This is a genomic window from Bacteroides sedimenti (genome assembly GCF_040365225.1).
In the GTDB taxonomy this organism is placed as follows: domain Bacteria; phylum Bacteroidota; class Bacteroidia; order Bacteroidales; family Bacteroidaceae; genus Bacteroides; species Bacteroides sedimenti.
The window spans coordinates 2,191,516-2,249,186 of the sequence record NZ_AP028055.1; the positions used below are offsets into that span (position 1 = coordinate 2,191,516).

Annotated in this window: 31 protein-coding genes and 2 pseudogenes (1 of these 33 running past the window's edge); 23 read left to right on the plus strand and 10 right to left on the minus strand. The window is 39.9% G+C overall.

What is annotated here, in order from left to right:
* Positions 1–1,113: 1,113 nt before the first annotated feature.
* On the minus strand, positions 1,114–2,466 hold the full coding sequence (locus ABWU87_RS08765; RefSeq protein ID WP_353329948.1) for an alpha-L-fucosidase: 1,353 nt from the start codon (positions 2,464–2,466) through the stop codon (positions 1,114–1,116).
* 303 nt (positions 2,467–2,769) lie between these two features.
* Between ABWU87_RS08765 and ABWU87_RS08770 the strand changes: the two genes are divergently transcribed.
* The 7 genes from ABWU87_RS08770 to ABWU87_RS08800 all read left to right on the plus strand — a co-directional run bounded on the left by ABWU87_RS08770 (position 2,770) and on the right by ABWU87_RS08800 (position 13,127).
* The gene (locus ABWU87_RS08770) at positions 2,770–4,299 is read left to right on the plus strand and encodes a sulfatase (RefSeq protein ID WP_353329950.1); all 1,530 of its coding nucleotides are present in this window, start codon (positions 2,770–2,772) and stop codon (positions 4,297–4,299) included.
* Positions 4,300–4,620: 321 nt separating this feature from the next.
* Positions 4,621–6,474, plus strand: a complete 1,854-nt coding sequence (locus tag ABWU87_RS08775; protein ID WP_353329952.1) for a transglutaminase-like domain-containing protein — start codon at positions 4,621–4,623, stop codon at positions 6,472–6,474.
* An 11-nt stretch (positions 6,475–6,485) separates the two neighbouring features.
* A complete protein-coding gene (locus tag ABWU87_RS08780; protein ID WP_353329954.1) occupies positions 6,486–8,708 on the plus strand; it encodes a DUF3857 domain-containing protein in 2,223 nt (740 codons plus the stop codon).
* A gap of 181 nt (positions 8,709–8,889) precedes the next feature.
* Positions 8,890–10,938, plus strand: coding sequence for a M13 family metallopeptidase (locus tag ABWU87_RS08785; protein ID WP_353329956.1), 2,049 nt, complete (start codon positions 8,890–8,892; stop codon positions 10,936–10,938).
* Positions 10,939–11,145: 207 nt separating this feature from the next.
* Positions 11,146–12,270: an outer membrane beta-barrel protein gene (locus ABWU87_RS08790; protein WP_353329957.1), complete on the plus strand. Its 1,125-nt coding sequence runs from the start codon at positions 11,146–11,148 to the stop codon at positions 12,268–12,270.
* A 5-nt stretch (positions 12,271–12,275) separates the two neighbouring features.
* The gene (locus tag ABWU87_RS08795; RefSeq protein WP_353329959.1) at positions 12,276–12,686 is read left to right on the plus strand and encodes a hypothetical protein; all 411 of its coding nucleotides are present in this window, start codon (positions 12,276–12,278) and stop codon (positions 12,684–12,686) included.
* A 225-nt stretch (positions 12,687–12,911) separates the two neighbouring features.
* Positions 12,912–13,127: a hypothetical protein gene (locus ABWU87_RS08800; RefSeq protein WP_353329961.1), complete on the plus strand. Its 216-nt coding sequence runs from the start codon at positions 12,912–12,914 to the stop codon at positions 13,125–13,127.
* A 212-nt stretch (positions 13,128–13,339) separates the two neighbouring features.
* Here the strand turns inward: ABWU87_RS08800 and ABWU87_RS08805 are convergent, their stop codons facing one another.
* The 4 genes from ABWU87_RS08805 to ABWU87_RS08820 are packed head-to-tail and all read right to left on the minus strand — an operon-like array spanning position 13,340 to position 19,054.
* Complete coding sequence (locus tag ABWU87_RS08805; protein ID WP_353329963.1) at positions 13,340–15,760, minus strand: ABC transporter permease; 2,421 nt, start codon at positions 15,758–15,760, stop codon at positions 13,340–13,342.
* Positions 15,757–16,467: an ABC transporter ATP-binding protein gene (locus tag ABWU87_RS08810; RefSeq protein ID WP_353329965.1), complete on the minus strand. Its 711-nt coding sequence runs from the start codon at positions 16,465–16,467 to the stop codon at positions 15,757–15,759. Before ABWU87_RS08810 ends, ABWU87_RS08805 begins: the two co-directional genes overlap by 4 nt.
* 17 nt (positions 16,468–16,484) lie before the next feature.
* Positions 16,485–17,732: an efflux RND transporter periplasmic adaptor subunit gene (locus ABWU87_RS08815; protein WP_353329967.1), complete on the minus strand. Its 1,248-nt coding sequence runs from the start codon at positions 17,730–17,732 to the stop codon at positions 16,485–16,487.
* 14 nt (positions 17,733–17,746) lie between these two features.
* The gene (locus tag ABWU87_RS08820; RefSeq protein WP_353329969.1) at positions 17,747–19,054 is read right to left on the minus strand and encodes a TolC family protein; all 1,308 of its coding nucleotides are present in this window, start codon (positions 19,052–19,054) and stop codon (positions 17,747–17,749) included.
* Between the two features lie 273 nt (positions 19,055–19,327).
* On the opposite strand from ABWU87_RS08820, the gene ABWU87_RS08825 reads away from it, so the two are divergent.
* On the plus strand, positions 19,328–20,662 hold the full coding sequence (locus ABWU87_RS08825; RefSeq protein WP_353334442.1) for a sigma-54-dependent transcriptional regulator: 1,335 nt from the start codon (positions 19,328–19,330) through the stop codon (positions 20,660–20,662).
* A 7-nt stretch (positions 20,663–20,669) separates the two neighbouring features.
* On the plus strand, positions 20,670–21,935 hold the full coding sequence (locus ABWU87_RS08830; RefSeq protein WP_353329971.1) for a sensor histidine kinase: 1,266 nt from the start codon (positions 20,670–20,672) through the stop codon (positions 21,933–21,935).
* 65 nt (positions 21,936–22,000) lie between these two features.
* Here ABWU87_RS08830 and ABWU87_RS08835 read toward each other — a convergent pair whose 3' ends face one another.
* Positions 22,001–23,095, minus strand: a complete 1,095-nt coding sequence (locus tag ABWU87_RS08835; RefSeq protein ID WP_353329973.1) for a family 10 glycosylhydrolase — start codon at positions 23,093–23,095, stop codon at positions 22,001–22,003.
* Positions 23,096–23,418: 323 nt separating this feature from the next.
* Here ABWU87_RS08835 and ABWU87_RS08840 point away from each other — a divergent pair, with 323 nt between their 5' ends.
* Genes ABWU87_RS08840 through ABWU87_RS08850 form a run of 3 tightly spaced genes read left to right on the plus strand, consistent with a single transcriptional unit; the run spans position 23,419 to position 25,231 of the window.
* Positions 23,419–24,147: an SDR family NAD(P)-dependent oxidoreductase gene (locus ABWU87_RS08840; protein WP_353329975.1), complete on the plus strand. Its 729-nt coding sequence runs from the start codon at positions 23,419–23,421 to the stop codon at positions 24,145–24,147.
* A gap of 10 nt (positions 24,148–24,157) precedes the next feature.
* Positions 24,158–24,820: a hypothetical protein gene (locus ABWU87_RS08845; RefSeq protein WP_353329977.1), complete on the plus strand. Its 663-nt coding sequence runs from the start codon at positions 24,158–24,160 to the stop codon at positions 24,818–24,820.
* A gap of 9 nt (positions 24,821–24,829) precedes the next feature.
* Positions 24,830–25,231: an FKBP-type peptidyl-prolyl cis-trans isomerase gene (locus tag ABWU87_RS08850; RefSeq protein ID WP_353329978.1), complete on the plus strand. Its 402-nt coding sequence runs from the start codon at positions 24,830–24,832 to the stop codon at positions 25,229–25,231.
* 354 nt (positions 25,232–25,585) lie between these two features.
* On the opposite strand, the pseudogene ABWU87_RS08855 reads toward ABWU87_RS08850, so the two are convergent.
* From ABWU87_RS08855 to ABWU87_RS08865, 3 genes and pseudogenes are all read right to left on the minus strand, one after another.
* Positions 25,586–25,927 (minus strand): annotated as a pseudogene (locus tag ABWU87_RS08855) (methionine-R-sulfoxide reductase); the annotation flags it as partial.
* Positions 25,928–25,951: 24 nt separating this feature from the next.
* Positions 25,952–26,392 (minus strand): annotated as a pseudogene (locus ABWU87_RS08860) (lipocalin family protein); the annotation flags it as partial.
* A 137-nt stretch (positions 26,393–26,529) separates the two neighbouring features.
* Positions 26,530–30,483, minus strand: a complete 3,954-nt coding sequence (locus tag ABWU87_RS08865) for a hybrid sensor histidine kinase/response regulator transcription factor (protein WP_353329979.1) — start codon at positions 30,481–30,483, stop codon at positions 26,530–26,532.
* A 337-nt stretch (positions 30,484–30,820) separates the two neighbouring features.
* Here ABWU87_RS08865 and ABWU87_RS08870 point away from each other — a divergent pair, with 337 nt between their 5' ends.
* The 11 genes from ABWU87_RS08870 to ABWU87_RS08920 all read left to right on the plus strand — a co-directional run bounded on the left by ABWU87_RS08870 (position 30,821) and on the right by ABWU87_RS08920 (position 55,356).
* Entirely contained in the window at positions 30,821–31,855 is a 1,035-nt protein-coding gene (locus tag ABWU87_RS08870; RefSeq protein ID WP_353329980.1) for a hypothetical protein, read from the plus strand.
* A gap of 116 nt (positions 31,856–31,971) precedes the next feature.
* On the plus strand, positions 31,972–34,494 hold the full coding sequence (locus ABWU87_RS08875; RefSeq protein WP_353329982.1) for a LamG-like jellyroll fold domain-containing protein: 2,523 nt from the start codon (positions 31,972–31,974) through the stop codon (positions 34,492–34,494).
* Between the two features lie 20 nt (positions 34,495–34,514).
* A complete protein-coding gene (locus ABWU87_RS08880; RefSeq protein WP_353329983.1) occupies positions 34,515–35,102 on the plus strand; it encodes a hypothetical protein in 588 nt (195 codons plus the stop codon).
* Between the two features lie 36 nt (positions 35,103–35,138).
* Positions 35,139–38,336: a SusC/RagA family TonB-linked outer membrane protein gene (locus ABWU87_RS08885; protein WP_353329985.1), complete on the plus strand. Its 3,198-nt coding sequence runs from the start codon at positions 35,139–35,141 to the stop codon at positions 38,334–38,336.
* A gap of 35 nt (positions 38,337–38,371) precedes the next feature.
* The gene (locus ABWU87_RS08890; RefSeq protein ID WP_353329987.1) at positions 38,372–40,294 is read left to right on the plus strand and encodes a RagB/SusD family nutrient uptake outer membrane protein; all 1,923 of its coding nucleotides are present in this window, start codon (positions 38,372–38,374) and stop codon (positions 40,292–40,294) included.
* 57 nt (positions 40,295–40,351) lie between these two features.
* Positions 40,352–41,935 carry a sulfatase family protein gene (locus ABWU87_RS08895; RefSeq protein ID WP_353329989.1) on the plus strand — a complete coding sequence of 528 codons (1,584 nt, stop codon included), beginning with the start codon at positions 40,352–40,354 and terminating at the stop codon, positions 41,933–41,935.
* Between the two features lie 167 nt (positions 41,936–42,102).
* Positions 42,103–44,415 (plus strand): beta-N-acetylhexosaminidase, encoded by a 2,313-nt coding sequence (locus ABWU87_RS08900; RefSeq protein ID WP_353329992.1) that lies wholly within the window; start codon positions 42,103–42,105, stop codon positions 44,413–44,415.
* A gap of 11 nt (positions 44,416–44,426) precedes the next feature.
* A complete protein-coding gene (locus ABWU87_RS08905) occupies positions 44,427–47,510 on the plus strand; it encodes a glycoside hydrolase family 2 TIM barrel-domain containing protein (protein ID WP_353329994.1) in 3,084 nt (1,027 codons plus the stop codon).
* Entirely contained in the window at positions 47,507–49,378 is a 1,872-nt protein-coding gene (locus tag ABWU87_RS08910; RefSeq protein ID WP_353329996.1) for an alpha-L-fucosidase, read from the plus strand. The genes ABWU87_RS08905 and ABWU87_RS08910 overlap by 4 nt, the downstream gene beginning before the upstream one ends.
* Positions 49,379–49,479: 101 nt before the next feature.
* Positions 49,480–53,529 carry a hybrid sensor histidine kinase/response regulator transcription factor gene (locus ABWU87_RS08915; RefSeq protein WP_434533877.1) on the plus strand — a complete coding sequence of 1,350 codons (4,050 nt, stop codon included), beginning with the start codon at positions 49,480–49,482 and terminating at the stop codon, positions 53,527–53,529.
* Positions 53,530–53,769: 240 nt separating this feature from the next.
* Complete coding sequence (locus ABWU87_RS08920) at positions 53,770–55,356, plus strand: choice-of-anchor Q domain-containing protein (protein ID WP_353329998.1); 1,587 nt, start codon at positions 53,770–53,772, stop codon at positions 55,354–55,356.
* Between the two features lie 168 nt (positions 55,357–55,524).
* On the opposite strand, the gene ABWU87_RS08925 is transcribed toward ABWU87_RS08920, so the two are convergent.
* Positions 55,525–57,671, minus strand: partial view of a polysaccharide lyase family 8 super-sandwich domain-containing protein gene (locus tag ABWU87_RS08925; RefSeq protein WP_353329999.1) — the 3' portion only. Its footprint extends 1,180 nt past the window's final position; the window shows 2,147 of its 3,327 coding nt (coding positions 1,181–3,327); its start codon lies beyond the right edge, outside the window — the gene reads right to left on this strand; it ends in the stop codon at positions 55,525–55,527.

Below are 57,671 nucleotides of genomic sequence, written 5' to 3' on the forward strand. Positions count from 1 at the left end.
GTTCAATCATGTACATGATTGGGGTGAAAGATGTACAAGATTGGGGTAACTATTGCCGTTGTTTTGGTTAGTTTCCACTTACATTTTGATTAGTTCTTCATGAACAAAGAGCAGTCTCTTGCTAAGATTTACCATGTGTAGTTACCGAAACAGGGAAAAGACATATCGTTTTAGTACTGGTATCCGGCTACACAAAAACAGACCGCAACAAACAAAAGCATGCTGTGCTTAGACAGCTTATTGAACAACATCGAACAGGTTGCTGCAATATGCCAAGGGGGTTGATTCTGCATTTAGACGGCTAATTGAACAACCCCTTGGGGGCTTTCAACTCAACAAACAGATGCATACTGCTTTTATACAAGTCGACAGGGCCGCCGACTTCTATCTTAAGCACCACAACAGGCAGAAGCATACTGTTTATAGCCGCTTACATGGCCAAAATCCACTCATTAGCGTCTATTTTTAGGGAGGATTTCACGTAAACAAGTCCTTTGCACCATTTCTTATTAGATACAAACATCTAATTATCAATTATATACAAAATACAGTGGTGTAGATGGTGCACTAAAAACAAGCTTTTTACGCTTCCAGAAAATCATATTTGAAAAAAAATCTTTTTGAAGAATTTTCAATTCTCATTTTTTAGAATCGAAAAACAGTCGTTTTATCTACACCATCTACACCACCGTGAAGCATTGTTAGCCGGTAATGAGCTCAATACATGGTTCAAAATGGTAGTGAAAGCAATTGTCTGCCACCACTACTGTGTTACCCGGAATTATATTACATTGATAATAAACACCATACAGAGTAATGGGTGGCAGAGGTGGCAGAGAAAACATCCTATTTACCTTTCTGTAAATCGTAAATCGAAAAAAAGTATTTTAGAAGAATTTTCAATTTTCATTTTCTGAAACCGTAAAACATCCTTTTTTAGTGCCACCTCTGTCACCCCCTCCGAAAATAAGTATATACATCTTCCTGAATATGCCTGCAATCATGGCATACAATCGTGAAAGCACGGACAGACGAATTGGCGGAATGAAGCAAAAAAAGGGCTAAACTCATACAAGTCTAGCCCTTTTCGATATTACTTAACTTAGGAAGTTTCTAATTGCTGGTGATCACCTGTCCGGCTTCGCGGTAAAGGTCTATCTTTCCATCAAGCAGAAGCGCCACAACAGTGATTTGTGGATCTTGTACCTGCTCGGGAACATCGAAATATAGAATGCCGGGAACACTGCTCCAATATGCCTTACCCACAACCTTGGTCTCCAGCAAAGCACCGTTGCCCACAATCCAGGCACGGTTCACTTTATTCTTAAGCCCCTTCACGGAAATAGGGCCGATAGGTTTGTAAGGTAGATAGATATAGAGGATGTCCTGGTTCTTGTTCAGCGCAGTATAACCCATAACATGACCTTCGGGAATACCCGCTCTTGTTCCGTAGATGGCATCGGCATGTTTCTTGGTCCAACGACCAAACTCCTTCAGGATATCAACCTGCTCCTGAGGAATGGTTCCATCTTCTTTCGGACCAATGTCTAGCAGCAAATTTCCTCCGTTGGAGAGACAGTCTACAAAAGTGCGGAGCAACATGTTGGCCGATTTGTAATTGGTATCTGTGGGAGCATATCCCCAGCTGTCGTTCATCGTCATACACAATTCCCACCAAGGAGATGCCGGACGACGGATAGGCACACCCTGTTCCGGGGTTTCATAGTCGCCATATCCCTGAATGCGTGAGTTGAGAATAACATTGGGATTGTAGGAACGAAGCATCGAAGCCATATCTTTTGCTTTCCAGGTAGCGGAGTTGAAATCCCAGTCACCGTCAAACCAATATAAATCGGGTTTGTATTGTTTGTTCAGTTCTGTCAGCTGTTTTTTGTCGAATTCAAGGAAGCGTTCCCAACGAGCCGGATCGTCCTTTACCTGATAGCGCATAGAAGTGCGGGTTTCATGCGGATAATCCTTGCACGACCAGTCGAGGAGCGAATAGTAGATTCCTAGCTTCATACCTTCGTTACGGACAGCCTTTGTAAAAGGAGTCAGTAAATCGCGGGCTGCAGGGCTCTTCTTCACCAGACTCAGGTCGCTGGCTTGTGTATCCCACAGTGCCACCCCATCGTGATGCTTGGAGGTAATAACTGTATATTGGGCACCGGACTCTTTAATCAGCTTTGCCCATGCCACCGGATCATAGTTCTTAGCAGTAAATCCGTTCAGCTGAGACATGTACTCATCATAAGAAAGATAGCCGTTATAGAAAGACCAGCTCTCAGGAATTCCTCTTACAGCATAAATGCCCCAATGGATAAAAACACCAAGCTTGGCATCCTGGAACCATTGCATTCTCTTCTCCTTCTGTTCTTTCGACTCCTGAAAGGACTGAGCATTACTGGTACCAATTGTGAAAATGGCCAGTAAGGATAATGTGATAATTCTTAGGTTTTTGTTCATAATTTGTTTTGGTTTAGAGGAAGCAAATATACGATTATTTTTTGGCCTCATAAAAAATCGTGAGGGTAATCATCTTTTCGATGTCATCAATGCAATGGAACAGAACAATAATCCACACTATTCTCTTACGGAAAGGGGTGCTGTTTTTTTTCAGGATAAATAGCAAATCAAATAGCGTTTTTACTTTCTTAAGATAACTTTTTGGAGATTGCATACCGATAAAAAAACAGAAAGTGGTATCTTCGGCACGAAAAATAAAGTTATTATCGTTCTCATTGCAGGAGACACCTTTTAACACCAACTATGAACCTAAAGAATTTACAGCTACTTACAACAGGAGCCCTTATCGGAGGAGCTTGCCTCTCTTCTGTCAGTGCACAAGAAAAACCCAATATCATTGTTTTCCTTGTGGATGATATGGGATTGATGGACACCTCTGTTCCTTTTATTACAGACGGACAAGGAAATCCTGTCCGACAGCCTTTAAACAACTGGTATCGCACACCGAATATGGAGCGACTTGCCTCACAGGGTACTCGCTTCTCTACATTCTACGCGCAAAGCGTAAGTTCGCCATCGCGTACATCTATCATGACGGGACAAAATGCCACCCGTCATCGCACCACAAACTGGATTAATTCAGAAAGCAATAATCGTACACCTTTCGGACCCCCTGAATGGAACTGGAAGGGACTAAACCATGCCGACATTACCTACCCTAAAATGCTGCAAAAGGCAGGTTACCGGACTATCCATGTAGGTAAAGCACATTTTGGATGTATGAACAGCGAAGGAGAAAATCCGAAAAATATAGGATTCGATGTAAATATCGCAGGGTCCTCCATCGGGCAACCGGGAAGTTATCACGGCGAGAATGGTTACGGATGGATTAAAGGGAATAAAGAGAGAGCTGTGCCCGGATTGGAAAAATATCACCGCACAAACACATTCCTTTCAGATGCATTAACCCTGGAAGCCGGAGAGGAAATTGCCAAAGCGGTAGCAGAAAAACGACCGTTTTATCTTAATATGGCACATTATGCCGTACATGCTCCTTTCGAAACAGACGAACGCTTTATTGGACACTACACCGCTGCCGATAAGAACGATCAGGCAAAAGCGTTTGCTACGCTTATCGAGGGAATGGACAAATCACTGGGCGACCTGATGGAGAAACTCGAAAAACTGGGAGTGGCACAGAATACATTGATCATCTTCCTGGGAGATAACGGTGGAGATGCACCGCTGGGAGGAGCTGCAGACTATGGTTCATCAGCACCACTCAAAGGCAAAAAAGGATCTGAGTTTGAAGGTGGTGTTCGTGTGCCTTTTATTGTTAGCTGGGCACACCCGGATGCAAAAAACAAATTCCAGAAACAATTCCCTATTGCAAAAAACAAGGTTATGAAACAGATTGGAACAGTAATGGATATATACCCCACTGTGCTTTCCGTTTCAGGAATAAAAGCTCCGAAAAACCACGTATTGGATGGCTTTAGTTTAAAGACATTATTGCAAGGAAAACCGGATAAAAACCATCCGCAAGAGTTCCTGATGCATTTTCCTCACGAGCATCGTGGCAGCTATTTTACTACTTTCCGCAAAGGAGACTGGAAGCTTATCTACCACTACAATCCGGAAAATCCAGGATCTCCCGGCTATCAGCTTTATAATCTTGCAAAAGATGAGACGGAAACAACCAACCTTGTCAAATCAGAACCTGAAAAGCTGAAAGCAATGGTTAGTGAAATGACTCAACGGTTAAAGGCGGAAGGGGCACTCTACCCAGTCGACAAGGATGGTAAAGCGCTGGAACCAATCATTCCGCAATAACAGCCGGAATCATCAGTTGAAAGTAGCGATAACTGATGGCGAATCCATCACGAAGATATGTTTTATCTTAAATAAGGAGAAGAGGGAAGCTAAGAAATTGGCTTCCCTTTTTCTTTTTGAAAAAAAGGGAGTTGTAACTTCTCATTTCTTCAAAAAAGGAATCTGGACATAATAAGCTATATCATTCCAAACATTACTTATCATTCAAACTATTATTTCACATATTTCATTATGTAAGCCTAAAAATATTTCATACATTTGTTCCCATTATATTAAATACGCAAGCATAAAACTTGGGTATTGATAACACAAAATCAGACTATGAAAAGGCGCAAAAGACTACTTTCTTATTTGTTTCTTTGTTTTTGTTATGTTAGCACTTTCGCACAAACAGATGATGACAATGTAATTATCACCAATATGGAGGATGTCTTTACATTTAAACTCAATGATGACAAAAAACTGTTTATTGAAGAAAAGTCTTCAGCCACATATGTATCTGTAATATCCAAGGAAGTTTTTTTAGCCAAATTCTACAATGAATACTCGGAAATAACAAATATCAAGGTAGACGGATTAAAAAACGTTAGACCTCAATACAGAATGTATCAGAAAGAAGGTTTATTTTATCACGACTCTAGAGTCTGCATAATAAATTTACCATTTACTCAGAAAAATAAGATTGCAGAAGTCTCTTATAAAAGAATCTTTCAAGATCCTCACTATTTTACTACAGTCAATCTATCCGAGCAACAATTTATACAGAATAAGATTGTAAAATTAATTGTCCCCTTTTGGATGGACATTGACATCCAAGAGAAGAATCTTGGAACAAATATAAAAAAAGAAGTCATAGCAGATGAGAAGGCTAAAACTCATACATACATTTATTACATTGAAAATCAAAAAACAGAAAAAGAAGAGCCTAACAGTCCGGGATATTCATATATCTGTCCTCATTTAAGAATCATATCCAAAACAGCTACTATCAACGGATCAAAACAATCCATTTTTGATGGGCTTGAAAGTCTTTACAAATGGAATCACGGTGCCACTCTTCAGGACAGCAGTGATTCAACGGTTATCTATAATAAAGCTCAAGAAATAATTAAAGAATGTACTACTCCGGAAAGAAAAATCAAAGCTATTTATTCATGGGTACAGGAAAATATTCGTTATATTGCTTTTGAGTATGGAATTTGGAGATTCAGACCTGCTGACGCACAAGATGTATTGCAAAAGAAATATGGCGATTGCAAAGGAATGTCCAATTTATTAAAGTCGCTGCTTGTTGCAGCTGGTTTTGATGCACGGCTTGCATGGATAGCCACCAATGAAATTGATTTCGATTTTTCAACTCCATTACCCATTTTAGATCACATGATCTGTGCCCTGAACTGGAACAATAAGTTCTATTTCCTTGATCCTACAGTGAAATATATGCCGCTTGGCGAATATACTCAGTCGATACAAGACAGAGAGACAATGATAGAAGATGGGGATAACTATCTAATAAAACGTGTTCCCTCCATCTCCCCTATCCAAAACAAAGATAGCATATCGTGTGAATATACAGTTATAGACAAAACGTTGAGTGGCAAAGCTGTCAACTCCTTTCACGGGGAATCAAAGCAACTTATCTTGTCGCTACTTCACTCTAAAGAAAAAGACAAACAGGATTATGCAATAAAGAGATTTCTGGAAAAAGGAGAAGCGCAGGACGAGGTGTCCAATATCATTATCACTGGTACAGAACCCCAATCGGACAACCTCTCCATCAGTTATGATATAGAGCATAAATCTGCCATACAGGCCATTAATGATGAGCTGTACATCAGTCTGAATTCCGCAAAAGACTATGAAAATTTGGCCATTGACACTACCAAACGTGAAAATGATTACCTGTTCTCATTTAAAGAGCACATTGTTCGGCAAATCACGCTTCACATTCCTTCGGGATATAAAGTAACCGAACTTCCTTCCGGGTTAACAATCAAAAACAACAATCTTTTTTTTACAGTTTCATATATCCAAACAGATAACAAAGTCATCTATCGAAAAGAAATAACCATGGTTGATCCATGGGTAAAAAAGAGTTGTTTTAAAGAGTGGAATAACCACATCTCAGCTATCCGAAAAGCTTATATGGAACAAATAACCTTAAAGAAACTATAAATACATATATTATGAAGAACAAAAAAAGCAGAGTTCTTTGGATGATCATGGCTATGCTTGTATTCTCGGATATGCTTTTCGCTATCGATTATACTGAACAGGAAATGCGGGTAAGAGAAGAAGTGTGGGGATGGAACTTGCCTCAATTCAAGAACTATACCGTTCCCGACAAATATAAAAAAGAATCGGCTATCATCATTGCCCGACATAAACTAGTTGAAGTCAAAAGACAAAAACAATTCTCAAGTTTTTTACAGAGTGGAGGTTTAAGTCCGAGTCTATATTACACAGACACCGAACGATCTTTAGTTAAAATAAACGATAATGCATCTCTAAAAGAATTCTCCGAAATTTCTTTTAAGAAAGAAACCTCGACAAGGGGATACTATAGTCTCAATAAATTCAGAACAATAATTGGAGCAAGAGTGATAAAACCGGATGGTACAATAAAGGAGGTTGATGTAGCCAATGAATCAGTAACAGTTACTGAAGGTAAAAACAATAAAGAGTCATATAGAAAACTGGCTATTCCGGATCTACAAGTCGGGGATATTCTTGATTACTTTATTCACAAGGAAAAGGATTTGGAAAGCGAAAACATACCTCCCATATTCTTTGCTTTTTTTTCACCATACCCTACTCTCTCTTATTCCGTTCACTGCGAATTCGGAAAGAAGCTTACTGTTGAATATCGTTCCATAAACGGAGCTCCGGAAATGAAAATGATTAATGCAGATGAAAATTATACAATTCTTGAAGCGGAAAAAAAGGATCTTCTCAAGATAGATTTAGATAATATAAATGAAACACGATGGCTTTCAGTTATGCGTGAATTGCCCATGATCCGTATGAAGATATTAAATAATACTTCTAAAATATTATACAAACCGGCAAGTGCACGTAGTAGTGGGGTATACAACAATATTCCATCTATTAACATTTTAAACGATGCCAAATGTATGTTGGCAACCCAAGAATCTCAGATGAGCTCGTTAAAAAAGATCAATAAGAAAATATCGGAAGCAATACTAAACTACAAACAGAATTCCCTCAATGCAACTCAGGAAGATCTAGCCGTATATTGCTATGATGCACTTCGTTTATACTGGCCAAACAATTTGGAGTACTTTCCGCCAATCATGTTTATGATCCAGCTGGAAAAACTCTTAAAAGAGAATATGGTGGAGGCTAAAATAGGATTTGTTACAAGTAAGTACGATGCACGAATGGAGGAGATTACCGAACCGGGAGATTTGTATTGTGTTGTTACTGCAAATGAGAACAAACAACTCTTTTCTTTCACCGGAAGTTATTCCCCTGCCGCTGAAATCCCAGCAAGTTTTCAGGGAGAAAAAGCTTCAATCGTATCAGTAAACGCTTATAAGAGAAATAGCCCGACAGGAATTGAAGGCGATTGCAGTGAATATGAAATACATGAAACAACCGCCGACCAGAATAAGAACTTAGTAAAAATGCAAGTAACTTTTTCGGAGAGTAGTCCGCTTGAGTTAGTGATAAACCGTGAAAGTACATATACAGGCGACCAGAAAAAAGATTTTCAACAGTTACTGATCTTGGATGAAGATTGGAATAATGAAATGCGTAAGAATTTATCGATTGAAAAAACGCACTTACAGGAAATGGATGAGGATAAGAATGCACGTAAATACGTTGAAGAATGGCAAGCTTTTTACGATAAAGAACGAAAAGAACAAAAAGATAACATTAAGAAAGAGATTAATGCCATTCATGATTTTGCTCCTAAAGAGGTACTCGACTATTCTATGAAAAGCATGGGAATAACATCTCAAAATCCAGATTTACAATATACAGTAAAATACAGCATAGAGGGGTTGGTGAAAAAAGCAGGGAGCAACCTTTTGTTGGATGCAGGAAAATTAATAGGTACGCAATGGGCCCCGACAGCAGAAGATCGCAACCGCTTGGTAAATGCCATACTACCTTCCCCACGCTCTTTTATCAACGAAATACAGGTGGAAATACCAAAAGGATATGAGGTACAAGGTATTGAAAATTTGAATTATAAAATAGAAAATGAGTATGGTTCTTTTGTATCAACCGCATCCATAGCCGAAAACAAGCTCAATATCGAAACTCAGAAAGTATACAAGAAATCATTTATTCCTGTTGCAGATTGGAATGAATTACTGAAAGTAATGGATGAAACAAATAAATTTTATTCTCAATCTGTGATCTTAAAAAAGATTCAGTAAAAAAAGTATAAAAACAGGATCATTTTATCGATTAATAAAGATATTATATCTCAAAAAATAACAATCAATAGTCCGTTTAATAAGACAAAAAAGAAGATACAGAAGTTTCAAATAAAGATAATGTAAAATCTGGAATATTATTGTACCTTTAATTTTTTTTCAACTAATAACAAATCATCCTATGAAAAGAAAGATATTCAACATCCTTATCTGCGGGTTCGCTCTGGCAGCCACCGCAACATCTTGCAAACCGGGTAAACATTCAACAGACAAAGGTGATGCACTCGCAGCACATATCGATTCGACCGTGAAAGCAGGAGATGATTTCTTTGAATTTGCCAATGGAAAATGGTTTAAACAAAATCCTATCCCGGCCAGTGAACAAAGTAACGGAATTTTTCAGTTAATCCAGGATACCATCAATGCGCAGGTAAGAAAAATATGTGAATCGTCGGCAGCCGTTCAGCATGCGGAAAAGGGAAGTAACAAGCAAAAAATAGGCGATTTCTTCTTTTCGGGAATGGACAGCCTTACTCTGAACAAAAAAGGAATCAGCGATCTGAAAAACGATTTTGCCAATATAGACAGAATTAGAGATCTGAACGGCATCGTTAAAGAAGCTGCATACATCCACACCGTATCATCGTCACCTTTGTTTAACTTTTATATAGGACAAGACGATAAGAACAGCAGCAAATACCAGGTATATATTATACAGGGAGGATTAAGCTTGCCCGACCGGAGCTATTATACAGATAATGATGCGAGATCGAAAAAGATACGTGAAAAGTTTGTGGAACACGTCGGAAACATGTTCCGGATAATGGGATACGATAACACCAAAGCCAAGCTGGCTGGAGTCAAACTGATGGAAATGGAGAGCGCCCTGGCAAGAACTTCGCGCAAAAGAGAAGATACACGCGACCCATTTGCCAACTACAACAAAATGACTTCGGGTGAACTGGCACTGCTGACACCCAATCTAGACTGGAAGACTTTCATGGGTAGTGTTGGGCTGGCAAAGGTAGATAGCGTAATTGTAGGTCAGCCAGAGTTCCTGACTGCTCTAAACGGTTATCTGAAAAAGTATACAATAGACGATTGGAAGAATTATCTGAAATTCCACTTGTTGAATGGGGTATCTGAATACCTGGACGACAAGACTTTTATAGAATCTTTTAGTTTTTATGGTACCGTGCTTCGGGGAATTGAAGAACCAAAACCAAGATGGAAACGTGTGGTGGAAAAGACTGACGGTTCGCTTGGAGAATTGGTAGGACAAGTGTATGTAGACGAATATCTACCTAAAGGAACCAAAGAAAAACTCGAAGAGATTGGCGATGCCATTAAATCGGTCTTTGCTGAACGTATAAAAGGGCTCGACTGGATGAGTGCTGCCACAAAGGAAAAAGCATTGAAAAAGCTCAATGGTGTAATAATGAAAGTGGGATATCCGGATAAATGGAAAGACCTCAGCGCATTGCAGGTAGATCGTTCTTCTTATGTAAATAATATAATGAAGGCCAATAAATGGGAATTCAATTACATGATACATAAGTACGGGAAACCTGTTGACCGTAAGGAATGGCAAATGCAGCCACAAACCTATAACGCTTATTACAATCCGTCAAACAACGAGATTGTTATTCCTGGATGCAACATCATCGTTCCGGGATATGAAGGTAAAATGGCCGATGACGCCATTCTATATGCCATTATCGGAGGAACTTTCGGTCATGAAATTACTCATGGATTCGACGACCAGGGATGTAAGTACAACGAACTGGGCAATCTAAGCAACTGGTGGACTGATGAAGATCAGAAAAAATTTACCGCGAAAACAAAAATGATTGTGGAACAATTCAATAATTATGAAGCTGTTGACAATCTACACATAAACGGGGAACTGACCCAGGGTGAAAATATTGCGGATTTAGGCGGAGTGATTATGGGATACGAGGCCTTTAAAAGGACCAAGCAATACAAGGATAATGTGCTGATTGCCGGACTGAATCCAAGTCAGCGATTCTTCCTGGGGTATGCATTGGCATGGATGCTGAACATGCGCCCTGAAGCGGTGGCTAACCAAGTAAAGAGCAACGAACATGCTCCGGCAAAATGGAGGGTAATTGGTCCTTTATCAAACATGCCCGAATTTTTCTCGGCTTTCGGTGTAAAACAGGGAGATAAGATGTGGCGTCCGGAAAATCAGATCGTGAAAATCTGGTAATCACTTATAATTAATAAACAGTATTGGCTAAGATATAATATCTACCTGCATGTAAAAGGAATGCAGGTAGATAAGATTTTACGCCCTAGATATTTTCACCAATAAAAATAAATACATTATCATTTGTATATAGATATTTAATAGCCTATATTTGAATAATTTACAAGTTACATAAATATATACAGTATTAACATAGCTAAATCTTATATGAAACTGAAAAAACTACTATTTTTATTCATTCTGACTATCATTCCTTTTAATCTTTTCTGCCAAAACGATTATTACATTACAGAAAAATCAGCCAGTTACGGCGTAAAAATTGAAAATAAAGGTGAAAAGAAAAATGCACGGTATTGTTGGATTAAAAAGAATGATAGGTATTATCAATATTCGCCCGACTCGATAAAAGCTTACGGTTTTGAAAAAGGGGCTTATTATGAAGCAAAAGACATCTTAGTCAATGATTCCGTCAGAAGAGTTTTTCTGGAACGGATATTAGATGGAGAGCTAACACTTTATTATTACAGAGGGGAAGATACAAAAACTTTCTTCATCGAGAAAGATAAAACTTCTTTCGTAGAACTTCCCAAAGTCAACAAAAAAGAACATAAAACGTATAAGGAATACTTAAAGGAATTGACAGCCGACTGTCCAGACATATCAGATGCGATATATCATGCTGTCTACAGTAAATCAGGATTAAAAAGACTGATAGAAAGATACGAAAAATGTAGTAGCAGCCCATACCCATTTTTAAAAATGGGATTAGTGGCTGGTTATGAAATAATCAACATTGATATTATAGATGAAGCATCCGACAATATAAAGTTAATAGACTTCAACAAAGAGGCAAATCCAACTATTGGATTTTTTATTGACTACCCTCTCTTTTATAGTGATTTTAGTCTTTATACAGAACCTTATTATGTGAAACATAGCTATTCTTGCTATAAGATAAAAGACAATTATGATGTTAATTTCTATGCTAATATTTCTTCCGTAAAGGCTCCGACTTTGATAAAATACACTTTCCCTTTTAAAAGATTTCGGCCATATTTAAATGTAGGAGGTATATTTGCTTATAACTTCAATCAGAAGAACGGTTACATTAATTCAACTGCATTTGGAGATAAGATTGATATTATCTATAAGGATGTGCCTCTTTTCTCAAAATGGGAAATGGGATATTCATTGGGTGCAGGGGCAGAATATAAACTTAATCATAGAAATTCTCTGTTTCTGAATCTCCGCTATTCTTCCCTGAAGGGTTTATCCGAAAACAACTCGTTTAATAATTCAATCATTCAAGTATCAACAGGTTTTAACTTTTAATCGTCATGAAATATTTAATTCAATTGCTTTCCTTGCTTCTTTTAATATTTATAAGTGCCGGATGTGCAGATGAAACTGGCTTCACAGATAAGAATTATCCCATTGTTACAACTGAAGATGCAACAGATATAACAGAGATGGGGGCAACGTTGAACGCTCTGGTTCATAATTTCGAAGAAAATGAAATCATTGATTATGGTTTTATACTAAATGGTAGAAGCAAGGAAATTAAATATAGTCTTGCCACAGAAAAACCATCGAAAGAATTTAGTATGAAAATCACATCCAGCTTAGAAAAAGGAGCATCTTATTCTTACTGTGCATATACAATAACGAAAGAAAAAACAGTAATAGGTAACAGAGTGGTGTTTAATACTCTGCACAATGGAGTAGCTATTAAAAGCAAGAAACAATAACAGAACACTACATAATACATAATTTCAATATTGAAATGGAATCTGTTTTATCATGAAGTAAATATCCAGAAAGTAAAAATGGCAATATGAAATACTAGCATACTGTTTGAGTATTCAGAAAAATAATTTACACATCGGAGTTCCATTTTTCAATGAACATATATCCCCTTGAAACTGTTATATTAATAGTTCATGATTATAGTAAAACTTATAAAAACAGAGTCTATGAAAGGGGTTATTTGGGGTTTAGCTATTGGCTGCACAATAGGTTATATTATCAGAAAACTGCAGGACGACGGTAAGCTGGAATTTGTTAATGAATATGCTGATAAATATCTATGCAAATCAAAGGAAGGACTGAAAAACGTAGTAGATGCTGCTAAAACTAAGGCTGAAGAATTAAAACAACGGGTTGAAAAAGTGATAGCTAAAGAAGCATAGCAAACCTATACGTTAGATAGCTTTCAATTACTTTCAGCTGATTCATGAATTCTATGAATATTTTATAGAGTGAGACTGTCTCATTTATCATTATGAGACAGCCTCACTCTATTTCTATTTTTATATTGTAATGTTAAAGGTTTATATTTAAGCTTACATGAGAAGTGGCATAAAAGAGATTCCACCACTTCTATTTTATTATTTATCAATCTTTATTCATAACGCAACGAACGAGCCGGCTTGCTATACACCACTTTGGCTACCTGGAATGTTACAGTTACAAAAGAGATAAACAGCATAAGCACAACCGGAAGGAAAAAGAACCACCACCGGAGCTCTGTATGAAAGGCATAATGATTAAGCCACGCCTGCATGATAAACCAGGACGCTGGAAGAGCTATTGTGACAGCAATCAGAATCAGCAGGAAGAATTTTTTCCCCAACTGATAGAATAGATTCAGATGAGATGCTCCAAGTACCTTACGGATACCCATTTCCTTAACACGTGTGGAGCAGGAGAACATCACAAGTACCCATAATCCCAGACAAGATATAAAGATAGCCAATCCGGTAAAAGCTGCTATCATAACGCCAAACACCTTATCCTGCCGGTATTGATGGTCAAAAAAATCATCTAAAAAGAAATAATCGTAGCTGGAATCGGGGAAATAACGGTGCCATATCTCTCCTATCTTAGCAACTGATTCACTTGCATTACCAGGATTCATTGCAATAGTTATGTAATGCTGCGGAAGCCATTTCAACTTATCCTTATGCATTAGCATAATAGGGGTATAATTCTTTGTAAGAGCCTGCTGATGATAGTCCTTCACCACGCCGATTATCTGCATAGGCTTATTTACACATTCCACCGTAACAAGTTGACCAACGGCCTCTTGACCAGAAGTAAACCCAAGAGAGCGGGCTGCCGTTTCATTAACAACCAATTTGTCTACATCATCTCCATAATCTTCTGAAAAACCTCTGCCGGCAAGCAACTTTAATCCGTAAGTATCAATGTATCCTGCATCACAGGTAAGCATCTCATACAGGCGATTTTGTTTCGAATAATCTGCTGTACGGTGGTTGGAGAGAAAAGTTGCCACTTCTTCTCCGGGAACAGAACCCGAGAATGCAACTTTATTTATTGACGGTAAATTGTTTATCTCCTTTTTCATAGCTTCCAGTTTAGTCTCCAAACCTTCTGTTCTTCCTGGAAACTTAATAATGAGTTTGTTTTCTGTGTCGACGCCTAATGACTGGCTGCGCATAAAACTCAATTGAGCAAAAACAATCAAAGTGCCGCATAGTAGAATCATTGAGGCTGTATATTGCAAAACCACCAGAACTCTACGGGTTCTTTCTCCTGCCTTACTGTCAAGGAAACGACCTTTCAGCAATGCAATTGGCCTGCGATTTAGCAAGACTAAGGCCGGGTAGTATCCAGAAAGAAAAACACCAACGGCAAAAGCCAGAAACAGGACAATCCACCAGTAACCTGTCAGCCATACAATGAAGGAAACAGAACGCCCTACCAACATATTAAAATATGGAAGAATAATTTCAATTATCCCAAGTGCCAACAAAAGGGCTAACAAATTAATCAGCAATGCCTCAAACAGAAATTGTGTAATCAACTGCATTCGAAAAGCACCGATAACCCTTCGTACTCCTAATTCTCTGGCTCGCTCCATTGAGCGCGCCACCGTTAGGTTAATATAGTTTATCCAGGCAATAGCCAGAATTGCAGCAGCTGCAAAAATAAGTGCAATCATTGCCGAACGGTTCCCTTTTGTTTCCGCTTCATATCCCCTTTGAGGATTCAGATGAATGTCGTTTATCGGAATAAGCACTACCCCCCATTTTTTATTTCGCAAAGCCTCCTCTGTTTTAAATTTCTCGGCCATTGCGGGAAATTGTTTTTCAATTTCCGTTTTTCTTTGAGGAGAGTCGAGCAATACATATGTGTATGCTTCATGTTTATACCAAAATTCCTGCATATACTGAGGAAGAGACTGGTAAGAAATAAGGAAGTTATAATGAATGTGCGAATTGGAAGGCATCTCTTTCATTACACCCGTTACTTCACAAGATAGCTGTTCTGAACTTCCGGTAAAGAGAAGGATTTTACCGATGGGGTCTTCTTCTTTAAAGTATTTTTTTGCAATACGCTCCGTTATCACTACCTGACGAGGGCTGGAAAGACAAGATCTCCGGTCTCCTTTGAGTAGTTCAAAATCAAAAAGGCGGAAAAAACCTGGGTCGGCATATGCAATCTGATTTTCGCGCATGCACAACTCTCCGTACTTAACAATTTGTTCGGGCTGATTCAAAGAGCCAATTCGGGTATAATCTTCAATGCCTGCCAGATTCTCTTTCATGGCAGAACCATAACCAAAAGAGCTGCTTGCCCAATGATCGGTAAGTACGTCACCTTCATGAAAAGTGCTTTCCACTCGATAGATACGGTCCGATTTCTTGTGAAACTTATCAAAACTAAATTCAAAAGCCACATACGTCAGAATCATCAAAGCAGATGCTATTCCTATAGCCAGACCGAATATATTGATAAAGCTGAACCGTTTGCGCTTCATCAGATTCCGGAGGGCACTCTCACAATAGTTACGTATCATAAAGCTTCTTTTTTAAAGTTTACTGACAAAGGACGATTTATGGTTTCGGCCACAATCTGTCCATCGAGCAACTGAACTATCCGATGAGCATACATTGCATCACGCTGAGAATGAGTAACTATTATGATGGTAGTTCCCTGACGATTCTGTTCACTTAGTAACTCCATCACTTCAACACCATTTGCCGAATCCAGATTACCAGTCGGCTCATCGGCAAGTAATAACTTACAGTCTGCAACCACAGCACGCGCAATGGCAACACGCTGCTGCTGACCACCCGATAATTGTTGCGGAAAATGATTGGCGCGATGCAGCAATCCAACTTTCCCGAGCAACTGCCTGACTTTCTCTTTACGCTGGGATGATTTCATTTTGAGATAAATCAATGGCAGCTCTATATTTTCGAATACTGTTAACTCATCAATCAAGTTAAAGCTCTGAAAGATAAAGCCTATTTTCCCCTTACGAGTGGCAGTAAGCTGGTTCTCACTCATTTTATCAATTTGTTTTCCATCAAAGAAATAAGAGCCGGAGGTTGGCAAATCTAATGTTCCAAGGATATTGAGTAAGGTTGATTTCCCACATCCGGAAGGTCCCATAATGGCAACAAATTCTCCTTTCTCCACTCGTAATGAAACTTCGTTCAATGCTCTTGTCTGCACTTCTTCCGTAGTGAAAATCATCGTCATTTTTTCTGTTTTAATCATAATAATTAGTTCTGTCGTTAGTTTAATACTATTTTTTCACAGTCTCCAAATAATTCGTAACCAGAGATTATTACTTTTTCACCCGGAGCCAGACCTTCCGTCACTTCATAATATTGTGGATTTTGTCGCCCGATCTTCACCGGACGCCGGATAGCAAAAGTACCATTTTTATCAACAACATACATCCATCTTCCGCCGCTTATTTCGAAAAATGCACCACGCGGAACAAGCACCGCATTTACCGGATCGCCCAACTGAAGATTTATATGATAGGTTTGTCCGGCGCGAATATTCTCCGGTCGTTCAGAGATAAAACTAAGGTCTACACGAAACTGGCCTTCTTTTACCTCCGGATATACCTTGGTTACTCGTAATTTATAATTTATCCCATCACGTGTAAAGTCTGCCGGAAGTCGAGTGATAACCCTTTCCACATAATGTTCGTCAATAAATGCTTGTACCTTCAGATCGGGAGTAATAATCTGACCGATATGTTCTCCTGCAGCAATCGACTGACCGATCTGTACATCAATATTTCCTACTTGACCGTCAATAGGGGCTTTTACCTTCAGATTCTCCAATCGCTGACGCACCAGTGAAAGGCTACTTTTCATGTTTCGGATATTCTCATCTAAGCTGCTGATCTGACTCTTTCTGAAAATATTATCTTGCCGAATGCGTTCATCGATAACGGCAAGTTGATCCCGGGCAGCATCATAATCTTCCTTTGCCAGCCGAAACTCTTCGTTAGCTATAAGTTGCTCCTTAACCAAACGTTTGTATTGTTCGTAACGGCGCTGCTTTATATTAAACTCCTTATTCAATGCGATACGCTCCTGCATCAGTCGCAACCGTTCCTGTTCCATACTAATTCGAGTGTTTCGTAACTCGTTTTCCTGATAAGATAAATCTGCTTCACTCTGCATAATACCTATATTCAACAACGGGTTGCTAAGACGCAGAATCTCGTCTCCTTTCTTCACCATAGCCCCTTCATCGCGCAAACGTTCTTCCACGCGCCCTCCTTCAATTGCATCCATTAAGACGATACGAGAAGGAACCACTTGTCCGATAATACGGATATAATCGTTAAATTCGGCTTTTTGCACGGAGGCTATTGTTACTCTATTTTTTTCTACTGTCATTGAAGAGCTTGTATCTCTTAAAATAAAATAGAGTATGAATGAGATAAGTAATAAAAAAACAGTGATAAGAGAAATTAGTTTTCGCTTCCACCAGGGTTTTCTTTCAATTAAGGTATCCATTAATAGTTATTTTTTTATTCTTGTAAAAAAGTTCCGGTCCGATAATAATGTTCCAGCTTAATAGTCATTTCCATTTGCAGGCGAACACGTGTCAATTCAGCTTTTGCAGAGATGTAACGGTTGCGTGCTTCCATGAGTTGAAATACTGAAATAAGTCCCTCTTCCCATTTTCGTTCAGATTCTCTCAAGACAAAAGATTCGGCCCTGACCTGTTGCAAGGCTTGCTGATACTCCTCGTTCCCTGCTTGCAGTGAAAGAACAGTTTGTTCCACATTTGCATATAATTTCTGTTTCTGTAGATCCTCCTCATTTTGCATACGATCAATATTCAGGTTTTGTTTTCTCAGAGCTGTAACTCTTTCCAAGCCGCTTAACAGAGGAAAAGAAATACCTATACCGATATACTTTCCAATATTATCACGTAATTGTCGTGATGAAAAAGTTGTATTACAATAATTTGAACCAGCAGAAAAGCAAAAAAAGACAGAAGGGAGAAATTTTCCTTTCTCCATTGCATACCTCTTTCGGGCTGCTCTTACTGATAAACCTGCTATTTTCAAAGAGGGTTGTACAATAGCAGATTGAGAATACAATGTATCTACCTGAGGAACAGAGTATACTGGGAGTTCTTCTTCGTTTATTTCATCCTGCATGATAAGTGTATCTGCCGGAGTAAAGTTCATTAATTGTTTTAATTGAAGCAAAGCCATCTGGTAGCCGTTCTTGCGAGAGGAATACCTGAAAGCATCTCCATCACGACGAGCTTTTACTTCCTGTAAATCTGAAACAGACTTCAATCCAATCTCAACAAACGCTTCTGTCTGTTTAAGATAGCGTTCACTAAGCCGACTTTGTTCTCGAGAAAGATCTAGCAATTTTTCTTCTAGAAGAAGTTTGTAGTAAGCCTCTGTTACTTGATAAGCCAATTCATTGCGTTCTTCCTTCAACTTCCATTCACTGCATTCTTTATTTATCTTTTGAAAGCGAACCTTATTTATTCGTGAAAAGCCCTCAAACAGAGAGAAAGTCATATCCAACCCAATTGTACCTTCTTCAAAATCCTTGTTGACGTATCCATTAGTAGCTGGATTTATAGAACGCCCATATCGCTTTCCGACCTCTCCTTTCAAAGTTATCCGAGGTAAGAAATCTCCTATTGATGAAACATAATCGGCATGTGCTTCCTGAATTCGAATCTCTCCGTTCTTTAAGCCAGGATATTGCCTCCAAGCCAAACGAATACAATCGTTTAGTTTCATCGGTGTCTGTGCATATAAGGCAACAGGTAAAAATAAACAAACAAACAATTGAATATGCTTCATAACTTAAATTCTTACTCAGATAAAATAGCAACCCTCGTGCCAAAAACAATAACAATATGAATATAAGCTATTTACAAACAACACAATTAGGTTATATGTCTAAGAATTAGACACCATAGCGTCCAAAAGATGGACATTACATTCATAAACAATCTCAAGGTTCTCTTATTCATATATTTTCGCTTCGAAAACGTATAAATTTTGGACACTCACTTGCCAATACAATTGAAAACAAATACCTTTACCCGAAAACTAAGAGACAGATTATTGAATATGGCTACAGGAAACATTCTCATTGTGGATGATAATAAGAGCGTGCTGGCTTCTCTTGAATTGTTGCTTGAAAACGAATTCAGGAATGTAAAAACAGCTACAAGACCGGACCAAATCAAAACTATTCTCACTGCAAACAGCATTGATGTGGTAATATTGGACATGAACTTCTCTGCAGGTATAAACAATGGCAACGAAGGATTGTATTGGTTAAAGTGCATCCTAAAGGATTTCCCGTCGCTTCCAGTGGTAATGCTTACCGCATATGGCGATGTAGAACTTGCTGTTAATGCGCTTAAAAACGGAGCCACAGATTTTATATTGAAACCATGGGACAATAAAATCCTAGTAGAAAAGATTAAAGAGGCATACAACAGCAAAATAAAAGACAAAGGAAGCAAGGAAGAAAAAAAAGAAAAGCCGGAGATGCTTGTCGGGCAATCAAAGGTGATGATGCAGCTCATCAAGATGATTCACAAAGTAGCTCGCACCGATGCCAACATCTTGATAACAGGAGAAAACGGAACAGGAAAAGATATGCTGGCAAGAGAGATTCATCGGTTATCAACACGCAATCAACGGTCTATGTTAAGCGTTGATATGGGAGCAATCAGCGAATCTCTCTTTGAAAGCGAACTCTTCGGACATGAAAAGGGAGCTTTTACCAATGCTTACGATTGTAGGCCGGGAAAATTTGAAGCAGCCAACAAAAGTACATTGTTTATGGATGAAATAGGAAATCTCTCCTTGCCTCTCCAAGCTAAACTGCTTACAGTTCTACAAAACCGGAATGTTACTCGCATAGGAAGTAATAAAGTGACTCCCGTGGATATCCGGCTGATTTCCGCAACCAACAAAAATATTCCTGAAATGGTACAAGAAGGCACGTTTCGGGAAGATTTATTCTATCGCATCAATACAATTCATCTCGAAGTACCTCCTTTACGCGATCGGGAAGATGATATTCTGTTGTTTATTAACCTTTTTATCCGAAGGTTTTCTGCAAAATACCAGCGAAATGAAATGCGGATGCACGATCAGACAATAGAAAAACTACGTACATACCATTGGCCTGGTAATATCAGGGAACTGGAACATACAATTGAGAAAGCAGTTATCTTATGTGAAGGCAGTGTAATTCGCCCTAAAGACATACTTATCAGACAAAATTGGAAACCACAACCCACAGCAGTTGTCGCTAATCTGGAAGAAGTAGAAAAGCAGGCTATCGAAAGTTCCATCCGATACAACAACGGGAATCTGACAGCTGCCGCGGAACAATTGGGAGTTAGTCGACAGACATTATACAATAAACTAAAACGGTTTAAACTTTGATAACTTTATGATATTAAACCAACGGATATATTTCACCATACTGTTCTACATTGCATTGATCCTCCTTACGGCAGGAAGCGGTCTTTGGATGATACTATCGCATACAGGCATCATAATCGGAAGTGTGTTCATATTCTGCTCTCTATTTCAGATTAAATTGCTGACTCAAAAATTAAACACATTCAACAGAAAAATACAGTTTTTCCTCGATTCAGTGCAAGATAAAGAAAACATGCTCTATTTTTCGGAGAAGCATGTGGACAAGGATCAGGAAATGCTGCATCGCTCATTGAACAGAATCAACGATTTACTTGCCAAAGCAAAGAGTGATATACAGAAACAGGAATATTTCTATCGTTCTTTACTGGAGGAAGTTCCAAACGGGATACTTGCATGGGACTCTTCGGGAAAAATTCTAGTTGCCAATTCTACCGCACTATCTCTGCTTGAATGCGATCAATTGACATATTACTACCAGCTAGAGCAATTGTTACAAAAGAATGAAAGCAGGCAAAAGCTCACTATATCTAAAAGCAGCATGACTATGAAGGGAGAAAAAATTACGCTCCTTTCCATCAAAGACATTAGTGATGAACTAAGCGATAAAGAGAATGAAAGCTGGAACAAACTCACTCATGTACTAACTCACGAAATAATGAACACAATAACCCCCATAGTCTCCTTATCACAAACATTGCTGAATTATCAAAACATTGGGGAAAAAGCAACCCGAGGGCTTCGCATAATACAATCTCAAAGTGAGCGGCTGATGGAATTTACTGAATCCTTCAGACACCTTTCTTATCTGCCACATCCGAACAGGAAAACATTTTCACTCTCGACCTTACTCTGTAATTTAAAAGAACTTATGCAAACGGACTTCAAGGCAAACAATATTAATTTTTCACTCAGTTGCACTCCAGCCTCTATTAATATTGAAGGCGATGAAAACCAACTATCTCAGGTTATTCTCAACTTACTTAAAAACGCCATGCAAGCACTTGACGGGATGCAGAATGGAGCAATCCATATAAGAGTGCAACAAACTAACCGCATAACGATTAACGTTATTGATAATGGCCCGGGCATCTTACCTGAATTACAAGAAAAAGTATTTATCCCTTTTTTCTCAACAAAGGCGGAAGGAATGGGCATAGGTTTAAGTTTATGCAGACAGATTATTCGCCTTCATAAGGGACATCTTTTGATCGAAGAATGCAGTTCTGGAAAGACTGTGTTCACTATTGATCTGCCAACAACTCTCACACAATAAACAATTTAGACTGCCTATTATTAAACGACACACAAATATCATGATAAAATAATTGTGTGGGGAATTTAAATCTTTTTATATTTCAAAAATTCCTTTAATACACCCAACACATTATCCGTAACATCCCCATAAAAAGATACCCCTTGAGCCCCATTATTCAAAGCATATTTTATTCCTTCTCTAAGTTCGGTATCGTCTTTAAAATCTGGAAGATGCAATCCTGCATATAAGGGAAAACGATCATCAATACCCCTTACTCCCTCTTTCACCGCATCTCCTATCCAAGGGATATTCTCTTTGTAAAAACGATGGTAAATCATCGGGAAAATACCTGTCAAGTTCCAGTTAATCCAATCCTGCCTCACATTTCTTCTTGCCACCTCGGGAGTTGGGAATACAGCTGCCGTTATTTTCTTTCCATGTTCATTTGCTATCTTAGCAATACTATTCACAATCTGAGTGATTGAGTTGTATCTGAACTGACGCCAGGAAAGACTAGCTTCGGGATACTGAATATCAATGAGGTTCATCCCAAATTGTTCTTTGAACTTCGAACGGCATGTGTCACAATAGCAATAATCGTATTCAGGCAATTCTCTGGTTTGTTCTATATGATAGTTTTCCCATAAATTAACAGGTAGAACGATGTCACAATATCGTATATAATCCAGATGTATACCATCTACATACTTGTTTTCAAGAATACTCTGTATATTATTCAGGATGTATCGTTGTACCTCTTCCTTTGAAGGACAAAGCCATCGATAGTAATTTACATATGGAGGTTTTTCAATACACGACTCCCCTTTCCGGTTTACAGCATACCATTCAGGATGCTCTTGCATCAGATTCTTATCTCCCCGGTTCATGGTCCATAACCAACGATGAGTTTCCAATCCTTGAGATTTTGCAATGCGAAAATGAGCTTCAACATCATTTTCAAACAGTATTCCTCGGATTCCTGCATCATAATATCTTTTATACCGCTCAGTAAGCATCGCTTCATCTTCTCCTGCTTTAGGATTTATCCAAATCCAATGCTTCAAACCGTGTTGTTTCTTTTTTTTCCAGGGCTCAGCAGCTTTCAGGACATCGGGCATTATAGTCGCAGATAAACCGGCAATTATGCCAGCCTTGATGAATTTTCTCCTGTTAATCATGGTTCCTCCAATTAATTATTTGCCAATATTACTTAAAATTAAGCATTTGAACAAGTAAGCTTTAGTTAAAATTTCCCTCACGAAAACTCATACAAATCATCTTCATGCTATTTTTATCTTTTATTTTTCTGTTTTATTTTTATATTCAGTTCAAAAAGTCCCCTATTAACACCTCTTATAAAGAACTAAATAAAGAAACAAGCAAAATTTAAATTAATTTGAACCATATCTGAAATCAGCCTTCGTTTTAAATAATAAAGGAGGAATAGTACCCTGTTTCTGAATTAATCTCACTATTTTTGTACACCTCAATACAATAAATAATGAAGCGAGTTATAATTATTGGTGCCACGTCTGGTATTGGATATGAAGTTGCCAAAGATTATCTGAAAATGGGATGGCGTGTGGGTGTAGCCGGCAGACGAGAAGATGCTTTGGAAAAGTTTCGTTCCATGGCTCCCAACATGGTAGAAATTCAACCACTGGATGTAACCAGAGATGATGCGCCTGAGAAACTGCAAATACTGATTGATAAATTGGGCGGCATGAACCTGTTCCTACTTAGTTCGGGTATTGGCAGCCAAAACCTTGAGCTGAAACCAGAAATTGAAATTAATACAGCAAGAACCAACGTGGTAGGTTTTGTACGTATGGTTACAGCTGCTTTTAACTATTTCAAACAACAAGGAGGAGGCCATCTGGCAGTGATTAGCTCTATTGCCGGAACCAAAGGCTTGGGCTCTGCTCCGGCCTACTCTGCAACAAAGCGTTTTCAGAATTCCTATATCAACGCATTAGCTCAGTTGGCGCACATGGAAAAACTGAACATTCGATTCACTGACATCCGCCCCGGCTTTGTTGAAACGGATCTGTTAAAGGATCGTGACTACCCACTATTGATGAAACCGGAACGTGTTGCAGCCCACATTATAAAAGCACTGAATCGCAATAAACGTATTATTATGATTGACAGAAGATATGCCATTATTGTATTCTTCTGGAGAATGATTCCGTTGTGGATCTGGGAACGACTCCCCATTAAAAACAAATAAATAAAAAAAGATGAGATCAAAAGATTTGAAATCAGCAAATCCTGCTAAAGTATTAGTAATAGGTGAAGACTCTAACCTGCAATGGACAGATACAGTAACCAAGTATGCAATGTTCGCCGACTATTATTTTCGCAGTTTTCCTGAAGATCATGGGGAGCGCAGCAGAAATGTGGAGGCGCGTAATTTATTCAACCACCTTACATACATCACTCTGAATTCAATTAACCCGGATGAGATGTATATAACCAATTTATGCAACGATTATGTAGAGCCTGCACCAAAAGGCAAAAGAGTTCTGATTCCTGAGGAAAAGGCAATCAGAGGACTGGAGCATATCGAGTGGATCTTGGAACAAAACCCGTCCATCGAATTAATTTTGCCTATGTCGCTACAGACAAATTATTGGTTACAGAGATTAGGATTTTATGGTGGCGACGAGGATTTTCTGCATGGAGCTCAACCTCGTCGTGTAGGTATGGAATCCATTCAGCCTTTTTATCAACCGGTAGATGGTAAAGCATTCAGAACAATTATTGGAAATATCTACGATGCGAAATCACATCCGGTGAAGGTTATCCCTCTTCTTCCGACAAAAGATTATCCTTTAAAAGATAAGAATCTTGAACTATATGCTGAAGCATACGAAAAAATAAGAGCATTCTTTAGAAAATAAGATCGAACTATGAGTTTGAAACATAAAGATTATAAAGAGGCAAATATCCGTTTTATGCAGGAAAACCTGAATGAAGAAGGTGTGATTGAATTGCCCTGCGGAGTACAATATAAAGTAATTCTGAAAGGTTCCGGTGCAGTACCCACGGCAAAGAGTACCGTAAAGGTACATTATCGTGGCACATTGATTGACGGAACAGAGTTTGACAATTCCTTTAGCCGAAAACGCCCTGTTGAGTTCAGGGTGAACGAGGTTATTGACGGGTGGCAAGAGGCACTGAAGATAATGCCGCTTGGTTCACGATGGATGATATATATACCCTACGAATTGGGGTACGGCACCCGGTCAATGGGAAAAATAAAAGCTTATTCAACCTTGATTTTCGAAGTGGAACTGCTGGGAGTAAGGTAGCGAAACCTGTAGCTAACCCTGTCAGGAACATTAAGTTCACAGGTTCATTAGAACGTTTATAAGGACAATCCGGTGGATTGTCCTTATTTCTTTTCCTCTGTCGACTTTCTTTTATTATCCTTTCCAGAATAGATAGATTTGTATCGAAATATAAGGGGTGCAAACAGAAACTATATTCTCACCCTGATAAGAAAGAATTAAAGCGGCCGGATACATTTCAGGATAAAACATTCTTGGAGATTTCGGCTTCACGCTATAATAGAACTTTCGCTTTCATGATTTGACACCTTTAAACGACGACTGCTGTGTACAGGGATTTCTCCTTATTCGGATAGCTGTTTATTTACCGGACTCAAAATCGAGTGAGATAGAATTTACGCAGTGACGCACATTCTTTGGCGTGAACCCTTCGCCGATAAACACATGTCCCAAATGTGCGCCGCAGCGTGCACAGACTATTTCCGTCCGTTTGCCGTCCGCATCGGACAAACGCTTCACTGCTCCCGTTATTTCATCGTCGAAACTGGGCCATCCGCATCCGGAATCAAACTTGTCTTCCGAACGGTAAAGGGGGGCTCCGCACTGTTTGCAGCAGTATGTTCCCTTCTCGTGATAGTTGTAGTAAATGCCGGTAAAGGGACGTTCAGTTGCTTTGTCTATTATCACAGCTTTCTCTTCAGGAGTAAGAGATTTCAACTGGTATGTTTTTGTCTTGATTGAATCTTTTTGTTGAACCCAAATCAGTTTGGTGGTGTCATACCCTCGCAGCCGTGCTTTATCAAGCAATAAATCTATAGTCTCATTGGGAAGTTGGGGCGTGCGGCTAAGAATCCAGAGGTACTTGTTCGAACTGCTCCCTATTAGAACGTAATTGTACTCCTTATCAAGTTCAAGTACATAATAGTCGCCGTAAAACCAGAGGAAGAAGGAGACTTTCAGCTTGCCGGGCTCTGCCGGATCGGGAAGTTTGGCCTTTCCTTTGATGGTTTTATATTTCCCTGAGAAGCTTCCTTTATAGCCGCTGTTCAGTACCTGGATTCTTCCATTAGGCAGAAGGGTGTATTCAGCGGTGCATCCCACCAGTCCGCGTTCAAAACGATGATCGAACCGAGCAATTTCATACCATTTCCCCATGTAACGGGTTATATCAAGTTTCTTTACCGTTTCGGTGTTAACGGGTTTTCCCTCTGGCTGTGCACAAGCTGTCAGGAGTAGCGTTGATGCTGAAAATAGAAAAGATAATGCTGTTTTCATCCTTATATTTTTTTGCTTAAAAACATTTGTAATGCCCTGTTTGTTCAAGCGGTTTTATCCTCTTTGTGCTCCGCTTTATATTGTGAAGGAGTACATCCCATTGCCTGTTTGAACGCCGTGCTAAAATAGCGTTGACTACTAAAACCGGTTTGCTCCGATATTTCCGTTACTGAGAGATCAGTACGAGTTAGTAATATTACAGCCTTTTCAATACGGAATTTATTAATGTAATTGCCCACCGCCATTCCTGTAAGTGCTTTTACCTTGGTATATAAGGAAGCCCTACTGATATTCAGTTTTTCTGTCAGCAGGGTCACATCAAGTTCTACTTCAGCCAGATTATTCGAAATAACTTCATTCATTTTAAGCAAGAACTTCTCATCAGTATTGCTAAAGGTTGTTTTCTCTGGCAGTGTAACGATAGTATTCTTTCTGTACAAACTCTTTACTGCCTCCCTGTTTTGCATGGTTGATCCAATTACCGTACGCAGGAAATCTATTTCAAAAGGTTTGGGCAGATAAACATCTGCACCATTCTTATATCCTTTCAGAACGCTCTCTCCGTCATCTCTTGCTGTGAGTAATATCACCGGGATATGGCTGAATTCAATGTTTTCTTTTATCTTCTTGCAAAGTTCGAAGCCATCCATTCGTGGCATCATAACATCACTCACTATGATATCGGGGTGCATCTGACTTATTATATCCATTGCATTTATTCCATCGGAAGCTGTATAGATCTTATTAAAATAGCCTTTGAGAGACTCTTTCAAGAAGCTTCTGAGTTCATTTTCATCCTCAACAATCAATAAAGAATACGATGAAGTTGAAAAAGACTGACTTTCTGCCATTAGTTCTTCCGATGACTGTATTAATTCATTGAGATACGGTTTAACAGGGCTCACCTTCTCTTCTGCTTTTGTCAATAACGGCAGATCAAAATAAAACGAAGAGCCACCGTTTCCTTCATTTGCTGTAACCCCGAGTTTTCCTCCCTGAACCTCGATCAGTATTTTAGAATAGGAAAGACCGATACCACTTCCTTCACAGCCATGTTCTCCTTTATAGAAACGGGTGAAAAGTTTATCCACATCCACCCCCCGAAGACCTATGCCCTGGTCTTTAACTGTTACACGTACAAATGATTGCTCATCATCCCGGACAAGCGAGGTTGAGAGCGTTACAGAGGTATTGGTTTCACTGTATTTCATCGCATTCATCAGCAGATTGGAAATAACAATCCGACACTTACTCTCATCAAAAGCCACCACTCCAATTTCTTGGCAGAAGTCGAACTCCAAATCAATTCCCGCAGCTCGAAATTCACTGGTAAAGTCAGTTGCAACTGACTGCAGCCACTCATTAAGGGAATAATTCTTCATGGAGACTTTATCATACCCCACCTCCATCCGTCGGATGTCCAATACCATGTTGATAATATCCTTCATCCTTCTTGTTTGTTTGTAAATACCACTCAATTCACCAAAAAGTTGATCTGTCGTATTTATACGATCTAGAATTCTTTTAAGAGGTGCGTGAATCAATGTAAGCGGGGTGCGTAATTCATGGCTAACATTAATCAGGAAGCGAATCTTTTCTTCCTGGGTCTGTTTTTCATGCTCCTGCATCCGCTTTAACAACAGATTTTCTCTTCTTCGAATTAACAGTTGAATAGTACCACGAACACCTATAAACAGAAGAATAATCACAATAATAGTAAACCAAGTGCTTTTCCACCAAGGAGGGGTCACTATAAGAGTAAGCAATCGGGTTTGTTCACTCCAACCACCATCCCGGGTGTTGCAGGACACCATAATCTTGTATTTACCGGCCGGTAGCGCTCGAAGTGTCAGCGTATGATCGTAGGTTTCAATGAATTGATTATCAAGTCCCTCAATTTTATAACGAAACATTTTCTTTCGAAAAACATCTTTTTCTCTAACTATACAGTTTACTACCAATGAATTATGATTCCAGGGAATAGAGATTTCCCCTTTCTCAAAATTTATTTTATCATATGCCGTTGCTCCATTAAACATAAGGTCCGCCAATTCAATTTTTGGCTGACCGGTTTTCTGAAAAGGAATATCTTTATCTACACGGAGCAATCCTGTCACTCCACCTATAAACACATTTCCTGAATTAGAAAGTAAGGTTGGCTTACTCAAGTATTCATTGGGGTAAGCACCATCCGACTCTCCGAAAAGGATAAACTTACGCTCTTTGATATTGTAGGCAAAAAGCATTCCTTGGGAAGAGAACCAAACATGTCCTTTCTTATCATATACAATAGCAGATACCTCCCTGAAAAGGTTGGTTCTAATATCAGTAAGTTTCTTTCCACTGATAGAGTAATAGGAAAGTCCTTCGTTGGTTCCAATCCAGAAGTTACCTATTTCATCGCGTTTAACTGTATTTATAATACTACCCTTGGTTATAGTAAAAACTTTTATCATGCGATTTTGTGCATTGTCTATTCTGTAGATCGACTCATTACTGAATACCCAGGTAGCATCTTCGTCGGAATGCAAATGCTGAAGGGAACCTGTTTCCTCATTTTTATTTAACTTAACCATTTTAATCTCTTGGGAAGTCAAATCGTAGGAAAAAACATTCCTAGCCAGCAGATAGATACGGTTTCGACCTCCTCTGGCAAGATTCACAGAAAGTCCGCTCCCTGAGACATTTTTATTAATAGCCTCATTCACTTTACTTAGTGGTCTAAAGGTGCCACTCTGTTTATTAAAGACGAAAACACCTTTACTGAACAGAGAAACAAGTAATTCAGTATTACTGTATCTGGTTATGGAAACCACTTTTTCTCCGTATGTTGGCAAATAATGACGGAAGTTATTGGTCTGGGGGTTAAAGCTATTTACCCCTCCCCCATCTGTACCTATCCAGATTGTCTCATCTTCATCCTGAAATAAGCTGATTACGGTTTTATCGCTCAAGCCAAAAGGATTATTCAACGGCACGTCTCTGTATGTACGTATGTAAACCTCTCTAATTGCAATTAACCCACCTCGAATACTACCTGCCCATATATTTTCTTCGCTGTCACGATATAGACAATAAATTGAATTTACTGGAAGAGAATAAATATCTCCTTGTGTATGGGTGATATGCGAAAAAGATAAATCGGCTGTATTTAAGATATTAATTCCGCCACCATCAGTTGCCAGCCAGACAGATTTACCCCAACATTTAATGTCGAGGATTACATCATTATTCAAATCTGAATTTGATGTAGAAAAATGATGTAGTAACTTACCTTGTGGAGAATAACAAAAAAGTCCTTTCCCATAAGGTGATACCCATATCCTTTTCAGTGCATCTACCGTTACAGACATTATATTCTTCTCACTACAGAATGTGGTTCTTTTCATCATTTTATGATTCACATCATATAACCAGATTCCATTCCAGCGGGAACTACATAGGATGGTGGCATCATTGAGATATACCATCTGATTGATGCGAGAAAATTGGTTATCCGGAAAACTAATCTGCAATTTTTCCAACTCGTGGTTATGCGAATTGTAGGAAAATATCTCGCCAGCCCCACCAAACAGAATTCCATCTTTGGTGTTTAAAAAAGCATGGGTAATAAATGGTTTTTTATTGAAAAGAATTGGTGTAAAATTATCCTGTTCACGGTTATAGAGAGCCAGTCCTTCATTTGAGGAGATCCAGAGATTTAGGTTGACATCTTCTGCAATAAAAAAAATCTGGTTACCTGGAAGTGAGTTGTTGTCATTATGTCTATTAAAATAACTCTTCAAATCGTAATGGTCGAAACGATTCAATCCATAACGGGTCCCAATCCATACAAACCCTTTACAGTCTTCTAAAACACATCTGACTAATGATTGTGACAAACCCTGCTCAACAGAAATTTGTTTAAAATAATAACTACTTTTCGCCTCAGAACTATTAAATCCGGACAGCAATAAAAGAAACATTGCTATTATGTATAATCGCTTATTATTTATCATATAGGATGTCGATATGAAAACTAGATTCAGATTACAATATTACTAAATATTGGTGAACATCCGATTAATTTATCTGCTATATTTTAGTTTTGTAAGAAACATTCTCCAAACAAAAAGCATTCGATTGATATTCATAAAGACATCTGTCAGATTTTGCAAGCAACAATATCCAATATTGTCTATATCACACTATAATATGCTATTTTCAGACAAATTCGAACTATTAATCAGACGATATCAAACATTAAAAAACCAACAGGAATCTATATTTGCAACATCAAGAATGAAAGAGAAAAAGAATCTTCATTCATTATTGTTCAATCTAGATTTTATTACCATGAAGAAAAAATTACTTTATGCATTTTCTGCATTTCTGCTATCTGGAAGTATGATGGCACAGGAGGTAGACATCACTCCATCTCGTTACAAATTTTCAAACCAACCAGCTGGTCCATTTACAATAAACTATGTAAATGCCGGTGCAAACCCACCTGCTTCACTCGCAGCTGTGGTAGATAACTTTGATAACGGATTTTTAATGTTGGCAGGAGGACCTGCTGTCTACACTGGAAATGGTTGTCCTGCTCAAGCCGCTGTACAAGCTGGAGTGAATGTTGTTGACTTGGGAGGGACAGTTGGCAAAGTGCTTTGTATAAACGGAGCTAGTTCAAAATATGACAACGCTCCCAAAATGAGTACTTCAGTTGCAAACTTGGGCTGGTTTAATTTAAACTTTTACACCGACAAGAAAACAACCCCTATTAATCAGAAGATCCGAGTTCGTCTAGTATTTTCATTGTATCAGAATGTAATTGATCAGACTAATTCAATGATGAAATTCTACTGTTCTACTTACAGCAACAATGTTAACCCGGTAAATGACAACAACGTACATGTAATGTTCAGAAGTTACGACTTCTGTAAAAGATACGAAGACGATCCAAACGAACCGGAAACAGATGAGTTCGGCAATGCATTTTACGATCCGACAAGATGGATGCTATACGAGTTCGATACAACTGTTCCAGAGGAATCAGGTAATCCTACCCGTCTGAAAATGGAAATTCAAAGTTCATATCCAACTTCTGCCTTTTTGTTTAAGGAGATAAGCTTCGTTACTAATCCGACAGGTGATCCACAACAAAGAATCATTAAAACATATACTCCTGGTTTAACATCAGCTATATCAAAGATTGAGTCATTGCCTTATACAATTAATGGCAACAATGTAACCTTCGTAGAAAATACAAAAATTTATACTATTACAGGAGCATTGGTCAATAACGCTGGAGCTAATGAGACAATTACATTAAATAAAGGTTTATACATTGCCAAAACAAATGGCAAGAGTGTAAAAATATCTATCAAATAACTAGTTACTTAATTGGTATTATTTTTAAAAGTAGGTGCTTATGAGCCGGGTATAATATATCCGGCTCATATAAAATTACAGGTTCTCTCTATTTAAACAGAACTAATACACATTATATGAAAAAGTTTTTTTTACTATTCTTCGCGGTAGCGGGAATTTCATTAGGGACACATGCTCAGGTTGATAATTATGCCCTGAAGTTGTCCTCACAAGGAAATGTGAATTTCCATGCAATGCCTGAACTTAACACCCTTTCATCCTTCACTGTGCAATTCTGGATCAATCCTACCCAATGGGTATCCGGAGCTACAATCTATTCACGTGGTGAGGATTTCTCCGCAAAACTCGGGGAACAAGGAAATATCATATTCATCGTTGGGAATCAAACCATTACAGCCTCTTCCACCGGTCTTATTCCTGGAAAATGGAGTCAGATCTCTTTCTTTTGCAACAACGGTACCCCTCAAATATATATTAACAACTTATTGGTTTATGACAACCTGACAACTCTCTCTCCTATTCCTCAATCAAACGATGACTTTATCATAGGAGGTGGATTTACCGGACGCATTGACGAGTTCAGATTATGGAACACGCTGCTTCCGATGGACTACAATTATTTCCGCTGCAACACACTTAACAAATGGGTTCCTCAATGGGACAATCTCATCGCATACTACAAATTTGACCAAAATTTATGTGAAAACATAGTCGATTATAAATTTAAACATCACGGTGTGATGGAACCGGGTGCAGAACGCGCTATTGTAACTGATAACGAAGAATTTAAATACCGGGTTGCAGCAGCGTATACTAGTTTTTCTCGTTTCTTTGACCGCGCTATAGATAAAGACAAATACCTGCTTGCAAACGACCTGATTGTTCTTGGTGTTAATTCAAAAAACGATGGAACATTATATATCAGCTATCCTAATAACCAAGGAACAGTTACAAACGGTGGATATCTCGCTGAATATAATGGAAGAAGTGGAGTACTTTCCTTGAATGGAACAGGAGCAAAAATGGAGGTAGGATCAGGCGCAATGAATCCAACGGATAAATACACTTTAGAAACCTGGATCTATCTAGAAGAATGGACAGAAGGAGCTTTTATCTTTAAGAAAGAAACACCAGACGGATCACAAGGTATCTCAATTCGTCTAGGCACAGCAGATAAGAATCAGGTGATTGTAAGAGTTAACGGACATGATTATGTTAATCAGAGACGATTAACCACAGGGAAATGGATCCACTTTGGAGTTTCCACTTTCTCTCAGGACCTTACAATTGAAGAAACATTCTTGTTTACTTACAACGGAGCCGGTTACTTCGGTGCTACCGGTTTGTGTGGTTCAGTAAAAGAGAGCTGGGTCCCCAAAGGGGGTGAAAATATTTCTGCAACAATTGGTGAAAATCTGAAAGCAAAATTTGACGAAACCGTTATCTGGCATTCCAACAAGGATGCTAATGGTATTAAGGCTGATATGAGCAGCCTGCCTGTACCTGGATTTGATAAGGTACTTACCGCCGATATAATGAATGCTGGAAACTCCTTCTGGAACTATGATAGACCAGAAAATGTGGGATACGACACTTATTCATACACAAACTACCTTAATATTATGCGCAGTGCGTACGATGGTTACAGGGGATTTCATATCCGTATGAGTGTAAGTGGACACGATGGTTGGGAAAATACATTTGCAGATGCAAACAAGAGAGTGATTTTTGCACAAAACCTAGCAAGGATAGCTAATGAATTTGATGGTGTGGACCTTGACTTTGAATGGTGCTACACACAGACATGCTGGGATAATTATGGAAAACTGTTGTTGGAAATTGATAAGCTACTGGGAAAGGATAAAATATTTTCTGTTTCTCCACATTATGTCTCATACGGCTTACGTCCCATGTATATGGACAGAGTGAACTACTTCACTTTCCAGATTTATGGACCCGCCAAAAATAATTTCCTCTGGTCTACTTATCTGGATGCTTACAACCGATTCACCACCCAGGGATACCCGAAGGATAAGATGGTGATGTCGTTTGCAACCACCACGTCCAACAGCTATGATGCAAGCGACAACAAACTAAGCATAGCTCCAACTGGAGTAAGAAATGGTTTACTGGACGGCAATTACACACCTGACATGGACAAAGTGATGGATGCTCAAGGGAACTACCGGTATATAACAGGTTACAATCAAACTTATAACCGTTGTAATCTGGTAAACGAAAAAAATCTGGCTGGAATCATGTACTGGGATATGGGTAATGATGTAAAAACATCGCATAAGTACAGCCTTGTGAAGGCATCCAGCTTCGGAATCAACAGTAATGTGGACACACTGGTGACTAAAGTGGATGTAACTCCTACAGCTATAACTTATATTAAAAAGGAACCTGGTAAAATCTCCATCTTTCCCAACCCCGTGAAAGAGACCCTTTTCTTCCAGCTACTGGGAGACGCAGAGCCTCATCGAATCCAAGTATTTAACACTAACGGATTATGTGTAATTAGCAAGGAACAAAAGGAAAATGAACTTTCCATTGACTCACTTCCTTGCGGCTCTTACATCTTACGAGTACTGACATCGAATGGAGAGACCTATAAAAACACATTTATCAAGAATTAATAATCAATCATCCTTATAACATGAAAAAACTTGTATATGCAACATTAGTAACCGGACTTATGACGTGCATCAGCAGTTGCGAAAAAGAGGCTGTAAATCCGGGAGACTTCACCCTGAAACCAGAGTTGAAGGTGACTGGTATTACTGATGTTTTCGGAACCACCTATCCGGCTAACGTGATAAGATCCGTTGATACCACCTACCAGTATTTCTACCGGAAATCAGATACCCTGAAAGACAATTCCGGAAAATATGTTTTGGGATCGGACGGTAAATATCAGATTAAATGGGATACCATCTATTATAATGGTAAAACCGCCAAATATTACGAACTGGAAAAAATCATGCTCGAGTCAATCAAGGACACAGTGCTGATAGACATCGAGAGTAATTCCAAATGGAGAGCGCCAATCCCATCGGCAGGAGGAAAGCTGGCTTGGTTTATAACTGAGAACAGCGCTGGTGGCGGTGACAGCCGCATCAGGGCCAACGTTGCCAGAAACCGTTCATTTCTAAGAAGTGTGGAGGCCGTACAATACATATATACTCCAGACAGTACAGTAATGTACAAACTGGTATTTGGCCAGAAAGGCGAAAAAGACAAATAATAAAACAGAATATTCAACAATATAATTTTGGAATACATGAAATTCAGAATAACAGCCTTACTCCTGTTTCTGTTGGCTTTCGTTGCGACAGATATCTACGCTCAGAAAATAGTAGTAAAAGGAACGGTGCTTGATGAGTTCAACGCCGGGCTACCAGGTGCCAGCGTACTGGTCAAAGGCACAACAAACGGGGTAATCACCGACCTGGACGGAAAATTCACCATCTCGGTACCCAGTCAGAAAACTGTCCTGACCGTATCGTTTCTGGGGTATAAGCCCCAACAGGTTACAGTTGGAAATCAGAATACAATAACCATAAAAATGGAATCAAACTCGCAGGTTATGAATGAGGTGGTTATTGTAGGTTTCGGCACACAGAAGAAAATCAATACAACCGGTGCGGTAAAGACCATCGACAATAAATCATTGGAATCGCGCCCCATCAGCAATGCGGTTCAGGGATTACAGGGTGTAATTCCCGGATTGAACATCACTAACGACTTGGGAGGTGGTCTGGGACAATCCATGAATATCAATATCCGTGGCGTTGGGACTATCGGACAAGGCTCCACCTCATCGCCCCTGATGTTAATTGACGGAATGGAAGGAGACCTGTCCAGCATTAACCCCAACGATATTGAGAATATTTCCGTACTGAAGGATGCAGCGGCTGCATCAATCTACGGTTCTCGCGCACCTTTCGGTGTGATCCTGGTTACCACCAAGTCGGGTGAAAAGAAAACACAGGTTAGCTACACTGGTAACATTCGCATCTCAAATCCGATTTCGGTGCCTGATGTTGCAGACTCGTATACACATGCCCTGATGACCAACGACGCCTACATCAACTCGGGTAATAGCGCTCCTTACGGATCAACCCAGTTGAAAAAGATACTGGCCTTCCAGCGTGGTGAACTGAAAGATGGCATTGAGAAAGCAGAAGGACAAGATGACTGGGGATGGGGACAGAGAAGTTTCGGAAACACCAATTGGTACGATGTGTATCTGAAAGACGCCACCACTTCTACTGAACACAACCTGAGCGCAAGCGGAGGAAATGATAAGACAACCTACTATGCATCCACCAACTACCTAGAACAGACAGGATTGTTCAACTTTGCTGATGAAAAATTCACCCGTTTAACTGTAAACGGTAAAATGAATATCAAGTTCAATAAGAAGGTTACACTAAACTGGAACTCACGCTTGGTGGCTACCAACAACGACAAGCCATCGGCCATAAGTCCGCTTTTCTTCCACAACCTGGCAAGACGCTACCCGCTTATGCCCGTTTATCTGCCTAATGGAGAATACAACCAGGAATCAATGATCGGAGCTGTTAAAGACGGAGGACGAAACATCAACAAGAACCAGCTGATTTACAACCAGGCCACATTCACCTACGAACCGATAAAGAATTGGAAAATCTATGTTGACCTGAACAGCCGCTTGGAAAGCCCACGTTCAACACTTCAATACAAAAAGCTGGAATATACCCGGCCTAGCGGCGCCACCAACTATTACCAGGTGATGGCGGGAGAACTTGAAAAAACTAAAATCAACGATAACGGTACTTTCCTCAGGAGACCTGCAGCAGGTACCAACTATTACGAAAAGGCAAACGGTGCTGTAAACTACTTCAACTATAATGTACGTACAGACTACAATCTGAAAAAAGATAAGCACTACTTAAAGGCACTGCTGGGGCTTCAATCTGAATACTACTATACAGAGACTACTCGGGTGGCTTCTGATGATATCTTGTTGGACGACAAACCGTTTCTTCCCTCCTCCTCAGGTGTAAATCCCATGATGTCGGATAAAATGGGAGAATGGTCGTCATTGGGTATCTTCGGACGTGTGAACTATTCATACGCCGACCGTTACATGGCAGAGATAAACCTCCGATACGATGGTGCTTCACGTTTCCCTTCCAATCAAAGATGGGCAATGTTCCCTTCGTTTTCACTGGGATGGAATGTGGCTCAGGAAAAATTCTGGGCACCACTGGCCTACAAAGGATTTGAATACCTGAAACTAAGAGCGTCGTATGGTCAGTTAGGAAACCAGAACACCTCGAATTTTTATCCCTACTTCCAAAGAATGTCGGCAACGGTTGGCGGCAATGTACTCGGAGGGGTAAGAGCAACGGAACTTCCAGTCTTTGCTCCCTTCTCCACCAGCCTGACTTGGGAAAAGATTGAAAATGCAGGCGTAGGTATCGATGCTGCATTCTTCAATAACCGTTTGAATGCAACGTTCGACTGGTACCAACGTACCACCAAAGACATGGTTGGACCGGCAAAGGCCCTTCCGGCAATTTACGGAGCAGCTTCGCCTGCAACAAACAATGCCGAATTAAGAACCCGTGGTTGGGAACTTGAACTCTCATGGAGAGACCGCATAAACAAAGACTTTAGCTATGGCATCATAGCCACATTAAGTGATTACGAAAGCATTGTAACCAAGTACGATTCTCCGGATGGAAGCCTTAACAGCTGGTACAAGGGAAAGAAAATGGGTGATATCTGGGGATATCAGGTCGTTGGAATCGCTAAAAGCGATAAGGAGATGAACGACTACTTGGCAAAACACTCACAAACATCCATCGGACAGAAATGGGGAGGCGGCGACGTTATGTACCGCGACTTAGACAATAGTGGAAGTGTAAATACTGGTAGCAATTCCATTACCGATCACGGCGACCTTTCAGTCATTGGTAATGCCACTCCACGCTACGCATTCGGGCTAACGCTTGATGCCAAATATAAGTTTATCGATTTCAGAGCCTTCTTCCAAGGAGTCGGAAAACAGAATGCATTTATCGGCAACTCCACTTTCTTCGGGTTCTTCGGAGAATGGAACCGTACATTGCTGAAAGATCACTTGGACTATTTCCGCTATGCAGGTTCGGAACTGGGAGCCAATATGAACGATCCCTATTACGGTCGTCTGAGAACAGACAGAAACAATACGCAGGTTTGCGACAGATATATGCAGGATGCATCTTATGTACGCTTAAAGAACATCCAGATCGGATTCAGTCTGCCATCGAATACTAAACTTTCCAAGGTTATTAAGAAAGGCCGATTCTATGTATCAGGTGAAAACCTATTTACTTTAACAAATCTGCGCATACTAGACCCTGAAACGGTAGGTGACAACGGCGTTTATGCCGGAAGCAACTATCCGATGTACAGAGTATGGTCGGCAGGTCTCGAAATAACATTCTAATAACAATGATCAATCAACAATCAGATATTATGGCAATGAAAAAGAAATTTATATTGGGACTGGCCATCATCGGAACATTCCTGACTTCATGCAACGATTTCTTACAACGCGATCCAATGGATTTCGCTGATGAAACAGCCTATTTCAATACGGTTAACGACCTAAAAATATACGATAACACCTTCTATTCATTATTCCCTAAAATGAACCCATTGTGGGGAGGATTGTTTGTCGCAGATAACTCCAGCGACAACCAGGCGGGAAAATGGGCAAACAACCTTTTCTATCCCGGGGATAAGAAAACAGTGACTAAAGACAATTCCGAATGGAAATTTGACAATCTACGCGGAATTAATTTTTTCATAAACAAAGTCAACGAGAAGATTGCTTCAAAAAGCATTTCAGGCAGTACCGAGTATATTAATCATTATCTGGGAGAAGCTTATTTCTTCAGAGCATACGAATACTTTCGTCTGCTAAGCAATTACGGGGATGTACCCATCCTTTCCAAAATGATGGAGAACAACCTTGACTCCTTGGTTTCTTCAAGCGTACGTGTCCCACGCAACGAAGTGGCCCGTTTCATACTGAAGGATCTGGACAAAGCTGCAGAACTGATGCAGGTAAATGCCCCGGAAAGCGGAAGACTTTCGCAAGATGCCGCTTACTTGCTGAAAGCAAGAGTGGCTCTTTATGAGGCAACCTGGGAAAAATACCATGCAGGAACAGCCTTTGTTCCGGGAAACAGTAAATGGCCAGGAGCCAGCACCCACCCTGATTTCCAATTTAAAGCAGGAAGTGCGGAAGCGGAATACAACTTCTTCTTCCAAGAAGCAATCGATGCTGCCGATCTTGTGGCATCACGCAGAAAACTCGACAACGATTACATAGGTATGTTCAATAGCCTGAAAACATTCAGCAACAGCGACGAGGTGATTCTGGTTCGTTACTACTTGGTGGGAGTCAACTCACACGGTGCCTCCAACTACTTGGGACGTACCGGAGGTGGTACCGGATTTACCCGTTCATTGGTAAACAGCTTTCTGATGCAGAGCGGTAAGCCTATCTATGCAGATCAAGACTACAAAGGCGACAAGGTTATGTACGAAGAGTTTGAAGGTAGAGACGTTCGCCTCACCTCTTCAACAAAAGCAGCCGGAAGCAACATTGTTACTAAGACAGATCCTTTAACCGGTCAGTTTTTGAATGATACAATAAGTTACTACAGACCATTTATTTACTTATCAGGGAACGAATCGTCTCCTACAGGTTACGAAATGAAGAAGTTTGTCAGCTATGAGAAAGGACAGGACGAACAGGGAAAAGGAACTTCTGCAACTCCTATATTCCGTGCTGCGGAAGCTTACCTGATTTATCTGGAAGCCTATTACGAAAAGAATGGAACACTTGGCGGAAACTGTGATGCTTACTGGAGGGCATTGCGCACCCGCGCCGGAGTTAACCCAGACTATAATTTAACAATTGCCGCCACAGACATGACACAAGAAAACGACCTTGCAACAAAATGGCATGGTTCATATATAGACAAAACACTTTACAATATCCGTAGAGAACGCCGTTGTGAATTTATAGGAGAAGGCATGCGACTGGATGATCTGAAAAGATGGAGAGCACTGGACAATATGACCGATGGATATCAGGTGGAAGGAATGAATCTTTGGGCAGAGATGTATAAAATGTACAGTTCAAGCCTGATTGCTGAAGGGATTGTTTCCCAGCAAGGCATCAGCACTTACATCCGCCCGTTGCAAGTTACAGCTTCTGGATCGGCCTATAACGGATACAACTTCCCGAAAGCGCATTACCTTGAACCGATTCCTGTTGCCGAATTCGCCCTATCGAAAAGAGTTGGCGACAGCCAATCAACTCTGTATCAAAACCCTGGATGGCCAACAAATACAGATGGCACAGCAGATTATAGCGCAAACTACGATTAACACTAGAAAACTGTATTTTTACTTGGTTTAGTCTAAAATTCAATAACTAAAGATTAAATGAATTTCTCAAAATCAAAAAGAGTCTACCCGATTGCAGGTCTTACGGCATTAGCCCTAACACCTGCAAACTCGGAAGCTCAATCCAATAAAGCCCAATCATCAAAGCCGGTAAACATAGTCTATATAATGACAGATGATCACACCGCACAAATGATGAGCTGTTATGATAAACGTTTTATCCAAACGCCCAACCTGGACCGAATTGCCACTGATGGGGTACGGTTTACAAGTAGTTTTGTCTGCAACTCCATCTCTGGTCCAAGCAGAGCGGCCATGTTTACAGGAAAACACAGCCATAAAAATGGATTTAAAGACAATACTTCTGTCTTCGACGGTTCACAGCAGACCATGCCTAAATTACTCCAGCAAGCTGGATATCAGACTGCGATAATAGGTAAATGGCATCTGGAAAGTACACCCACAGGATTTAATTTTTGGGAAATACTTCCCGGCCAGGGAGATTATTACAATCCGGATTTCATTACTCCCCAGGGAACCATTCACAAAGAAGGATATGTGACTAATATTATCACAGATATGAGTATTGACTGGCTTGAGAATAAACGAGACAGGAAAAAACCATTCTGTCTGTTTATTCATCACAAAGCAATTCACCGGAACTGGATGGCCGATACCTGCAACCTCAGTCTCTACGAAGACAAAATATTTGAATATCCGAAGAACTTCTATGATAATTATGAAGGACGTCCTGCTGCCGCAGCCCAAGAAATGAGCATAGATAAGGATATGGACCTGATATACGATCTGAAAATGCTATGTCCTGACAAAAACAGTCGTCTAAAAAGTCTTTATACACGCAATAATGACTCTGCAGGAGTATATGGACGGATGAATGAAGGTCAGAAAGCAGCCTGGAACAAACATTATCAGCCTATTATTGATGGATTCTATAAAGCAAATCTAAAAGGAAAAGAATTGGCTGAATGGAAATATCAACGATATATGCGTGATTATGCAAAAACGGTGAAGTCGTTGGATGACAACGTGGGACGTGTTCTTGATTACCTGAAAAAAGAGGGGTTATTGGAAAACACCTTGGTTGTGTACACCTCCGACCAAGGATTCTATATGGGCGAGCATGGGTGGTTTGATAAACGGTTTATGTACGAGGAATCAATGCATACTCCTTTGATCATGCACTTACCTAATGTATACAGTAAGAAGGGAGATATACCTCAATTGGTTCAGAACATTGATTATGCACCAACATTCCTAGAATTGGCTGGTGCCAAAATACCCAACGACATGCAGGGTGTATCTTTGGTACCATTATTGAAAGGAGAAAAGCCGAAAAACTGGAGAAAGTCACTTTATTACCATTTTTATGAATATCCGGCAGAACATGCTGTAAAAAAACATTATGGAGTGCGAACGGATCGTTACAAACTGATTCATTTCTATAACGATATAGATAAATGGGAGTTATACGATCTGAAGAAAGATCCGATGGAAATGAATAATATTTATGAAAAAAAGGGAACTAAGTCCATTACAAAGAAGCTTTTGAAAGAACTGAACCGGTTACAGGAGCAATACGATGACCCAATCCGACTAAGATAGAATCGCTAACAAATCACAAGATTCTTAAACAAGATTATAGTTATATCGGCGGAATCATATCAAAAAACTCCTTACGACCCATAAATATGATGAGAGTCAATTTTCGTCTAATAGAAATAAAAGGGGCTGTCTCAAAATAAGGCAGCCCCATTTAATAAACACCAAACATGAATATAGTTAAAACACTTTTATTATCAATCACACTATGCTTCTCCGGAGGTATATCAGGGAAAGATTTCTCAAATAATAAATGGGTTATACCTCAGATAAACAATTTGAAATCAGGAAATGGTACATTTCATATAACCCGACACACTACCATGGGGGTTGAGAACAAGGAACAAGCTGAAGTGGCCAAACTTTTTGCCTCGCTTTTCTATTCTGCATCCGCATCTTTTCCAACAATTAAAATCGGCAACAACCAAGCAGATATTGTTTTTGTTACAAATAAAAATCTGAAAGAAGAAGCATATAAACTAAATGTTACTTCCCATAAAATCAAGATTGAAGCTTCCGGAATACCCGGCTTCTTTTATGCCACTCAAACCCTTCGTCAGCTTCTTCCTGCCGATATCGAAGATAAGCAGAAAGCTATAAAAGCGGTATGGAGTATCCCAGCTATGACAATTGAAGATGAGCCAAGATTCGGGTACCGTGGATTAATGCTCGACGTAGCACGCTATTTCATTCCGAAAGAAACAGTCCTAAAGATTGTCAACAGCATGGGTCTACTTAAACTTAATAAGCTACATCTGCACCTGGTAGATGATAATGGATGGAGGCTTGAGATAAAAAAATATCCAAAGTTAACTGAGGTTGGTGCTTGGAAAGTTGAAAGAAAAGTCCCTTTCCCTGACAGAAGAAACCCAGAACCAGGAGAGGTTGCCACAGCTGGTGGCTTTTATTCGCAACAAGATATTAAAGAAATAATAGCCTATGCATCCAAACGACAAATAGAAATCATTCCTGAAATTGAAATGCCGGCGCATACAGTCTCATCATTAGCCGCCTATCCGTCTCTTGCATGCCCTATAGTTAAACAGTTTATCGGAGTTTTGCCGGGATTGGGAGGAAAAAATTCTGAAATTGTATATTGCGCAGGGAATGACAGTGTATTCACTTTCCTTGAAAATGTAATCGACGAAGTAACCAAACTTTTTCCATCCCGTTACATTCACTTGGGAGGAGATGAAGCGTCAAAGACAAACTGGAAAAAATGTCCGCTCTGTCAGGCCAGAATGAAAGCTGAACATCTGAGTGATGAAGAAGAACTACAGAGTTACTTTATGAAACGAATGAGTAAATATGTTCGCAGCAAAGGGAAAGAAGTGATTGGCTGGGATGAACTTACAAACAGTGAACTCCCTGAAGGTTGCATCATCTTTGGATGGCAAGGTAACGGGAATGCAGCATATAAGGCCGGCAAACTGGGACATCGTTTTGTGATGACTCCTGCAAAAACTCTTTATCTAATTCGCTATCAGGGCCCACAATGGTTTGAGCCTCTCACCTACTTTGGCAATAATACATTAAAAAACGTATACGACTACGAACCCGTTCAGAAGGATTGGGACCCTAAAGTGGCAAAACTGTTAATGGGGGTTCAGGCTTCATTATGGACTGAATTTTGTAATACCCCGGAAGATGTGGAATATCTTATTTTTCCTCGACTGGCAGCGTTATCTGAAATTGCCTGGGGGAAAAAGGAAAACAAAAACTGGAATGGATTTTTAAAAAGGTTGGATGTTTTCAATAAACACTTGGATAAGATAGGAATAAACTATGCACGTTCCATGTATAATATCGACCATCAGGTAAAACCAAATAAAGAGAAATTAGACGTTACATTAAGTTGTATCAGACCTGATATGCTAATAAGGTATACAACTAATGGAAGCGCACCTACTAAAAACTCCAGACTCTATCATACTCCATTAACCATATCTCAACAGACAGTAATCAGAGCGGCTACATTTTCAGCCGGTAAGCAAATGGGCAAAACACTTTATCTGAAACTCGGCTGGAACAAGGCCACCGGTAAACCGGTACTTGGGAATAATCCCAACGGCTATTTGTTGACAAATGGATTAGAAGGAAGCAACAAACAGAGCGATTTCGAATGGTGCGGCTGGTACGACGGAGATGCAACATTTGTTGTGGATTTATTGAAAAAAGAATCGATAGATACCATAAAGATTGGATTTATAACCAATTATGGAATGGCCGTACATAAACCGTCGCAAGTAAAAATTCTGGTATCGGATGATAATGTAAATTTCAGAGAAGTTTCGGAGTTCTCATTCACTACCAAAGAGATTTTTACAGAGAGAACTAGACGGGAAGAAAAAACAATTAATCGCTTGAATACATCGGGACGTTTTGTTAAATTTGCCCTCAATAATCCGGGTCATTGTCCTGATAATCATGTTAGACCAGGTCAACCTACCTGGATGTATGTTGACGAAGTGACAATTAACTAAACTATATAACCATGAATTTTAAAAGAACCGTTGCAGCTTTTTATGCAACCCTTCTGTCTTTAGGCCTTTCGGCCCAAACTGTCGGAGTTACTCCTGAATGGCAAAGCCAATATGCTATTGGATTAAATAAACTTACTCCGCATACCTATGTTTGGAGGTATACCGATGAAACTTCTGCAATCACAGGTAATCATGAAAAATCGCCCTTCTATTTGAATCTGAACGGTGCATGGAAATTTAACTGGGTCAAGAACCCAGATAATCGTCCTAAAGATTTCTTCAAACCCTCCTTTTATGTTGCCGGATGGGCAGATATCAATGTTCCAGGCTGCTGGGAACGTCAGGGATACGGAACTCCGATCTATGTAAACGAAACCTATGAATTCGGAGAAGGCACCCCTCCTACCGTACCTCATAAAGAAAATGAAGTTGGTTCTTACCGCCGCACATTCACTATCCCTGCCGACTGGAAAGGCAGACGTGTAGTACTTTGTTGTGAAGGTGTCACTTCATTCTACTATATATGGCTGAACGGACAGTACCTGGGTTATAACATGGATTCCAAAACTCCTGCAGAATGGGACATCACAGACAAACTGAAAGATGGTGAAAATGTGGTTGCTCTGGAGGTGTACCGTTGGAGTTCGGGATCATATCTGGAATGTCAGGATATGTGGAGATTAAGCGGTATTGAAAGGGATGTTTATCTTTATAGCACCCCAAAGCAATTCATTGCAGACTATAAAGTGACATCCACTTTGGATAAAAACAATTATCGCGATGGGATTTTCCAATTAACAACTTCTGTTCATGGGAAATCATCGGGTGCTGCATCTGTTTCATATAGGCTTATGGATGCTGATGGAAAAACTATACTTCAGGATAACAGTCCACTTATAAAAGCCGAGAATCTTGTTTTTGCAGAGAAAACCATTCCTTCGGTAAAAGCATGGAGTGCCGAACATCCTGATCTTTATTCACTGGTTATCGAATTAAAAGATGCCAACGGAAAGGTTACTGAAACAACAGCCTGCAAGATTGGCTTTAAAACATCTGAAATTAAAAATGGACGTTTTTGCATCAACGGAGTTCCGGTTCTGGTAAAAGGGGTGAATCGTCATATCTTTACTCAGGCGGGACATACAACCAGCAAGGAACTAATGGAACTGGATGTAAAACTGATGAAGCAAAACAACATCAACACTGTTCGTAGTGCGCACTATCCGAACGATTCTTACTGGTACGAACTTTGTGATAAATATGGATTGTATGTAATTGACGAAGCAAATATTGAATCACATGGAATGGGCTATGGAAAAGCTTCCTTAGCCAAGGACAGCACCTGGCTACTTGCCCACATGGACAGAACAAAACGAATGTACGAGCGTTCCAAAAATCATCCTTCAATCATTATCTGGTCTCTTGGAAACGAAGCTGGAAACGGAACCAACTTTGAACATACTTACAGATGGCTTAAATCCGTTGAAAATAACCGTCCGGTTCAATATGAACTTGCACGTGAAGATTTCAATACGGATATTTATTGCCGTATGTACCGTTCTATAGATGAAATAAAGAAGTATGTATCAAGAAAAGATATCTATCGTCCCTTTATACTATGCGAATATCTTCATGCTATGGGCAACAGCTGTGGTGGGATGAAAGACTACTGGGACGTTTTTGAAAATGAACCTATGGCTCAGGGAGGATGTATCTGGGACTGGGTGGATCAATCATTCCGCGAAGTGGATGCAAATGGCAAATGGTACTGGTCTTACGGCGGTGACTACGGCCCAAAAGATGTTCCCAGCTTCGGCAACTTCTGTGGAAATGGTCTGGTGAATGCAATTCGTGAACCTCACCCTCATTTATTCGAAGCTAAAAAGGTGTATCAGAATATCAAATCAAAACTAGTGGATGCACAAAATCTGACTATAGAGGTGAAAAACTGGTTCGATTTTACTAACCTAAATGAGTACAAGCTGCAATGGCAGATTGTAGGTGACAATGGAAAAGTTATTGCTCAAGGTGAAAAGAATGTAGATTGCGAACCACATACTACTGTAAAAGTATCTATTGGTAAGACAACACTTCCTCAGAATATCCGTGAAGCATACCTTAACCTGAACTGGTTTACAAAGAAAGAGAACGGTATGATTCCTGCAAATCATGAGGTGGCATATGATCAGTTCGTGCTGGCCGGTAATGCCAAATATCGCCCGGAAGTGAAAACTATAAATGGATCATCACTAAAACAAACCGGCTACCAAATCAAGAACAATCTATTCAGTGCAGAATTTGATAAAGAAAGCGGTGCCTTGAAATCGTATGTTTACAACGGCAAAGAGATGCTTTCTACTCCTTTGACAATAAGCTTATATCGTCCAGCTACAGATAATGACAATCGTGATGGCGGCATAAACGGATCAAAAGCATGGAGAGCAGCAGGACTAAACAAGCTAACTCAGCAAGCAACAGATCTAAAACTTGAAAAAAACAGAGTCACCGCATCAATTAAACTAGTTAACGATAAATCTGTTAAAGTAGGTGATGCTGTACTTGTTTATACTTTCAAGAAAAACGGCGAGGTTCGCATTAATACGACTTTCACACCGGATACCGCGGTAGTAAAATCAGTAGCCCGTTTGGGATTGACATTTGAAATGCCAGCAGAATACGGGCAGGTTTCTTACCTGGGTAGAGGTGATATCGAAACATATGCAGATCGCAAGGCATGCGGACGTATTGGTATTTACAACCAGAGTGTGGAAAGTATGTTCCACTACTACATTACTCCGCAATCAACAGGAAACAGGACCGATACCCGCTGGATGAAACTTAGCAATGAATCAGGTTTTGGATTTCATTTTGAGAGTTCAGCCCCGTTCCAGTTCAGTGTAATTCCTTTCACCGACAAAATGTTGGATGAAGCACTGCATATCAATAAACTGGAGCGTGAAGGTATTGTAACCGTTCACTTGGATGCTGAGCAGAATGGTGTGGGAACTGCAACATGCGGCCCAGGCGTTCTTCCCAAATATCGTGTACCAATGACACAACATACATTTGAATTCACTTTAAGACCTGAAAAATGAGAAAACTCAATCTAAGTATCCTAGGGGCATTCTTCACGCTGTTTGCCCTGCAAGCACAACAGACAGAGAAATATTACACAAAACATGTAGAATTTCCTGCAAATGCTACATTGGAAGAAAAAGTCGACATGGCCGCCAGACTGGTTCCATCAAAACAACAACTCGCCTGGCAGAAGACAGAATTGACCGCTTTCCTTCACTTCGGTATTAATACTTTCACCGGACGTGAATGGGGGGATGGGAAAGAAGATGAAGCACTCTTCAATCCTTCCGAACTGAATACTGAACAATGGGTTCGCACCTTGAAAGAGTGTGGATTCAAGATGGTAATCCTTACTGCCAAGCATCACGATGGCTTTTGTTTGTGGCCAACTAAAACCACGAAGCATTCAGTAGCTTCATCTCCCTGGAAAAACGGGAAAGGAGATGTGGTAGCCGAATTAAAGAAGGCATGCGATAAATATGGCATGAAAATTGGTCTCTACCTCTCACCCTGGGACAGAAACGCGTCTTGTTACGGTGATTCTCCAGCTTACAATAAATTCTTTATTGAACAGTTGACCGAGTTGCTTACCAATTATGGAGAAGTAAACGAAGTATGGTTTGACGGAGCCTGTGGTGAAGGTCCAAACGGGAAAAAACAAGTATACGACTGGGACACCTTCTATAAAACCATCAAGCGTCTGCAACCCAATGCTGTAATGGCCATCATGGGTGATGATGTACGCTGGGTAGGAAACGAAAGCGGTATGGGTCGTGATGCAGAATGGAGCTCCACAGCACTGGCTCCGGGTGTTTACGAACGTTCTGCTTCTGTAAATAAGGAACTTGGTATCAATGCACAATCAAAAGACCTGGGTAGCCGTAATATCCTTGCCAAAGCAAAAGAGTTGTTCTGGTATCCTTCTGAAGTCGATGTATCTATCCGTCCGGGATGGTTCTACCATGCAAGCGAGGACAGTCAAGTGAAGTCGCTTGAGAAGCTTACCAACATCTACTTCCAGTCTGTTGGCTACAACTCGGTGTTATTGCTGAACATTCCTCCTGATAAGAGAGGGTTGATTCATGAAAACGACGTACAACGTCTGAAAGAGTTCGCTGCCTACATCAAGGGAACCTTTGCAGACAACAAGGTGCTGAAAGGGAACTTGCCATGGAAGGCAAGCGCCGGAACATCAAAAATTTATACGTTGAAACCAGGTTCAAACATAAATACTGTACTTCTGCAAGAAGATATTTCCAAAGGCCAGCGTATTGAATCGTTTGTTATTGAAGTCTTTAGTAACAATAAATGGAAAGAGGTGGCTAATGGAAAATCTGTTGGTTACAAACGCCTTGCCCGTTTCCCGGTCTGTTCTGCAAGCAAACTAAGAATCACGATAAAGGAAAGCCGTCTTGCAGCCAATATCGGTAATGTAGGTGCTTATTTTGCAAAACCACTTTCAAAAGAAGACGAAAGCCTCAAGCTTTCAGATGTTTCTCAGAAAAACTGGAAAACAATGCCATCTGAAGCGGTTGCCGCAATTGATGCCAATCCGAAAACTTTCTGGAAGAGTAAAACCCTCTCTCCATTAGTGGTTGATATGGGTGAAACGATCAACATCAAAGGATTCACCTATGCTCCTGTATCCGGTGAAGACAAATCTGGAACTATCTATACTTATCAGTTCTACGTAAGTACCGATGGAGAGAACTGGACCAAATGCGCATGTAGCGGAGAATTTAGCAACATCATGCACAATCCTATCCCACAATTCGTCCGTTTCAGCAAAGAATACGCAGCACGTTATCTGAAACTAGTTCCGATAAGTGAAATTGGCAACAAGCAATTTTTCACCATTTCTGAACTGGGAATTTTGAATAAATAAAATTAAATTCATATACTTGCACCTGCATCTTAGGTTAATGCCTTGATGCAGGTGCTTCTTTTTTGTACCAACTTGTTCTTTTACCATAAAAAACAGATAAATTGAAAGTATTCAAAATTTACATCACATTATTTCTACTCCTTATTATTAGAGGGGTGTGCGCCAAAGACATCACATTTAACAGACTTACAACCGACGAAGGACTATCCCAATTTTCAGTGAATTCAATTTATGAAGATGAGAAGGGATTTATCTGGATTGGAACTAGAGAAGGTTTGAACAGATATAGCGGTAATAGCATAAAAACATTCAAACTGGTCAAAAATGATCCCGGAAGTTTATTTAGTAATACAGTACTGAGAATCGTCGGAGACAAAAAAGGAAAGATTTATTTGTTATGTAACGATGGAGTTGCTGAATACAATATTCAGACAGAAAAATTCACGACTCTTCTGGAAGGTGAAATCTCAGCAATCTATTATGCTAACCGCTTATTTATTGGGAAAAGAAACGAGATTTATTATTATAACGATCAGACCAAAAGTTTTAACCTTTTCTATACAATTGCCGGATCAAACAATAAAATTACCACGCTTTCTCTCGATTCGGGAAACAAACTCTGGATAGGCACTGATCAAAATGGTGTATATGTTCTCGATAGTCGACGGGTCTTGACTCATCCTATTAAAAAAGGAAATATAACCAGTATTTATAAAGACTCTAAAAACGAATTATGGATCGGGAGCTGGGAAAATGGACTTTATCATGTAACTCCGAAAGGGATTACTAATATTACCCACAATCCCTTATCTGCAAACTCCATTTCTTCAAACTTTGTACGTAGTTGTTGCGAAGATAATCAGGGAAACCTCTGGATTGGAACTTTTAACGGGCTTAACAAGTACGATAAAAAAACAAATAGATATACTTTATACACTCCAAATGACAGACCAGGAAGTCTGACAAATCAGTCTATCTGGTGCATAATCAAAGACAGACAAGGTACCATCTGGACCGGGACCTATTTCGGAGGAGTCAACTATTTCAATCCCGAATATGAAATCTACAATAAATATGAGGCCACGGAAAAGGAACAAGAAGGCCTCAGCTCTCCAATTGTCGGAAGAATGGTTGAGGACAAAAATCATAATTTATGGATTGGAACCGAAGGAGGTGGTCTAAACTTCTACGACAGGAAAAAACATATATTCAAATGGTACAAGTCCAACAAAGGCCAAAACGCTATCTCCCAAAGCAATATCAAATCCATTTATTACAATGGGAAAGAGGATATCTTATGGATTGGAACCCATTTAGGAGGTTTAAATAAATTTGATATTAGAAAAAGCACATTCACTCACTATCGGGCAAACGAAAACGACCCTACCAGCCTCCCATCTGATATTGTAAAAGACATTCTTCCCTATAAAGGAGAGTTAATTCTCGGTACACACAACGGAGTCTGTATCTTTAATCCTCAAGACGGAAAATCAAGAAGACTTTTCACCAATCAGAAGGATGGTCACCTTATAAAAATGATAACCGACCTATTTATTGATCATCTGGGTATACTCTGGATTGCTGTGCCTGGTGAAGGAGTCTTTTCTTATAATTTTAAAACAGACAAACTCACAAACTATGTGCACAATTCTCAGAATCCAGCCAGTATCAGCAGTAATAATATCAACTCAATTGTGGAGGACCGCTATCATAACCTTTGGTTTGCCACTTCAGGCAGCGGATTGGATCGGTTCAATTATTCAACAAATACATTCGAAAATTTTGATTCTCAAAAAAACGGACTGCTCAGCGACTGCATCTATGAAATCTTTGAGTCACGACAGAACAAGCTACTTATTATCACCAATCAGGGATTTTCAACTTTCGATTATCAGAAAAAGAGATTTTACAACTACAATAAGGAAAACGGGTTCCCTTTTACGGCCATTAATGAAAATGCTCTTTACCAGACTACAGATGGTGAAATTTTTATCGGAGGGATCAATGGGATGATTTCTTTTTACGAGAAAGATCTTAATTTCCAGCCAAAACCCTACAACATTGTTTTCAGCCGTTTAATAGTTAATAATAAAGAGATCCAGGTTGGTGATGAGTCGGGGATTTTGGAAAGTGCCTTATCTGAAACACAAAAGATAAAGCTAAAACATAGTCAGTCATTCAACATTCAGATTGCTACCACAAACTTCATTGCCAGCAACAAAGGAGATATTGAATATCGCTTAAAAGGATTCTCCGACAAATGGATCAGTACTCATGGTAACAACATTCTCACTTATACCAACCTGAATCCGGGTAAATACACATTGCTGGTAAGGGTCCATAAGGGAGATGTTATCGGTCCGGAGGCCAAACTGGAAATAGAAATACTTCCACCTTTTTACAAAACAATCTGGGCCTATCTCTTATATATTGCAATAGCCAGCACAATAGCTTATTATATCAAAAAGTCTTATAAAGAACGTATCAGACTACAAGAATCATTGAAATACGAGCAAAAACACATACAAGATATTGAACTTCTCAACCAATCGAAACTGAGATTTTTTACCAATATTTCTCATGAATTCCGTACCCCATTGACATTGATTATCGGGCAGGTAGAGATGTTGCTGCAATATCAGTCTTTCACTCCTGCAATTTACAACAAGGTGTTGGGTATTTACAAAAATAGTGTTCAACTACGTGAACTTATTACTGAGTTGCTCGATTTCCGCAAACAGGAACAAGGACATATGAATATTAAAGTGGCACGTCACAACCTGATCAGTTTCCTGAATGAGAACTACCTCATTTTCCTGGAATATGCCAATTCCAAACAGATCAATCTCCAGTTCAACAAAAGTACTGATAGCCTCGAGGTTTGGTTTGACCTAAAGCAGATGCAAAAAGTGATCAATAATCTTTTGTCAAATGCATTTAAGCATACTGAGGCAGAAGGAAATATTTCAATTACAGTTAAGCAATCCGAAAACCGGGCTGTAATAGAAGTAAAAGATAGTGGAAGAGGTATTGATCCCAAAGAGATTGATAAGATTTTCAACCGATTCTATCAAACCGAAATTATGGAGTCAGATGTAAACTACGTAGGAACAGGCATTGGTCTGGCCCTGACCAAAGGTATAATAGACCTCCATCACGGTACCGTTGAGGTGAATAGCGAAATAAACAAAGGCACTACATTTACCATTAAGCTCAGACTAGGAAATGAACATTTCAATCACGATCAGATACTGATTAAAGAAGAGCTTCAGGAAGAGGCTGAGATCGAACAACCTGAGAGCGAACTTCACTTTGAACAAGAAGCGCTGGAAGAATCAAGGAAGAACCGTATCCGAAATTCTAAGATGCTCATTGTGGAGGATAATGAAAGTCTGAGAAATATGCTGGTGAATATCTTCGACACTTTCTATGAAGTTATTTCGGCTGCAGATGGTGAAGAGGGACTTCAAAAGGCCAGAAGTGAAATGCCAAATATTATTCTGAGCGACGTGATGATGCCCAAACTATCAGGTACGGAACTGTGCAAACAACTCAAGGCCGACTTTGACACTTGTCATATTCCGGTAGTGTTGCTCACTGCCCGGACAGCAATCGAGCATAACCTGGAAGGGCTCCGTATTGGTGCCGATGATTATATCACTAAACCGTTTAATATCAACATACTAGTTTCAAGGTGCAATAATCTTGTAAACAGCCGTCTTCTTTTACAGGAAAAGTTCAGTAAACAGCCTCAGGCCTTTGCACAAATTCTGGCAACCAACCCTATCGACAAGGATCTTATTGACAAAGCTATGAAGATCATTGATCGCCATCTGGACGACACAGAATTCAACGTGAATACATTTGCAAAAGAAATAGGTATTGCACGCACCAATCTGTTTGCAAAAATCAAAGCCATCACCGGGCAAACTCCGAACGATTTCATCCTGACTGTTCGCCTCAAGAAAGGAGCGCTGTTACTTCGAAATAATCCGGAGCTGAACATCTCTGAGATTTCCGATCGCATCGGATTCAGCTCATCCAGGTATTTCAGCAAATGTTTTAAAGATGTGTACCATGTCAGTCCGCTCTTATATCGAAAAGGATCAGCAGGGGAAGAGGGAGAAGAAGATCTTACTCTGGAAGAGTAACAGATTACAACCTCAACTGATAACCTGATCTGAATGATCTCCGCGTTTCGTTCTTAATCTCGACACCCATTCATAGCTCATCATACAGGCCTGTATCTTAATCAGATACAGGCTTTGTTACTATGTACACGAATAAATGTACAAATTTGCACATTATATGAACAAAATACGAAATACTCTCCGCCGACAACTGCATAGTTTTGCATCAAAGTTATTTTGTTATACTTAAAATATGCCAATATGAAAAAATTATTACTCATTATTATGGCCGTTGCTTTCTCCTATTCTGCCAGTGCAGAATCAAAGAACGGAATTGTTTATGTTAAAGCAGGTGGTACAGGTGCCGGTACCTCATGGAGTGATGCGAAAGGAGATATCCAAGCTGCAATCAATGATGCCGCAGCAGATTTCACCGCACGAAAAGATGTATGGGTTGCATCAGGAGAATATTCAATCTCTACAGCAATCTTGCTTGCAGACAGCGTTAATGTATATGGAGGTTTCGCAGGAACAGAGAGTTCAGTAAACGACCGTGTAAAATCAAGCTCTAAAGCCTGGGACTTTGCCAATACAACCATTTTGAAAGGAAATGGACAACGACTGATCGAAACAAAAGCTGTGTTCGATCTGGAAACAATCGTTGACGGATTTACCATGACTGGCGGTAACGGAACTGGTAGCCAGCTGACCAATGCCGGTGGTGCCATTGTAATGCGTGGCAATACAACTGTGAAAAACTGTATTATCAAGGGTAATACTGCAACTGGAAATGGTGGAGCTGTTAACATGACAGGTGGAACGCTGAAGGATTCATATATTGCAGAGAATACCGGTGGAGCTGGTGGAGCTGTTTATAGTAATCCAGCCACATCAACCCCTGCACTTATTTATGCTTGTATCATTGAAAAGAATCTAGCCAATGGTACCGGAGGTGGTGGTGCTATCCGTGCACAAGGTACAGCATCACAAACTTACATGGGTAATTTGCTTATCATCAACAATCAGGCTAAATCAACTGTATTGAACGCAGGAGGGGCACTATACTTTAACAGCGTGAACTGCCATATCTCAAACAGCGTGATTGCAAACAACTCCGGAAGTAATGTAATCTACATGAATGGAGGAGAAATGGGAAATTCAACTGTTGTTAACAACATAGGAGGCATTTATTGCGCCAGTACAACTGCGGCTATCAATCTTGGCAACAATGTAGTATGGGGATGTGTTACAACCGATGGAACTACTGCAACTGGTATCTCCGGAACAGGAAGTGCAGCCTGCGTAGTAAGCAACAATGCTACATACACCAGTATTCCAGCGGCCTATACTGCATCAAACAACATAACATTGCCTTCAAACAACACCAATGGTGAAACTGATGGTAAAATGGGACCCGACTTTGTTAAGGTTACAACTTTCAAAGGTGCAACAGATGATGTAGCCCTTATAGAGGAAATTCACACTGCAAACTGGGCATTAAAAACAGGCTCTCCGCTTATTGATAAAGGAATGACTATCGCATCCATACCTGATGATATTGCCGGAACCACTCGTCCTCAAGGCAGTGCTTACGATATTGGTGCTTATGAATATACAGCCGGAACGGGTATTCAGAATAATACTGCAGACAATGGAGCGATTATCTATACAGAAGGTAAGAATGTATATATTTTAAATGCAAACGGAATTAAGGTAGAAATATATAATATCACAGGACAACTGGTAAAAAGTGTAATCGCCGGAGATCAAAATCTGACAATTGATCAACCCGGAATCTACATTGTGAAATGTGGTAATTATGCACAAAAAATTCAGGTTGCCCGCTAGGTTTGTTTTCAATGGTTAATTATAAAAGAGGCTGTTCCTTTACTTTGGAACAGCCTCTTTTTTGGTATCCATAACCTGTGATTACCACATAATAGAACAGCCTAAATATCTCAGAGCTTCAAACTCCTCTTATCGAATCTCCTTTCTGGGTATATCGTGCGATATATTCTACCACATCAGTTTACTTCCCAGAATCTCTCCTTTACTTTCAATTGCCCGGATAAGATAGAGGCCGGGAGCAAAATCGGCAGCATTAATCATTACGCCATTATCGGTTTGCGAAAGCTTTCCTTCGAGTGGAATCCTGACACCCGAAGAATTGTACAATTCAATAGAGTAATTATTTGATGTTCCGGGAATGATTACCGAAACAGAAAGATTGCTCTTATCAGCCTTCACTGTCAGTTTTCGTTTTGCATCTACAACCGGTTTTATAGAAGAGAGCACAGACGAAAAGGTCAATCTGGTTTTCAACCCATCTTTCAGACGGACTGAAACAGTTGTAACATCGGGCTGACTGTTATCAACGTTTTCCACTGATTCAGGGACTGTTTCCAATGTCCATTTCCCTTTCAATGTTACGGTGATTAGCTGTTCATTCATCACATCCGGCAAAGCAATATCAAGGGTTAACTGATTAAGCTCTGTACTCTCACGGGAAATCAGCAGGCAGGAATGATCTACTTTGGTAACGGGCGTGCCCAATGAAACAAGATTTGCCTGAGCATCAAATACGGCATAAGCAGTGGTCTTACTGTTTTCCAGACGGAGAATATGCGCAGCATTATCCTGCTGCAATACGGTATAAGGTAAACGATGATTCAGCTGGTCGGCCAGCAGTTTCATCCCTGTCGCTGTCTGATTAGGAGCCACTACAAACTGATAGCTATCTCCCCCTACCTTTGAAGAGTGAGTGAGCCAGGCTTTCGCCACCGGATTGGTGATCATCGGGAAATTCTCGGGCAAGGTTGTGTAATCAATGTAAGGGTCCGGAGTCGATTGGGTGCCTTTCACCACATGAAGAGTACCTGCATATGACGGTATATAGTATCCCGTCCCGGCAGGAGTCAGCAACCAGAAAGGATTGCCCGACAATGGGTAATCGGCATCCTGTTCATTATTGGCCGCCACCTCACTGTTAAGGAAAAGAGAGCCGGTATACGAACTTAATATGTTCTGGAAAAGATTGGTTGCCACCACCTTGTTCATTCCGGAATTAAAATTAATATTGCTTCCCAGACAAATCAGCAGACTGTCGCAAGCAAAGACACTCTTCTTAAATGTCAGGCCCGTAGGGGTATAACGATATGCCGGACCTCCCCAAGTATTTATCGGATCTTCTTTGAAGTCAATTGCAAATATACCACAATCTCCGCCGGACAGACTACCTGCAAAATTATTGGATTGGTACTCATCGGCTCTTGGCAAACGACTCACACTCTCCTGCCCTCCCGGATTCAGTTCTTTCCAGGAAGTATGCACGGTTGTTGTACCCGGCACCACATTCCAGTCCCATCCATAATTAGTAGGATACCCGCTTGAAGAGAGTCCACCTGAACGATTATATAATACCTCCGTTGTGCCGTAACTCTGATAGCGTCCAAAACGGTTTGCATTCGAGTATATTTCTGTTCCCCAAAAGTCAGAAGAGAGGCCACGCATGGTTACTGTGTAGTCTTTATTCCGAAATACTCCCATATTTCCATAGTTCATCTGGTAAAAGCCATTCAAGTCAGCAGCTTTATCCGTGAATAAGCTTCCCGGATAAAAGAACTTGCAAAGTGCTGCCACCTGAGAATCATAAGAAGTTCCTGTCACATCACCACCAATATAAGCGAGAGATTCGAGACCTTTCTGAGAAACACCCGCTGTCAGGTTAAAGGGGCCTCTACCGCACTGTGCATTCGAATAAAATGCCGAGCTTCCGCTTGTAACACATTGCAGATAATGAGTTGTCACAAACTTACGCACATTCTCGTATGCACTAAGTCCTATCCTGAAAGAGCTTCCTTTCAACACTGCCACCTGGTTTATCCAGGTTTGAAAGCCATACATATAAGAATTATGCATCGCCCCATGATGGAAACCAAGCCCATCAGGTTTTATAACCCCTACCTCACCACTTCTCAGTTCAGTCATCCTTTCCAGAAACCTGACAATGTGCCTTAGTTCCGATGCTCTTTCCGGAGCCGTTGGAAAGTAAGAAGCCAGGTTATAATAGAATTGCGATTTAACGTGAACCTGGTCCAGCGTAACCAGTTCGGGTCTATGTTCATTGTAGATATACCCATAATTATAACACCAGCTTAGCAGCT

What these genes read in the sequence shown, in the direction of transcription:
- ABWU87_RS08790 (WP_353329957.1), top strand. Translation starts at nt 11,146, where the DNA reads ATGAAACTGAAAAAACTACTATTTTTATTCATTCTGACTATCATTCCT.
- ABWU87_RS08895 (WP_353329989.1), top strand. Translation starts at nt 40,352, where the DNA reads ATGAATTTCTCAAAATCAAAAAGAGTCTACCCGATTGCAGGTCTTACG.
- ABWU87_RS08880 (WP_353329983.1), top strand. Translation starts at nt 34,515, where the DNA reads ATGAAAAAACTTGTATATGCAACATTAGTAACCGGACTTATGACGTGC.
- ABWU87_RS08765 (WP_353329948.1), bottom strand. Translation starts at nt 2,466, where the DNA reads ATGAACAAAAACCTAAGAATTATCACATTATCCTTACTGGCCATTTTC.
- ABWU87_RS08780 (WP_353329954.1), top strand. Translation starts at nt 6,486, where the DNA reads ATGAAGAACAAAAAAAGCAGAGTTCTTTGGATGATCATGGCTATGCTT.
- ABWU87_RS08770 (WP_353329950.1), top strand. Translation starts at nt 2,770, where the DNA reads ATGAACCTAAAGAATTTACAGCTACTTACAACAGGAGCCCTTATCGGA.
- ABWU87_RS08840 (WP_353329975.1), top strand. Translation starts at nt 23,419, where the DNA reads ATGAAGCGAGTTATAATTATTGGTGCCACGTCTGGTATTGGATATGAA.
- ABWU87_RS08835 (WP_353329973.1), bottom strand. Translation starts at nt 23,095, where the DNA reads ATGATTAACAGGAGAAAATTCATCAAGGCTGGCATAATTGCCGGTTTA.
- ABWU87_RS08810 (WP_353329965.1), bottom strand. Translation starts at nt 16,467, where the DNA reads ATGATTAAAACAGAAAAAATGACGATGATTTTCACTACGGAAGAAGTG.
- ABWU87_RS08870 (WP_353329980.1), top strand. Translation starts at nt 30,821, where the DNA reads ATGAAGAAAAAATTACTTTATGCATTTTCTGCATTTCTGCTATCTGGA.
- ABWU87_RS08850 (WP_353329978.1), top strand. Translation starts at nt 24,830, where the DNA reads ATGAGTTTGAAACATAAAGATTATAAAGAGGCAAATATCCGTTTTATG.
- ABWU87_RS08920 (WP_353329998.1), top strand. Translation starts at nt 53,770, where the DNA reads ATGAAAAAATTATTACTCATTATTATGGCCGTTGCTTTCTCCTATTCT.
- ABWU87_RS08865 (WP_353329979.1), bottom strand. Translation starts at nt 30,483, where the DNA reads ATGATAAATAATAAGCGATTATACATAATAGCAATGTTTCTTTTATTG.
- ABWU87_RS08825 (WP_353334442.1), top strand. Translation starts at nt 19,328, where the DNA reads ATGGCTACAGGAAACATTCTCATTGTGGATGATAATAAGAGCGTGCTG.
- ABWU87_RS08830 (WP_353329971.1), top strand. Translation starts at nt 20,670, where the DNA reads ATGATATTAAACCAACGGATATATTTCACCATACTGTTCTACATTGCA.
- ABWU87_RS08910 (WP_353329996.1), top strand. Translation starts at nt 47,507, where the DNA reads ATGAGAAAACTCAATCTAAGTATCCTAGGGGCATTCTTCACGCTGTTT.
- ABWU87_RS08800 (WP_353329961.1), top strand. Translation starts at nt 12,912, where the DNA reads ATGAAAGGGGTTATTTGGGGTTTAGCTATTGGCTGCACAATAGGTTAT.
- ABWU87_RS08900 (WP_353329992.1), top strand. Translation starts at nt 42,103, where the DNA reads ATGAATATAGTTAAAACACTTTTATTATCAATCACACTATGCTTCTCC.
- ABWU87_RS08885 (WP_353329985.1), top strand. Translation starts at nt 35,139, where the DNA reads ATGAAATTCAGAATAACAGCCTTACTCCTGTTTCTGTTGGCTTTCGTT.
- ABWU87_RS08775 (WP_353329952.1), top strand. Translation starts at nt 4,621, where the DNA reads ATGAAAAGGCGCAAAAGACTACTTTCTTATTTGTTTCTTTGTTTTTGT.
- ABWU87_RS08815 (WP_353329967.1), bottom strand. Translation starts at nt 17,732, where the DNA reads ATGGATACCTTAATTGAAAGAAAACCCTGGTGGAAGCGAAAACTAATT.
- ABWU87_RS08820 (WP_353329969.1), bottom strand. Translation starts at nt 19,054, where the DNA reads ATGAAGCATATTCAATTGTTTGTTTGTTTATTTTTACCTGTTGCCTTA.
- ABWU87_RS08795 (WP_353329959.1), top strand. Translation starts at nt 12,276, where the DNA reads ATGAAATATTTAATTCAATTGCTTTCCTTGCTTCTTTTAATATTTATA.
- ABWU87_RS08805 (WP_353329963.1), bottom strand. Translation starts at nt 15,760, where the DNA reads ATGATACGTAACTATTGTGAGAGTGCCCTCCGGAATCTGATGAAGCGC.
- ABWU87_RS08890 (WP_353329987.1), top strand. Translation starts at nt 38,372, where the DNA reads ATGAAAAAGAAATTTATATTGGGACTGGCCATCATCGGAACATTCCTG.
- ABWU87_RS08905 (WP_353329994.1), top strand. Translation starts at nt 44,427, where the DNA reads ATGAATTTTAAAAGAACCGTTGCAGCTTTTTATGCAACCCTTCTGTCT.
- ABWU87_RS08785 (WP_353329956.1), top strand. Translation starts at nt 8,890, where the DNA reads ATGAAAAGAAAGATATTCAACATCCTTATCTGCGGGTTCGCTCTGGCA.
- ABWU87_RS08875 (WP_353329982.1), top strand. Translation starts at nt 31,972, where the DNA reads ATGAAAAAGTTTTTTTTACTATTCTTCGCGGTAGCGGGAATTTCATTA.
- ABWU87_RS08845 (WP_353329977.1), top strand. Translation starts at nt 24,158, where the DNA reads ATGAGATCAAAAGATTTGAAATCAGCAAATCCTGCTAAAGTATTAGTA.